Here is a 57,671-nt window from a genome sequence, read left to right as displayed (position 1 = left end):
TGCCTGATCCGTTTTTCTTACCGGCTGTGAACATTCCTTTGGCGTCCACTGTTCCTATCCCCCCGGCTACAGTCCATTTGACAGCCGATGGGCTTATTACTACACTTGCACCATTTTCATCAAAGGCTTTGACTTGCATCTGTACCTTTTCTCCAGTATCAAGATGTACAAATTCATTTGCCACAACAAGTGAACCTACTTTATCCACAATTTCAACAGGCATTCTAGCTTTTGCATCTCCATATACCACATCTATGTAGCTCTTGGCCGCCTTGCTTCCAGCGGTATAAGCGCCATCTTTTGCAATCTTTGCCGTCTTTCCGTCAGCTCCGTACTTTACCTTGCTAATATCTGGAGTCAACAGGTTATAATACTTATCCATTACATAAAAGTTTGGTTTGAAGGTGCTGTTCCTGAATACCTTGACACTGGTATCAATGAACCTTATCACCGAAGGTTGGGATATTGGTGCTTCCGATACTAGCTGTATGGAATTTCCTACATATCTTTCCCTTCCATCGGAAGGTGAGTTTACCAGTTTCACACCAGCATCACCTTGTTTTCTGACAGCCATAGTTGTTGATCCGCCGCCATCAAGGTTTATTGCATCTTTTACACCCTGGCCCAGGAGGAATTCCGCCATTTCGTACAGATTCATACCATCGCTGTATCCAGGCTGCCTCCCATCAACTGTTACCATATAAAGCTTATTGTCCTTTATGCCTACTGCTGTTCGTGGATTCCTTTGCTGCGCATCCTTCCTTGTTTCTAATTCTGTAGAGAGAAGCCCATCTTCAAGAAGTCTAGGGGAGCCTGCCACTGCATAATCCAAATTCTGTTTGTCCAGATTTACATAGAAGCTTATTCCCTCCCCTGCAACGGCCCCCGCCAGTGGCTCCAAGGCTTTGCCATGCAGTGAAATAACTACTCCATCTACAGGTATTTCAGTATTCTTAGTGTTTGGCACTATTTTTTCTATAACTCCCGAGTAAACCTTGTTGGCTTTCAGAGGCAGCTCTACGCCTCTTACTACAATATCAGTTCCGGTTGTTGTATTCAGCGTTGTCTTACCAAAGGATGGAGTGTAAAGCAGGGCCTGATCCACCCATCGCAATCTGTTCACTGCAGTTATCGGAACCTGTACATCCTTATATGCAACAGCACCTTCCATGCTCAGGGTATCTATAAAGCAGTCCCCCTTATCAGTAATCCCTAGTACTGTGGAAGTCTTAATCGCTGTCTTAATTTCGCCTTTTATTATACTGGTGCCGTAGGTAAGGCCTTTTATTAAAGTCATATCAAAGAAGTCGCCATTAACAGCACTTATAACTCTTCTATCCTTGTCAGATTTCTGCAAAGCCTGATATGTCACGGGCTTGTTGACTATAGTGTCTCCCCCGTCCATGGCCTCTATCTTGAGATACTCGGCATCTAACCTGCACTCTACCATATTGACCATGAATTTGCCGTTGGGTGTGATGTAGTTCATGTTTCTGTAATATGTACCTGGGCCTATGTTCTGCCCATTTTCTATCAGTTTGACTGCTCCCTGTGAGTAAACTGCTCCCGGAAATACCATGGAAGCTATAATCAGTAATGCTAAAAACTTTGTAAAAACCTTGTCCTTCACATTCATTCTTCTCATAATTTCTACCTCATTCACTGGTTAGATATTTCGCGAAAAACATCTTAAATTTTTATTCAAATTCCGCGTAAATGTTTCCTTGATTGTTATTGAGTTTGTTTTACCAGCTCTCCTTTCTATTTTCATTACCTAAACCATTCCTTGACCTTTTCTAAGTCAGTTATTGTAATAGTGTTCTTGTCGATATCTATGGAATGCTCTTTCTTGAAAGTCGTTAGTGCCCTTATAACCGTTTCCCTTGTAGTACCTACGATATTGGCGAGCTCTTGCCTTGATATATTAAGGTCAAGCTCAATGCCTTTGCTGCTTTTCTTGCCATAGTCCTCGGCAAGCTTTAACAGCGCTTGGGCTGTCCTTCCATATGTATCGTAGAGTGCAAGGTTTCTAATCTTCATATGAGCCTCTACCAACCTTTTATTGAGATACTTTATTAGCTGCAAAGCCAGCTCAGGGTTTTGCATCAGGACCTTTTCCAGCTCCTCGTTCTTGATCATGCCTATCTCTGCTTCCTCAAGGACCTCTGCAGTAGCCGGATATACTGTCTTGCTGAATAGTGTCACCTCTGCGAAAATGTGGCCCTCATTAAGTATGTGAAGTATGTGCTCGCGTCCATCGCTTGAAAGCTTCGATATCTTAATGAGACCGGACTTTACATAGAAGAAGGCCTCTCCCGGTTCCCCCTCCATAATTATTATCCTGCCCTTGCCATATTTACGGGGTGATGATATATTATGGATCTTTTCCAGGAACTCCTCCTTAAGCTCAGAGAATATGCTGATTTGTCTAAGGTAATCGTACTTATCCATTGGCCCCCCCTATCCCCGCGAAACATATATATGTCTATTTTACCAAACTATGCTTTCACTTTCAGCAAAGTAACCGATATGTAATATTACATTTTGTTTAAAATCAGTAAATAATATCCTTAGAATTTACAGATATTCCACTACCCCCAATGTATTCCTGTCCTTTAGACGAAAATTCTTGACTTAAAGTTTCACATATACTCACAAAAATTAAAGCCGACCCCACATTCAGCAAGGTCGGCTTTATGTCTATACCTCTGGATTATTTTATAATATCTATACCATATTGCGGAACATAGAAGTCAATCCCATTATGTATTGCAACCCCCGGCATCTTCTTAATAACACCATTGTGCAATACAACATTCTTGTTTACATAGAATATCAGCTTATCATTGCCCTTTGTAACTGTCAGCTCCAGATTCGGCGCCAGATCCTTATTGAGTACGACCTTCGCTCCCTTGGCTTCAAAAGCCTTTGCTGCGTTTACTATAAGAGCCTTATTTAATTCCTCCATATCAAATCCCATAGACGCTGCCATATAGCCAGCCAAATCAGTATTCTGTACTAAGCCTGTAAGTCTCTCCTTGTTGTCAGGGGTGTAAATACCAAGTATTACATCCTCACCTTCATGGCCTGTGGTGGTCCATCCTATTTTGGAACGCTTGCTCATAGCTAATCCGAAAGCTTCCGCCGGAACTTTAGCTGCCTTTATTGCTGCTATTTCTTCCTCGGTTAGGTCATCTATCCCCAAATATTTCTGAGCAACTTCAACTATATTGGTTTTATCTGCATCAAGCATCTTTTCTGCCCCTACTTCTGTCAGCTTAGCTTTCTTGAGAGGGTCAAACACTGCAGCGTAGGGTGTTTCATCATAACCCTTGTTGGTAGCTGCACTTCCGATGCTCATCCCGCCGTTGCCATGGTCTGCTGTTATTATGACAAGTGTATCCTTATTCTCTTTGGCAAAATCAAGGGCTACCTTAACAGCCTTGTCAAATGAGAGCACTTCACTTATTACTCCTACTGGCTCATTGGCATGGGATGCCCAGTCAACCTTGCTTCCTTCAACCATAAGGAAGAATCCGTCCTTATCCTCTGAAAGCAGGTCAATAGCCTTTCCTGTCATTTCCGAAAGGCTTGGAACCTTCAAAGCATCCCTGTCAAAGTCATATGCTATATCTGCCTCTGCAAAAAGTCCCCATACCTTGCCGGATTTCTGAGCTTCCATTTCGTCTTTTGTTGTTATGTAGCTGTATCCCATACCTTTAAGTGCTGCAACCATATCTTCCTTGTCCTTCCTAACCTCAGCTGTCATAAACTTGCTGCCGCCGCTTAAAACTACTTCCATCTCTTGATATACCTGCTGTTCACCAATATCATCGTAGTCCTTCCTGCTTTCATCATGAGATGAAAAAGCTGCAGGTGTGGCATGCATAATCTCACAGGTTGTGACAAGACCAGTTGCCTTTCCTTCCAGTCTTGCACCTTCAAGCACCGTTGCTACCGGCTTTCTTGCATCCCCCGGAGCTACTGGATCAAGAAGAGGCATGTTTGAGACATCTGGTAATACAGATATGAAGCCTGTATGAGATTTAAAACCCGTCGCCATGGCAGTTGCTGCTGGTGCAGAGTCAGTAATCAATGAATCAGATCCATATGTTCTGACAAGACCGCACAAGGTTTCATCCAGTGCAAGGGCTTGACCTCCCTGATACCACCTTGCTGCAGTAACATGAGTGAGGCTGGTGCCATCAGTGATAAATAGAATTACATTCTTTACTTTGGATGTCTTTTCAGGCTCTGCTGATACTCCTATAAACATGCTCAGTATCATGCATAGCACTAGTGCTGCACATAGGATTTTCTTAGCTTTTTTCAACACTATTCATACCCCCTGTAATAAATTAGATGCTTAAGCATCTAATTCTATGATAATTGGGTTTCCATATAGTGTCAACTTTTACAATTACTATTTCGTTTTACTGTTTTGCCCATATTATGACATGCTTGCCGAATTATAGCTCATCCCCGACATAATTAGTCTCCAGCCAGTTCCTGTAGAATCCGCTCATATCTTTATCTGCTATTTCCGAGGTGAGTTTTATGAATTCTTCTCCCGATATCACTTTGAACTTGAATTTTTCAAAAAGTGTCTGGAGCAGCTTGTCGAACTTCTCCTCTCCCAGCTGATCATTCAAATCCTTGTACATCATAGTGCCCTTATTGTATATAAGGACGTAGTAATCGTCATGGGGAAACTGATCAAGTGAGCGGTTGAGCGGCTTTTCTTCACCGGCGCCTGACAGCAGGAACATATTAACCCCGAGCTTAATGTATCTATTATACAGCCTATCGAACTCTTTCTGCCCATACCTTTGCCTAAAGTATTCCAGAGTTGCATATTGTGTAAGGGGCTCATCTATCCATGCCTCTCTGTACTCGTCATTTCCTACAATTCCATACCACCATTGGTGCGCCAGCTCATGCACAACTACAAATTCCAGAGAACCCTTGGGCTTCCCAAAATAATATGAAGCAAGCAGATTGCTGAAAGTGACATTCCCATATTCGTTGGATTCTATCATCACCAGATTGGGGTACTCCATGCCCCCTCCAATGTCTGACTGCACAACACTGCACGTAGGATACGGATACTTTCCGTACGTTCTGTTGAAAATCCTTATTGCATCGGCACTGAACTCCAAGACTTTTTTTGCTTTTTTGCTGCTTGCGGCGTAGGATCTTATCAGGGTACCATTTACCATTGCTTCCTCCACCTTGAACATATCGCTGGATACAAAAGCAAAGTCCCTTACCGAATAAGCTTTTATCTTGAGCACCTGCCTGCTGCCTGAGGCTTGCTGCCCCTCAATATAACCGCTGGTCGCAATTACTTGCTCCTTCGGTGCAGTTATTTCCACATCAAAGTTACTTGTTTCACTATAGAAGGCGTCTCCTTTTTCATCATAAGGATGCTTATCCCAGCCTCCATTCTCATACACAGCAGCAATAGGAAAGAAATTGCCTAGATTATATGTATTGCTGCCATAGCCGAATCTATCTCCGAAGCCCTCTCCTTCCTCTTTTGGGATGCTGATTTCATATTCCATGAATATTTGATTCCTTTTACCAGGCTCAAGAGCCACAGGGAATGGGATATAAAGGAGTGTAGAATCCTGCCCTTCTATTTTGTACTGTGCATCACTTCCGTTTATCTTAATTGCTTTTATAACTATTGAACCGCCTATGTTCTTAAATGCATTGGGATAAATGTGAAAATAAGCTTCACTCATAGGAACATCCTCATTGTTTATAAAGCTGACAGCCTGCTTCCCTGTCACTGTTTTGTCCCATGTATCAAGCTCCAGCTTCATTATATAATCATGCACATTAGGATAGCGGGAAATCCCATTGATATCAATACTGTCAGAGGGCAATGGCTTGGACATCCACAGCAGAATGTCAAAGGTAATGTAAACCAAGGCTCCTATTACCATCAACCCTATTAAGGTGCTATTCTTCCAAAGCTTAAGGCCTTGGAGCAAGTTTTCTTTCCTATCATTACGATATAGCAGGTATGCGGATAGTAATGTCAGTGCAACAGTACATATTATACCGCCTTCTACCCCGAAGGCACCGCCTGTCAGAAGCTCATATCCCTTAAAGGAAATCTTGATAATCCCCTCTTCCGTACCACCACTGACCGGTGATGCGAATATCATTCCCATAGTGTAATTCCATCCGAAGTGGAACCCGACAGCAGACCATATATCCCCGTCCCGCAGTACCAGAAGATTCAGCACTATACCTGCAATGAATATATTGAACAATGCAAGAGGAGTAACATTTGGATTGAATATGTGCATAAGTGAAAAAAACAAGGATGTTATCAGCACAGAACCCGCTATTGTAAACCTTGTTTTCAAGAAGTGATAAATATATCCCCTTGTCAATAACTCCTCTGCATATGCCACTGCCGTAAGGTACAACAATATTCCTACAGCCAGCTTCATAATTATCGCTGCTGGATCATTTACCGTCAAGCCTCTTATCTCTGCCAGTCCCGATATCAGCATGGCTGCAAAAATTACCATTATGGCGCCTATACCCAAAATACTGCCTTTTATAAGCTTTTTGTGCCAATTGGTATGGAACCAGGCGCCTATGTCCCTAAAGCTTCTCTTGTCCAGCTTCAGATACAGGTAAGTAACAAGCAAAGCCATAGAAAGGCTTAATGCCCCAACCAAAAGCTCCGATAGCTCCTGTCCTGCAAACTGACCAGCAGAGAAAAAAAACAAGCCTAGTATTATGCCGAGTGCAACCATATAAACCACAATAAAACCAAATACTTTAAGTACAGGAATGAAATATCTTTTAAACAATCTAATCCCTCGTTTCTGCACATCTATAAGAATTTAATATTCTTGCAAACTCTGTGTTATTCAAATTATATCCAAAATTTAGAATTATTACTACTCAACTTCTAAACATCCAAAATAGACTGCCTACATAGGCAGTCTATTTCGGATGTTTGTTATGTTAATAAGCCCTTAACATTTTTCCGGTGCTATATCAATCTTCCTATCAAGCTTTAAGCTGGCATTATCAACAATCCTTACAACATCCGCAACATTTACACTATGGTCGCTGACCCTTTCAAGATTAGTCAATATATCCAAGAACAGCACTCCTGCATTGATATTGCATTCACTCTTGTTGAGCCTCTTTATGTGGCTTTCCTTAAATGTATCCCTAAGCTCATCAACCTTTCGCTCATACGAATCTACCAAATCTACATAAGCAGTATCTTCGGTGCTTAAAGCCAAGAATGCATTATCCATTGCATAATCAACATTTTCATAAACAACCCTCAATTCTTCAACTGCACGGCTGGAGAAGATAACCTTGTTGCTTAACTTATATTGAGCTATCTCAGCCAAGTTTTCTGCATGGTCTCCCATTCTCTCTACATCATGTATGGTGCTAAAAAGCATCCCCACCTTTTTCAGCTGTTCCTCGCCTATTGCCAGATTGGATACTGCCTGCAGATATTCACCTATACGCTTTTCCAATTCATTAATAACCTTTTCATTATTATATATTTCATCTATAAGCTTCTCATCGCCATTTATTATAGCTTCTATGCTTTTCTGTACATTGCACCTTGCAATATCACCCATTCTCACAACTTCCTTAACAATTTGACCTACAGCTATTGAAGGAGTTTCAAGTATCCTCTTGTCAAGAAATTTCAATGCGAATTTATCATACACATCTTCGCCAGGTATGATTTTGTTTACAAATGCTATGAGCAGCGCTGCAAAAGGCAGCTGTATGATAGTATTGGTAATATTAAAGAGGGTATGAGCATTGGCTATTTGTCTTGCAGGCTCTGATGCTGTAATTAGCACCAGCATAGTAACTGGCTTTAGAATAATCATAAAGATTGTGGTTCCAATTATATTGAAGGTTAAGTGAATCATAGCTGCTCTTCTGGCTGTTATGCTTGTTCCTATGCTTGCAATTAGAGCTGTAACACATGTCCCAATATTATCTCCAAAAAGTATAGGCAATGCAGCCTCAATCGGAATAAGCCCCTGCATAGCTAATGCCTGCAATATTCCTATTGTGGCACTGCTGCTTTGTACTATTGAGGTAAGCGCAAGTCCTGCAAATACGCCAAGCAAAGGATTATGCTGAAGGCTCATCATAAACGCGGTAAAAGCCGGAATATCCTTTAATGGCTTCATTGCATCACTCATCATGTACATGCCCATAAACAATATACCGAAACCTACAACTAATTCACCCATCTGCTTATAAGATTTTTTATTAGGAAATAATACAAGCAATACCCCTATAATGATAGAATATGGGACTATATCCTTAAAGTTAAAGGCAATTATTTGCGCTGTCATCGTAGTTCCTATGTTTGCCCCCATAATAACCCCTACAGCCTGTGAAAGGTTCATTATGCCGGCATTAACAAGACCTACAACCATTACAGTTGTCGCACTGCTGCTCTGTATGATGCCTGTTATTACTGCACCTACAATTACTCCTAGAAACTTATTCGTTGTCAATATCTCCAGAAGCTTCTTAAGTCTGTCTCCCGCAGACTTCTGCAAGGCATCGGACATTACCTTCATACCGTACAAGAATAGTCCAAGCCCTGCAAACAATGCCACAATCATGTGCAACCCCAAAAAAACACCCCCATTAATTTAAATACCACAATATCCCACTTTTAAGTATATCTGTTTATTAGTAGTACATCAATGGTAAGAAAATATAAAAAAGACTTTTATTGAAGTTTTTTTAACAATTAAGGAAGCCTTTTATGAAACTCATTTACGGAAAGTGTACATTAAGGAAATTTATACTTTCCTATTCGTTATAAAATCATTCAATGTTTTATGTGTGCTATTACTATAGTATAATAAAGTAAAAGTATGGGAGGGAGAGATATGGATTTGTTAAATGATATCGGCAAAAAAATAACTGAGACAGCAAAGTCAGTAACAAAAAAATCCGAGGATATAGTCGAGATAACAAAGCTCAATCTGACTATTGGCAGCGAAGAAGACAAAATCAAAAGAATGTTTTATGAAATAGGTAGTGAGTTATATAGAAGTTATACAAACGGAAAACCCATCGGAGACTTTTATGACAGCAAATGCAATGAAGTTAAGCAAATAGAAGAGAATATTAAAGCTATTAAAGAACGTATTCTTCTACTGAAGGGCAACAAGATCTGCAAAACCTGCAATACAGTTGTTGATGCAGAAGTGAACTACTGTCCGAACTGCGGCGAAAAGCTGGAAAAGAAAGAAGATTAACAAAATTAAAAGTCACGCAAAAAACGTGACTTTTTTTTACTGCTATAATCCGGTTTCCCCATCAAGACCACACATAAGGTTCATTGACTGAATAGCCTGGCTGGCTACTCCTCTTAAAGCATCATCGAGCACAGTTGTAACAGTTATTCTGCCGGATTCAGCATCTACAGAAGCCCCGATCTTGCAGAAATATCTGTTAAAACCCTTCTTCATTTCCGGCATCATCCCTTTATCGCATACCTCGACAAAAGGATTGCACTTATAGAACTCTTTGTATATATCTAAAATATCACTGCCATATATGCCATTCTGAGGGTTGACATTTATAGTAGTTGTAATCCCTTTGATTCCCGGAATTATATGTGATGTATATGCTGCAGAAGTTCTTTTCCCAAACAAAGTGAGCATTTGCCCATTCACTTCTTCCGCATAGTCCTTGCACTCTACTTTATAGGTTTTTACTCCGCTGTTAGTTATCATACCAGTCTCAGTAAGCTTATCACTTCTTCTAATACTTGTAATCCCTGATTTTGATTCAATGGCTACCGAATTCATATCAACCATTTTATTAACTGCAAGAGGTGCAAGCGCCAAAATGGCACCAGTGCAATAGCTGCTTGGATTAGCTACTATAGATGCACCCTTCATCTTATCCTTGTAAAGCTTTGAGAGTCCATAAACTGAGCCAGGATATGCACTGCTGCTTCCTTCCAGGCTGCCTCCAATATAGCGCCTTTCACTGATGTCGATTACTCTCTTCCCGCAAGACAGCGCTTTAGAGTACACATCCTCTGCAACTTTGCCTGTTAATCCATTAAATATTATGTCTGACTTCTTAACTGCATTCATTATGCTCCAGTATCCCGGTCTTGCTTCTGTGCTGCCGCACATGTACGCACTTTCGTCACCAAACTCCTGCAGATCCGCCACTGTACTTACCTGAGCTGACTGGTGTCCTGCGACAAGTCTTGCAAGAGCCTCCCCGACATACCCCTTTGCCCCTACAATTCCAACCCAAATCATAAATATCTCCCCTTCTATTGGTGAATTTGAAATTAGATTTTTTCAAAACATCAATATATAATCAATAAAACAGCACTTTTAATCTCGCTTCGATAATTATAATTATAATATTGTTAGCATATTTATGCAAGTACCGATTGAAAAAAAATAAGGTTTGCATTGGATTATTCCTACATGGCGCGTCCACACAAGAATATACCTTAAAAAGTAATTATGTCATTTTAATAATTTTATGCATCTTTATTCAAAGTATTTTTTATTAACATTTCCAAAGAAGTCCTCAACGAGCTTTCTGCCTTGCTCTACAGCCCCATTAATCTGCTGCGCGGAAGGTCCTCCTGTGGTATTCCTTCTTGACAGGCACGCACCGAGCTCAATAAATCTGTATATTTCCTGTTGTATACAAGGCGCAAAGCTTCTAAACTCCTCCAAGGTCAGTTCTTCAAGCTCTTTATCCCGTGCAATGCAGAAGCTCACTATCCTTCCAGTTATTTCATGGGCACTTCTAAAAGGCAGCCCTTTTTGCACCAGATAGTCGGCCAGATCGGTGGCATTCAGGAACCCCCCTTTAAGATTGCTATTAATTCTATCTTTGTTTACAGTCATAGTATCAAGCATGGGAACAAATACAGAAATGCAAGACTTCAGGGTGTCCCCTGCATCAAATACGGCTTCCTTATCCTCCTGCATATCCTTGTTGTAAGATAGCGGAAGCCCCTTCATTACAGTCAGCATGCATATAAGGTCCCCATACACCCTGCCTGTTTTTCCCCTTATGAGCTCCGCAATATCAGGGTTCTTTTTCTGCGGCATAATGCTGCTGCCCGTACTGTAACCATCATCCATTTCAATATATCCAAATTCTCCAGTGCTCCATATTACCAGCTCCTCGCAGAATCGCCCAAGGTGCATCATTGCAAAGCTGCAGCAGCTGATGAACTCTATGACAAAGTCCCTGTCAGATACAGCATCTATGGAGTTTCTGGATATTGCCGAGAACTTCAGAATTGACGCAACCAGTTCCCTGTCTATGGGATATGTGGTCCCTGCAAGCGCGCAGCTTCCCAACGGCATTACATCCATCCTTTTCATACAGTCCGCAAACCTATCCATATCACGCATGAACATTTCAAAATAAGCCATGAAGTGATGTCCCAGGGTAACGGGCTGCGCCTTTTGCATGTGAGTATAACCCGGCATTATTGTGTTTATGTTTTCCTCTGCTTTATTAAGAAGCAAAGTCTCCAGAGTCATGAGCTGCTCCAGTATTATTCGGGTCTCTTCCTTAAGATACATTCTCATATCAAGAGCCACCTGATCATTCCTGCTTCTGGCAGTGTGAAGTTTTTTACCCGTCTCACCTATTTTTTCGATAAGCAGCTTTTCTATGTTCATATGTATATCTTCCGAATCAATAGTAAGGGTGCTGCAGTTTGATTCAAGCTCCAGCTTTATTTCTTCCAGGGCGCTTACTATATCCGATGCCTCCTCAGTGCAAATAATTCCACACTTTCCAAGCATCAGGGCATGAGCCTTGCTTCCCTCAATGTCCTGGATATATAGCCTGGAATCAACAGAAATCGAAGCATTGAAATCCTCGGTCATCTTCGCAGTGTCTTTACTGAATCTTCCTCCCCACAGCTTCATTAAACTATCTTCCTTTCCTCCTGCTGCTTGGCCAGCTTCCTTTTCATAAGCGCCATAACCTCAATAGGCAGACCGAATAAATTTATGAAGCCTTCAGCGTCCTTTTGATTATAAATACAGTCTACATTTTCTCCAAAGGTTGCAAAATCCTTATTGTAGAGAGAGTATATTGAATCCATCCCTGAAATTATACAGGAGCCCTTATAGAGCTTCAATGCAACCGTGCCGGTAACATGCTGCTGGGTATGCTCAACAAAAGCATCCAATGCTTCTTTCAACGGCGTATGCCATAATCCATCATATACAAGTTCCGCATATTTGTCAGAAACCATCTGTTTGAATCGCATAGTCTGCTTGTCGAGGGTTATATACTCCAGTTCTTTATGAGCAGTATGAAGTATGGTACCTCCCGGCGTTTCATACACACCTCTTGACTTCATTCCTACAAGTCTGTTTTCAACCATGTCAATCAGACCGACACCATTTCCGCCCCCTATTTCATTCAGCTTCTCAAGCATTGTCATTGCATCAGATATGATTCCGTTTAACTTTACAGGGACACCCTTTTCAAATTCTATTTCAACATGCTCTGGTTTGTCTGGGGCATTCTCAGGTGCTGTAGTAAGCTGATAGATATCAGTAGGGTGAGGGTTCCAGGTATCTTCTAGATCTGCTCCCTCATGGCTCAGATGCCATAGATTCCTATCCATGCTGTAAGGACGCTCCTTGGATACAGGTACAGGTATTCCTCTTTCTGCAGCATAATCAATCGCTTCTTCTCTGGATTTTATATTCCATTCACGCCAAGGTGCAATAACCTTAATATCGGGGTTCAGTGCCTTAATAGTAAGTTCGAAACGTACTTGGTCATTTCCCTTACCGGTACATCCATGAGCAATGTACTTTGCTCCTTCCTTCTCGGCAACCTCCACCAGCTTTTTGGCAATAAGCGGTCGTGCCATCGCTGTTCCCAGAAGATATTTTCCCTCATATACCGCTCCCGCCTTTATTGTGGGCATGATATAATCTTCAGCAAATTCTTTTCTGGCATCAATCACATAAACCTTTGAAGCTCCGGTGCTCAAAGCTTTATGCTTTACCGGTTCCAATTCATCCCCCTGACCTACGTCAACACAGCAGGCTATAACTTCCACATCGTAGTTCTCTTTCAGCCAAGGAATGATTATCGAAGTATCCAGCCCTCCAGAATATGCGAGAACAACCTTTTTCTTATTCGAATCCATATTATTAACCTCCAGCATAGTAAATTTATTATAATTATAATTATATTTGTATATTTATGCAAGTATTAATTGCATTTTATAAATATTTTTTTATTTTTATGCATTATGTAGCACTCTATTAGCCAATTTGCTCATTTTCGAAAGTATGTTCATTATTGCAGACATGCATTAATATACATAAAAAGACTCCAGAATATACATTCCAGAGTCTTTTAAACCTCTATTTATACAATTTTTAGAATCTTATTACCTGTCTTCTCATACCTACATTAAGCACCAAGCCCACCGCAGCCATATTCGTCAGCAGTGAGCTGCCCCCATAGCTTATGAAGGGTAAAGGAATACCGGTTACAGGCATAAGTCCTATAGTCATTCCTATATTTTCGAGTATGTGAAAGAGAAACATTGCCGTAATACCTACACAAATGAGCATTCCATAATCATCCTTGGACACCTTGGCTATGTGTATGCACCTTAGCAGAAGCCATGCAAAGAGCAGCAATACGGCTAAAGCCCCGACCAGTCCAAGTTCTTCGCCTATAACCGAGAAAATAAAATCCGTATGTCTCTCAGGTATGAAGCCTAAATTGTTCTGAGTACCATGAAAAATTCCCTTGCCCAGAAATTTTCCAGAACCTATGGCTGTTTCTGACTGTATTACATGATATCCCGCGCCCATAGGATCTAGCTCTGGGTTGAAGAATACAAGAATCCTGTCCTTCTGATATGATTTCAGAAGCCTCCACATTACCGGAAGACTTATTAAAAATGCTCCGAATGCTCCAGCTACTATCTTGTGGTTAATGCCTGCTGCATACAGCATGAATATCGATATGAAAATAAATACCAAGGCCGTTCCAAAGTCCGGCTGCAGCAGTATCAAACCTATTATCAAGCCCAAGTGCATTATTGCAGGAAGCACATCAACTATTCTATCCAGATTGTCCTTCTTTTTTTCCAAGTATTTGGCAAAGGTCAGAATATATCCCAGCTTAACAATCTCCGAGGGTTGCAGGTTTACCGGTCCAAAGTCAATCCAGCCTCTTGTGCCCTTAGTGGAAAATCCAATAACCAAAACCAGTACCAGAAGAAATATATTAGTTCCATAAATAAGTATATAATTATCCCCAAAGCTTTTATAATCTATGAGCAAAATCACAAGTACTCCTATTATACCTAGAATAAAAGCGATTATTTGTATCTTAAGAGTCCCAACAGATCCCCCGCTTGTTATATGTGTAGCGCTGGAAATTGCGATTATGCCGTATATTATAAGCAGCATTGTGGATATAATTATTCCTATATCTATATTCTTAAGCAGTTTCCTGTCTAATAGATTATCTATTTTCACAAAATCAATCCTCTTCCGTTTCATCTTTTTTATGTTATCTTAATTCTATCATATAATCAAAGAATTTTTTATAGAAAATTTTGCTACAAAACAAAAAGCTGTTTCAAGCTAACTCGATTAGCCTGAAACAGCCCTTTACGCATGTGTCAAATTAGTCAATATGGCACATCATGCCGTTCCTAATATCCAAGCACATGATAAAGTATCCGTGCCCCTTTGATTTGTGTGGTTTGAACTCCATAAACCCTTTGGATTTGTAATACTGCTCATTCTTCTTGCTATATAGCGCCGGTACTCCAAATAGAAGATATCTTATTCTCCTATCATCATCGTCATCTTCCCTGCCGTCATATTTCACACCAAGTATATAGTCTTTTCTATCCATCATCATACTGCAGCCTTCAGCCATGAATGGATATCCCATTGGTACCATGTAGCCCATATACGGTATTGCAACATTGTTTATCTCATATATGTCATCCCCGACCTTAAACCAGCTGAAGCCTCTCTCCTCTTCAAAGGGCTCATACCTTCTAAGTCTTCTCAGGACCTTTTTCATCTTGCTGTACATTCCTCCGCTGTAATATGGAGATACAGCCCGCTCATGATGATACTCCTCGTGATGGTGTTTGGGCCGTTCATCATCATCACTATCATCGCTATCGGCACTGTCATCCTCATCACAGTAATATTGGCTAATATCTTCGCATTCAATTTTTTCTTCTTCAAATTCGTAAGGCTCTTCAATCGGAGCCATTGGAGGACATTTTGGCATTACTATTTCAACTTCTACCTTGGTTTCATGTACATGCATGTGCTCCATTACAGGCGGTTCGGGTTCCGGCTTCGTCACAGCCTCAATATTAGGTTTTGGAATCGGCATAGCCTCAATATTAGGTTCCGGCATCATCACTGCCTCAATATTAGGTTCCGGCTTCATCACTGCCTCAATATTAGGTTCCGGCTTCATCACTGCCTCAATATTAGGTTCTGGCTTCATCACTGCCTCAATATTAGGTTCTGGCTTCATCACTGCCTCAATATTGGGTTCTGGCTTCATCACTGCCTCAATATTAGGTTCTGGCTTCATCACTGCCTCAATATTAGGTTCTGGCTTCATCACTGCCTCAATATTAGGTTCTGGCTTCATCACTGCCTCTTTTATGGGAGGCATCTCAGGCTTCAAAACAGGCTGTACCGGGATTATCGGTGCCGGGATTTCCGGTACAATTTCTTCAATCTTTATTTTTTTGTCTATTCTAGGTGCTTCATGAGTCTTCTGCCTGTTCACTACCTCGTATCTGCCCTTCCATTCCAGCTTATCCCTTCCGGTATAGCCCGAAAGAGGCACAGTCGCCCCTGCAGTCACAGCTGCTACGGTGAAATCCCCAATGTTAAGGCCGCTTTTTAAAACATTGTCCGATTCAAGTTCATAGGAAAGTTCCCCTCTTCCACTGCTGTCAATTAGGATTTTTCCTACATCTATTGCTTGTTTTTTACCCGATGATACCAAAATCAACCTGTACTCGATCCTGTCTTCGATTTTTACATTTTGAATAAATGCATTGAGTCTTACTTTGCTGTTTTTTACTTCAATTTTGACATAACCGGTCGGTATCTTTCCAGGTGACAATTCATATCCTTTGTCATCTTCTTGAAGTATGATAAAGTATCTTTTATACTCATTATTTGATGCCACAAAATAACCCCCTTTGATACATAGTCATTACTAATATATGTATCGAGGGGGCAAAAGTGAACATATTTTTTTGAACTGTTTTAGGCTTATATTATATCATTGGCGATTCTAGCAAATTCCTCAAGGGACAGAGTCTCTCCACGCCTTTTTTCATCAATGCCGTTTCTTTCGAGTAATTCTTTGAGCTCGTCCTTGGTCTTCCCTAGATTTCCTGCGGACAAAGCATTCAGAAGGGTTTTTCTCCGTTGGCCAAAGGATGCCTTTACTACTCTGAAATACATTTTTTCATCTTTCAAATCAACCGGAGGCTTATCCCTGGAATCCAGCCTTATAACCATAGAATCAACCTCGGGCTTCGGTATAAATGATTCCGGCGGTACTACCAGGATTTTGTTAGGTATGCAGCGGTATTGCACTGCAACGGTAAGAGCGCCGTAATCCTTACCTCCCGGATTCGCTGCAAGCCGTTCTCCCACTTCCTTCTGAACCATGACAGTGATGCTCTTGAAGTTAATTTTCTCTTCAAGCAGCCTCATAATTATTGGAGTTGTAATGTAATAAGGTAGATTTGCCACTACTTTGACAGGGGAATCCCCGAAATTTTCCTCCAATACAGATTTTAGATCCAGTTTTAGTATGTCCTCATTGATTACTTTTACGTTATCAATGCCGAACAACGAAACCTTAAGTATCGGTATCAGCTCTCTGTCTATCTCTACGGCCAATACTTTGCCAGCTTTCTCACACAGCACTTGCGTCATGACTCCCAGTCCAGGGCCTATTTCGAGAACGCAGTCATCCTTGGAAAGCTCTGAGCAGTCTATAATTGATTTTAAAATACTTTCATCCACCAGGAAGTTCTGTCCGAATTTCTTTGCTATTTTAAAATCGTACTTTTTTATCAGGTCACGTGTTGACGTTGTTATTGAGTTTTCCTTCATGCCCATCATCCTTTTTAAGTTACTTTTTATTATCTATTTCATACATTATCTTTCCCAATGCCATCTCAAGCTCATCCCGGCTTATACCATATTTGTTCAGCCGGTTAAGAAACTGCTTTGAATTTGCGTAGCCTATCCCCAAGGCAGAGCCCAGACTATTCCTGAGTCCCGCAGCATTGTCATTGCCCGAAAGACCGTAATATATCAGGTCAATCCCCGAAAAGGTGATTTGAACCTCCTCCTGCTCGCATTTTGCCATGGACAGCGCTCTTAATATGCTTTCCGGTGCTGCATTCTCCACCCCAATGTCTCCTTCTGCTTGAGCCTCTTCTTTGGGTACGAAGGCATGTCTGACTCCCTTGACCCTGTCAGAAATAATTTTTCGTATTTTTTCCCCCATAAAATCAGGATCTGTAAGCACAATCACACCATTCTTCTCTTGGGCAGTCTTTATCCTATCCAGTATGCCTTTGTTTATTCCAAAGCCGCTTGTTATTATTATATCCGCAGCTACTGCGCGTCTTACTGCGGCAGCATCATTCTTGCCCTCTACCACAATTGTTTCCTTCAACATAAAACATCCTCCCTAGACAATAACAAAGGCGGCGTATGCCGCATTTGAAGCCCATGTGCCTTTTCCGAATGTAATGAGGAAATTCTGGCACGGGCAGTTAAATCAAGATAAATTATTGTATAGGAAAGTTATACTTTCCTATACAATAATTTATCCACAGGGGTCACCCTGTGGATAAGCTTTAGAATCTGTATCTGGGCTTATCAAGTATGTATACCTTGACTGCCCTCTTGCCATATCTCGCTACATCTTTTGGCGATTCGTAGTATAAATCAATCCTATTGCCTTTTATAGCCCCGCCTTTATCAGCCGCCAGGGCTTCCCCATACCCTTCGACATAAAGATATGTTCCAAGTGGAATAACCTTGGGATCTACTGCAACTATACCAGGCTTTACCCTTAACCCCGAATAGGTTATGCCATAATTCGGGTCGTCAGGATGCTTGCCACAGCTCTCAAAGGTTGCATCATAAGCTGTTGCAGTCATTGTGAGCGCTCTCACAAATCTGGTGACCTGACCTCTCGAAGATACGAAGGTAGTTCTAGTCCCTTCCTCTATGATGCCATTTATAGGCTCTTTGAGTATCTTTTCAGCAGCGATTTCTCTTTTTACTTCCCTGCCATTTTCAAAAATAACCTTTATAGCCAGTTCCTTTAGGCCTGGGCTTCCTTTTTTAACTACTTTCACTAAGCCCGTGTCAAGTTTGTCGCTTTTACTTACTTGATTGGTAAAATCCATTTTCATTTCTTGCTTTACAACTTTTTCTTCTACTCTTATTACATCAACTTTTGTATTTCCTTTGATTACTGTATCCAGACCAGGCAACACCTTATCTTTCTCGCCAAGCTGGATTTGAACCTCCCCAAGAGCACTCTTTACATCAGGAGCAGTAGTCCATATGACTACGTCCTTCCCATCCGAGTTAATGGTAACCTCTCTGGCTCTGGATATTTTTATACTCATTCCATCCTTGAGCTTTTCTGCCATTTCCAGGCTTACCTTATCATGGGGTTTGATACCTACACTATTTTCTTCTAGCACATCTTCAACAGTATTCTTAAAGGTACTTACTGCTTTTACTCCGTCAATATCTTCAATGGTAATATCTTTCTTCATCGCACTGTAGACATAAGATGTAGCGAGTATCAAGCATAATGCAGCGACAGCAATAAGCTTGACCGAAAATAAACTCTTGAAATTCTTCAAGTTTATTTTCATCGTTCAACCTCCTTTTTTTACGTTTGCCAAACGTATTCAGCGCCAATTCGCCCTCATACGTCTAGCTCATCAGCCTATACTATCTAGATTTAATGGTATTATATAACAATAAATCTAAATAGACAGGTAGATTAATTTTATCGTTATTTGGTTTTATTGTCAAATTTTTGGTTCGTAAAGAATATTTGTATTTTCCCCGAACCTTTGACAAATCGGGAAATTTTGGCTTTCATATTTATATCATTGCCAGATTAAAATATTTTATTCTTTTTATATGGACTACATGTTTTGCAATAAACATTTTACATTACGATTTCAATATTGCAAAATCATGTTCCTTGATTTCATAGGTTGCCTAATTCTTCCCTGAACCAGCTTTAATGCAACCTATATAGCCATGAAGTTTTTCAACAGTAGTGCCTCACCCTAAACTGTGCTCCCATACTACATACTATACTCCTGCACAATTCTATGTCATGAGCAGAAATCACATCAACAACTGTGAGCCAAACCTCAGGTATATATTTTACACATTCCTTTGCAAACTCCAATACAGCCTTATATGCTTCCTCACCATATTCCGGTCTGCAAAGCTTCACATAGTCCTCTGCGTTCTTTGCATTTAAGCTTATAGATACGGAATCCACCAGCCCCTTAAGCTCAGGCACAACATTTCTCTTCCATATCAGATTTGCTTGGCCGTTAGTATTAATCCTTATCCTGACTCCTTTTTTCTTAAGCTCCTTGCATATCTCAATTACTTCCATAAGCCGCTCAAGTGGTTCTCCATAACCGCAAAACACAATTTCACTATAATTCTCTGGGTTTTTTATGTCTCCAAGGATTTCCTCAAGGCTCGGCTCCTTGCGAAGCCAAAGGTCAACGCCTATACCCTCAGGCTGGTTTCTAACACAAAAAGAGCAGCTGTTTGCACACCTGTTGGTCAGATTTATATAAAGGGCATCCTTGATTTCATAAGTAATCATCGTATTACCCCCAGAAGAATTCTTTTGTTTTTTGAAAATAGCTTCAATGAAAAGTATATGAAGGACATAGGCAAAATATTACAAATATTTCTATAGAAAAGCTTCATAATTTGCTAGATATGATAATTTTACTATAAGAGGAATGGTTTTACAAGCGGGGGACGGGTAACACTTTCAGTATCATTCGGTAATGCTCGTTAAGGATACTGGGTTGCTAGATTACGGAAAGTTTCATATAACACAAAAACACTGATGCTTCACTGAAGTGCACGATATAATTTCTCTTTTTAAACCGTGTGTTCAGTGGATTTCAGTGTTTTCAGTGTTACAAGTAACTATTCTATTCCGAATAGGCGCTTCCCATTTGACCTGGTCTTCTGCGCCACTTCTTCAAAGGTTATACCCTTTATCTCTGCTATCTTCTCTGCCACCAGCCTCACATAGCCCGGATAATTCCTCTTGCCTCTGTTGGGAACAGGCGTAAGATATGGGCTATCTGTCTCAATGAGAAGCATGTCAAGCGGAACTTCCTTAACTGCTTCAACAGTCTTTCTTGCGTTATTGAATGTAACGGAGCCGCTAATGGAAATGTACAGTCCCAGCTTAAGACACTCCAAGACCATCTCAGCACTTCCCGAAAAGCTGTGCAGCACTCCGCCCACCTCTTTGATGCGGGTTTTCTTAAATATATCCATAACATCTCCATGAGACTCCCTGTCATGCACAATCACCGGAAGCTTAAGCTGCCTCGCCAGGTCTATCTGCTCAATAAAACGACGTTTCTGCACATCCCTGGGCGACAGGTCATAGTGATAGTCTAGACCGATTTCCCCAATAGCCCTGACTTTCTTGTTCTCTGCAAGGGCAGCCAGCACTCCTGCGGTTTCCTCATCCATATCCGATGCATCGTGGGGGTGAACCCCCACAGCTGCATAAATGAACTTATATTTCTCCGCCAAAGCAATGGACTTTACGGAGGTCTGAATATTACTGCCAGCGTTAAGAATCAAGTCCACACCAGCTTCAGTGCACTGGCTTACAACCTCATCCCTGTCCTCATCAAACTTGTCGTCATCCAAATGGGCATGTGTATCAAAAAGCATATTCTACACCACTTCTTTCTAGCTTACTTGTGAGCCTGATTTTATCTCTGTGAGAGGAGTGAGAACTGTAAGAGCCTCATCATTAGAGGCAGCCAATATCATTCCATTGGATTCCACTCCACGGAGCTTCACCGGTTTGAGGTTAGCCACCAAAACCACATACTTGCCGACCAAAGCTTCAGGCGCATAATATTTCGCAATGCCGGAAACCACCTGGCGCTTCTCGCCGCCAACCTCAAGCTGCAGCTTCAAGAGCTTGTCGGAGCCCTCGACCTTCTCGCACTCCAGCACCTTGGCAACCCTCAAGTCAATTTTCGCAAAGTCATCTATAGTTATATACTTATCCTCTTGCGGCACCTCTGCGGACACCGCTTTCTTCTCTTCCTCAACCGTCTCTGCCTTCTGCTCTTCCGCTTCTTTTATAGCGCTGATCTCTGCCAGCTTCTTTTCTTCATCTATTCTAGCGAATAAAGGTTTCGCTTCATTCACAGCAGTTCCGACAATAGTTCCGCCAAAAGCCTTTAAAGATGCCCAATCAGTTTTCTGTGCATTTATCTGCCTTTGAATCTCCAATGCGGTATCAGGAATAAATGGATACAACAGCACAGAAGCTATCCTGATGCTCTCGAGTAAATTATACAATACCGCTGCGAGTCTGCCTTTCTTGCTTTCTTCCTTTGCAAGCACCCAAGGCTGGGTCTCGTCTATATATTTGTTGCTCCTCTTGAGCAAGGTCATAACCTCATCAAGCGCATCAGCTGTCCTGTACTCATTCATTCTTGCTTCAACTCTGCCAGGAGTCACAAGAGCCAGGTCTATAAGCTCGTCATCTATTGCTTCCTTATCGGTGGGCTCAGCTATCTTACCTTCAAAATACTTGCTTACCATTGCAACAGTACGATTTACAAGATTGCCCAGGTTATTTGCCAAATCGGTGTTCATTTTGGCAATCATGTGCTCATAAGTGATGTTTCCATCCTGTCCAAAGGGCATTTCCTTCAACAGGTAATATCTTACCGCATCCACTCCAAACAACTTTACAAGCTCCTCCGCGTATATTACGTTACCCTTTGATTTTGACATTTTGTCTTTGCCCATCAAAAGCCACGGATGGCCATAAACTTGCTTTGGCAGCTCAACACCAAGAGCCATGAGTATTATCGGCCAATATATGGTATGGAATCTGACAATATCCTTTCCTATCAGGTGCAGATCAGCTGGCCAGTATTTGTTGAAGAGCTCTCCGCTTTCTCCTTCCGGATTATATCCCAAAGCTGTAATATAGTTTGACAACGCATCTATCCATACATATATAACATGCTTATCATCAAAGCTTACAGGCACACCCCAGTTGAAGGAGGTTCTGGACACACACAGGTCCTGGAGGCCGGGCTTTAAGAAGTTGTTTATCATCTCATTTTTTCTGGATTCAGGCCATATGAAGTTCGGGTTTTCTTCTATGTGCTTCATCAGTCTGCTCTGATACTTGGACAGTTTGAAAAAGTATGCTTCCTCGCTGGCATGTGCCACTTCCCTTCCGCAGTCAGGGCACTTCCCTTCCACCAGCTGGGACTCGGTGTAAAAGGACTCACATGGAGTGCAGTACAGTCCTTCATAGGAGCTCTTGTATATGTCCCCCTGCTCATAAAGCTTCTTGAATATCTTTTGAACTGTCTCTTCGTGCTGCTTGTCTGTTGTCCTTATGAACTGGTCATAGCTTACATTCATGAAGTCCCATATTCTTCTTATTTCTCCAGCTATCCTGTCAACATGCTCCTGAGGCTTCAAGCCATCAGCCTCCGCCTGCTCCTGAATTTTCTGACCGTGTTCATCTGTGCCGGTCAGGAAATATACATCATGTCCCGTCATTCTTTTAAACCTTGCTATCGAGTCTGCCAGAACCGCCTCGTAGGTATTTCCTATATGAGGTACTCGCGAGGTATATGCTATTGCTGTAGTCATATAAAACTTTTTACCACTCATTTTTATTCCTCCTCATTATTCAAAAATAAAAAAGCTCCCGCCCCCTGAAGGGACGAAAGCTGTTCGTGTTACCACCCTAATTCTTTCCTGCCTTGCGGCAGAAAACTTAACAAGTGACTCTTTCATAAGAATTCATCACTGTGCTGTATAACGTCAGCTTGACGGCACAGGCTTAGCAGCTGCCTCACCTGTACAGTTCAGGGGCCATGTTGGGTTGGTTTTATGTGCCGGTTCGCACCATTCCCGGCTCTCTTTGACATGTATGCCAACTTACTCTTCCCATCATCACTTTTATAATTTAAAGTATATGTCAAAAATATACAACATTATTTCATCTGTGTCAATATTCAAACTCAATATCAACTATCCCAAGGGAGTCATTTATTATCCATTTTGCACTTATGCCCTGATTGAGACTGCTTTTTTCTGCAGCCTTTTTTATCAGCTCTTCAATATTGTATGCAGAACTTTTATAGTCGGCAATCTTTACTAACAGCCTCTTTTCCCGACCGGAAACAGCTTTTGTCATCATTGAAAGAACTTCAGCCTGGCTATTTGCTATAAGCTTGTTATATTCAAAATAGTTGTATTTTGTGCCAGTGCAAGGAGGGTATTTGCCTTTATCCCATATATGCGTCTTTTGCATTTCCTCATCGTTGATGTTGAAATGATGATAAACCAGCTCTGTGCTGTCCCTTTCCTCCGATACGTCATCCCAAGTAGCATCTACATGGTAGTATTCTCCGTTCAGCTTTACAATATTCCATGCATGATCAACATCAGCAGGTCTTTGTCCGGCATCTCCGGCTTTGCTGCCCTCCACAAGAATGCATTGAACTCCCGCCTTTTCCAAAAGCAGTTTAACCGCTTTGGCATAGCTGTCACAAACTCCAATCCCTTTTACAAGCACTCCATAAGCTTCATGCTCCAGAGCAGGCACATTATTGCTGTCTGCATTCAATCTGTCATATCTTGAGCTCTTAACCACATGGTCATGAACTGCCAGGACTTTTTCGTAATCACTCATTCCGGGCTTTATTATACTGTTGATAATGTCATTTGCTTTGCTATCCGTCTCAGCGCGCATAGAGATAATCTTTTCTCTTGGGTATATGTACTGCAGCTTCAATTCAACAGCTGCCGATTCTTTTCCCAATGCTCTTGTAAAAGTTGCATTGCAGCCCGATACAAACCCCAGTCCGACGTTCTCAGCCAATATACTCTTAAACGCAGCGTCTACATCATAGGTTTTTTCATCGTATTTAACTATCAGTACCTTCACACCATCCTTTACTTCCCTGATGGCATCAAGCATTATGGCATGGAACTCGCCACTACTTCTGACTTCTGCGTCTGCATCAATATCATATACGGGCAGAGCCAAGGGAAGAAGCCTTACCTTTGTGCCTAGCAGTTGGAAGGTTTCAGGAAGCTTAATGCTGATAACAGCAAATATTATTAAAAGGAGCACTAATAGTCTTCTTAGTCTCATTATATAATCCACCTTGAACTGTATTTTCTATTTCATATTATCTCACGCTAAATAAATTAAAACAACATAAGCCTGCATATAAGTATTGCCGCTGTCACTCCTGCCGCACCACTGCCCGACAAGTGCTTCATAATGAAAAGAAGCACTCCTCCTCAGGTATTCCAACCTGAAACTTATCCCCAACGATATTCACCAGCGGCTATGCCTGCAACATCTCCGATACAATCATATCCAGCCAGTTCTCCAATATACCATGGAATTGTTTGCGATAATCAATATCGACCATTTATAGTTTCTTTCTTCTATTGATTATATACTCTTTTTACTATACAAATATGAAAAGAGCAGGTAACCATAATTTACTGGTTTCCCGCTCTATATCACGAAATAACTTCTTACTAAAATCAAAGTAAGTTGTTGAAAAGCAATATTGTCTTTAGACTTAAACCGTTAAGTTAAACTTTGTGACAACATACAAGATGGTTTGGTGCAACTTCTTTTGGCTCCGGCCTTATGGACATGCATTCTTCATCTGCATATATACACCTAGTATTGAATAAACATCCTGGTGGTGGCGAAGCTGGATCCACCGTATCTCCGATCTTTAAATTCAAATTGAATCCTTCATCTTTTATTCCCTTTGATATGCTCGGTGCGGATTCCAGCAATACTTTAGTGTATGGATGTTTTGCATTTATATATATCTCAGCTCCGGGTGCGGATTCAACAATAACACCCGCATACATAATCATGATATGTTCTGCAATTTGTCGCACAACTGCTAAGTCATGTGCCACAAATAACATGGAAAGAGAATACTTTTCCTGCAGATCCATAAGAAAATTGAGCACCTGTGCCTGCAATGAAACGTCTAATGCCGAAATAGGCTCATCTGCTAGTATTAACTCAGGACGTTCCACTAAAGCCCTTGCAATAATAACACGTTGACGCTGCCCTCCGGAAAGCTGTTCTGGATATCTAAAGCGAAATTCCGGGTCAAGTCCTACCTGGTTAAGGGTGTCAATTATGATCTCTTCGCGCTTTTTTGCGTCCGACATTCCATTTAAAATCAATGGCTCTTCCAGCGACATTGCTATGGTAAAGCGTGGGTGTAGTGAAGCTAATGAGTCTTGAAATATCAGCTGAACCCTGCGCCGCATTTCCTTTATCTCTTGCTTTTTCATCTGATCATAGCGTTGTCCCTTGAAGTAAATATTACCATCCGTAGGACTCTCTAATCCTATGATTGTGCGCAATAATACTGATTTACCACAGCCTGACTCGCCAACCAACGCGACAGTCTGACCATTTTCAATTTTAAAGCTTATGCCGTCTACAACATATTTTATTGTCACCTGTTTATTGAACAAGCCCTTGCGAACAGGAAAATGCTTTTTGAGACTTTCAATTTGTAAAATCGGTATACTCACTTTATCACCTCATTCCAATGTAGTGTCATCGCTTGTGCAGTAGTCCATCAGTGGATAGTGGCACGCGACCATACGCCCTTCTTCCACTTCGCTCAGCGACGGCTGATCTTCCAAACATTTCTGTTGTGCAAACTCGCAGCGAGGTGCAAAGGCACAACCCTTTGGCAAGTTTACCATATCCGGCGGAAAGCCCGGTATGGACTTGAGGCGTTTGGTCTTTCTCGCTTCTAATAAAGGTACAGAGCGAATCAAACCTACCGTATAAGGGTGCCTCGGATAAAGCAGTAGTTGTTTTTTAGGCGAGGATTCGACGCAGCGACCCGCATACATAACAAATATATCATCGGAAAACTGCGAAACTACACCAAAATCATGAGTGATAATAATTACCGAGTTTCCTGTTTTCTCCTTAACGTCAATCAACGCCTCAATGATTTCAGCTTGAATTGTAATACCTAAGCTGGTTGTCGGCTCATCTGCAATAAGCAAATCAGGATTGAATATCATCGACATAGCAATAAAAATTCTTTGGCGGAATCCGGCAGAGAACTCGCACGGATACTTCTTCATAATCTCTTCATGGTTTGAAACGCCAACCAGCTTAAGTACTTCAATACAGCGCTGTCTGATTTCTTCTTTACTAGCATTTTTATGAACAAGATACGCTTCAGTAAGCTGCGCTCCGATAGTCATGTATGGGTTGAATGACGTCGTAGGATCTTGAAAAATCAAGGATATTTGAGAGCCACGCAACCGTGACATCTTTTTTTCTGGAATCTTAAGTAAATCTTGACCTTTGAAAATAATTTCACCATCTTCGATTTTGCCCGGCTCATCGACTATTCGCATAATAGAACGTGAAGTAACACTTTTGCCCGATCCGGATTCGCCAATGATGCCAAGGACACTTCCTCTTTTGAGTGTAAAATTCACCCCATCAACAGCCTTCACGACTGCCCCTGAAGGTAGATAGAAATAGGTCTTCAGGTTCTTGACTTCCAGCAACACATCTGGCTGGACATCTTTTGGTTTTTTAATATCAGCGTTTTGTTTCATACACTTGTCCCTCCAGATTTAATCATTTATTCAGCTTGGGATCAAATTTCTTCTGAAGTACATCACCCATAAGATTCAAAGCAAGGACTATAATCATTACTACGATACCAGGTATCGCTGTTATCCACCACGAAGTAGAAATATAATTTCTTCCATCGGCCATAATATTACCTAGTGAGATGTTAGGCGGTTGAATCCCAATTGACATAAAACTCAATAAGCTCTCTGTTATAATAGCACCGGCAATATCCATTGGCATTACTGGTATTATGGCTGATAGGAAATTACGGCCCAGATATTTGACGGCAATTCTCAATTTACTAGCACCCATAGCCTTTGCAGCAGCAACATAGTCCATTTCTTTTTCAATCATTACATTAGAACGTAATACCCTTGCATAAGCTGGCCAAGACGCTAAACTGAGCACAACGATACAGGATGCTACCGTTGGCTCCACCATTGTCAATATGATAATTGCAAGTACTATAAATGGGAAACCCATCTGGATATCCGTAATACGCATCAAGATGGAATCCAGCAGTCCAGGGTGCGCCAAGCCTGATGCTAATCCAACCGCCATACCAATCAGTACAGCAGTACCAACCGCAAGAAAGCTGACAATTACAGAAGTTCGAATGCCCATAAACAATCTAGAGACTAGGTCCCTTCCTATATAGTCCGTCCCCAATATATGCTTCATATTCGCACTCGAAGACCAGAATGGTGGTGCTAGCCGTTCTTTGGGCGAAGACGAGGCAGGATCAAACGGGACAATAAAATTAGCGAATAATGCAATAAACAGAGTGATCAGTATGATAATTAAACCAAAAGTAAAAGTTGGATTTTTTCTGAGGAATGAAAGCGCATTTTTAATTTTTGTATTTTTCATAGTCCACCCTGTGCCTTTCTAATGCGTGGATCAAGATAAATATAACTAATATCGATGGCCATATTTATAAGGATAAAGACGCCCGAAAGCAGCGCAACCAATCCCTGGACCAGATAATAGTCTCGCCTCAAAATCGCATTGAGAATTTGCATTCCGATTCCCGGATACCCAAACACATATTCCACAACAACAGAGTTGCCAAGCAGTATGCCAAGCTGCGTGCCGAAAATTGTGAGCACCGGTATCAAAGAATTACGGAACGAGTACCTAACCAATAAAGACCATGACGGAATACCTCTTGCCTTTGCAGCCTTGACAAAGCTCTGGTTGATGCTGTCCATCATGGAAGCCCTGATATTCCTGATCAATACCGCAGTCATAGGAAGCGATAAAACAATGGACGGAAGTATTGCATATCTGATGTTTTTATATCCTGTTGACGGCAGCAGCTTGAGGTTGACCGATACAATTTGAATCAAAATAATACCTACCCAGTAATTTGGCATGGATTGGAACAGCACGGAAAAACCCGATATCAGTCTGTCAATCCATGTGTTACTATAAATGGCCGCTATAATACCTAGAATCAATCCGAACACTAAGGATATGATAATTGCGAACATAAGCAGTATCCCCGTTACAGGTAATGCCCGCCCTATGACCGTTACTACATCCGCCTTTTGAAAATATGAGTAGCCTAAATAACCACTGAACAGGTTATTAACATATTTTGCAAACTGTACGGCTATGGGGTCTCCAATACCCATCTGCTCCTTGAGCTGCAAAAGTTGCGCTTCGGTTGCATTTGGTGCCATTGTTCTTGATGGATCGCTCGGTATCAATCTTAGCATAACAAAAGTTATGACCGTTATGGCAATAATCACAATAAGCCCTTGTAATAGGCGCTTCGTTATCGTGGCTAGCATTGTGACATCTTCACCTCCTTTATCTTTATGAGGGGAACTCTTGTATCCCCCCAAACATTTCAGCTTTATCTACCTTACCTTCTCATGAATACACAAAAACTCATAACCTGCCCTGCAGAGTATCTAATAATAATGTAACACGAAAATGATACTCGTCCAATCGGTTTCATTAATTAGTTCTAATAGTATTATCGCGAAACCTTTATCGAAATGTTGCATAAATGGTTATCTACCTATTCTTTATGTGTGACTATCCCGTTAGACTTCGTGACCAGACCCGGAAAAGTCAACAGGTCTGGCCACGAAACAACGGCTCAATTCATAATCTTAAAATTTGAAGTATATTACTTGAAATAAACTTTGTGGAATGGCATAGCAGAAGTCGGTGTAGGTTCGAAGCCCTCCACATCGCTGCGCATAGCGTAAATCAAAACGGAGTTGAACATCGTCATATGCGGTACATACTCTGCAATCATTGGATAAACGTCTGTCTTAAGGAACTCCGCACGCTCTTTGCTGTCGGTGATCCTAGCCTCTTTCATAAGAATTTCATTCAATTCCGGAATCTCACAAAAAGAAACTTGACCAGGGCTCCTATAAAACGCTCCAATTGTTAAGTCTGGCTCTAATCCTGGTGGCATCCAGCCTGTATCAACCATGTTGGCAGAGGTAGGCTGATATAGTGCATCTAACCAACTGGCAGTTTCCATAGGAACAAGTTTGCATTTAATCCCAATATCGGCAAGGTTTGAAACTATGTATTCACCATATTCCTTGGTCTTTGGATAGAAACCTACTGAGGTAGCATAAGTGATCTCGGGTAAGCCCTTGCCATTTGGATACCCAGCCTCAGCCAGCAATTGTTTTGCCTTTTCAGGATTGTAAGTCGGGAAGCCTTTAGCAGGCTCATAACCCCAAGCAACCTCCGAGACAAAATTATTCGCTTGGCCTGCATATCCTTGCATTATGTCTTTTACAATAGTCTCACGATCAATTGCATACGAGATAGCCTGACGAAGAAGTTTATTGTCCATTGGCGGTACCTGGAATTTAAATACCAGATTCTTTTGCTCAATAGCAGTTACCGTTATAAGTTTAAGAGCGGAATCAGCTTTGATTGACGGAACTTGTTCTGACTCAACACGTTCTATGATATCGGCCTCTCCTGTCTGCAGTGCTGCAAGTCTTGTTGCAGGATCTGCAACATAACGGAATACGAAGTTTTTTACTTTGGGTGCATTTGGTGTGTCCCAATAAGCTTCGTTTGCAATGAAACTACACTGCTCGTTCTCAAACTTTACAAATTTATATGGACCCGTCCCATTCAAATTATTCATTAAGCGCGCTTCGTTTTCAATGTCATCTGAGGACATGATGGGTGTAAAGCACAAATTGTTTATCAGAGGAGCATAAGCATTGCCACTAGAAGGTTTTAGTCTTACTGTTAAGTCATCCACAACCTCTGCAAGAATAGGTTCAGCCCACCATGCGCTAGCAACTCTGGACTGATCAGAGAATCTTTTTACAGTCTCTGCTACGTCTGATGCATCAAAATCACTACCATCGTGGAATTTAACACCTTTTCTAAGCTTGAGTTCCAATGTTACGCCATCTTCTAGGTATTTCCATTCCGTTGCAAGACCGGGTTTAATCTCAAGCGTCTTCATGTCCATGTTAACTAAGCGGTCGAATACTATGTATTCTACATGGATATTTGCAAGAATTGTGTGACCAGTGGGATCCCAGCTTCCCGTGAAGCTCTCAGCTGACAACATGGTTAGCGTATCCTTTTTTGCCTCCGGTGCAGCCGTACCGCTCGTCTCGCTGACATTTTTGGGCTCTTCTGTGGTTGTCGCACAACCGCTAAAGATACCGATGAGCAACAACAGTGTAAGAACAATTGACATCACTTTCTTAGCTCGTTTCACTCTGATTCCTCCTCATTTATTTGGTTTATATACAACCGATAATTCGGTTCGTATCATAAGGTTATCATCAGTATTAAACCGATAACCCGATTCATTCATAAAACCTACACATTATGATTTATGAACATGCATTCCCATAACCTTCAACAATTGATAACAATCTTCTTTTTGTACATGCCCCATATTGGCAATCTGAAACATATTTTGTTCATAGTATTTACCTTTCCCTGCGTACAGTACGTAACCTTCATCCTCCATCTCGGTCAAAAAATCATCTACGTTCATACCGGTAGGAAGAAAAACGGACGTAACAGTATTTGACATGTACTTTTTATCTAGCAAAAATACCAACCCTATCTCACTTACTCCATCCCTTATTATCTTCGCATACTCCTTATAGGTTTCTATCTGTTTATCAAGTCCTTTATTTGTGATGTTAGTCAGTGCAGCATTAAGCGCCCAGAATAAAGTTACATTCGGAGTGTTTGGTGTTTGTCTGAAAGTTTTTGCATAATAATAATGCTTATAAAGGTTGAGGTATACATTCATGCAATCTTCTTCTTTAATAGATTTTAATAATGACTCTTTTGCGCAAATAAAAGCAGATCCGGGGAACGCACCAACACATTTGCCGCCAACACTGGTTGCTATATCAATATTATTCTTTATGACATCTATATTTTCCCCGCCGACCGCCGAAACACAATCGACGAAAAACAGTTTACCATATTTTTTGCAAAGCTCCCCAATTTCACAGACTGGATTAATCATGCCAGTTGATGTCTCGTGAAAAACCATTGCTACAACCTTAACCTGAGGATTCTTAGACAACATCTCTTCTACAACGCTTACAGTAGGATATTGGCTCCATTCGAATTTAGGTTTTACCAAGGGAATCCTATACTTTAATATGATTTCTTCCAACCTTTCACCAAAGGTTCCATTTGAAATTAGCAATACGCTATCATCATTTTTTTTAAATAGTGAAGATAACACAGTTTCATTGGCAGATGTCCCCGATCCTGAAATTAGCAAAGATTTATAACTATTATCTGCCCCAAAGATTATGTTAATTTTATTTAATGTATCCTCAAACATTTCTTCGAACTCTTTTCCCCTATGACAAATATCATAATGTAATAAAGCCTGTCTTACATTATTTTCAACAATTACTGGACCTGGACTAAACAATTTTGGTGCACTCATTTCTATCTCCCTTCCAATGTTTTTAATACATTTTGTGTTTTCTTTATCAGTTTGTTATAACTTCTTGTTGTTTTAATTATAATACCTGGTGTTTAATTTGTAAATATAGTGTTTGGTGTTTTTTAAAACTTTTAGATAATTCAGTGTTGACATTCAGCGCTCTTACCATTTAAATCGCTTAATCAGATTCAATCTCCCATACAAATATTTATATTAACTTTTGTCAACTTGTTATGTTTTGTTTGGTAATTAGTAACCAACAAATATATTATTGTAATTAAATTTCCAATAATATATAATATGAATGTTATATATTATTGGAAAACAGGAGGAAACTGAACGTGATTTCGAGAGAACGTCATCAAAAAATTTTAGACATGATGCAAAAAACTAAAGTTGTTAAGATTACGGATATTACATCTACCTTTGGAGTATCTACTGAAACTGCTCGCCGTGATCTTCATATCTTAGAGTCACAGAATCTATGTAAGAAAATCTATGGCGGCGCTGCACTGATTTCGCCAATTGCCTCTGAACCGTCATATTCTACCCGAGAAGTTATAAATAGTTTAGAAAAAATTGCAATTGGTAAAAAAGCTGCCGAATTGGTTGCTGATGGCCAAACAATTATTTTAGATGTTGGTACTACTATTATCGAACTTGCAAGAAGTATAAAAAATAAAAATAATGTAATTGTTTTGACAAACTCTTTGTCCATTGTTAACGAACTTGCTAATACAGATATAAATCTTCATATTATGGGAGGCAAGTTAAATCCAAGCTTCCTATCAATGTCAGGAAGTTTGACACTATCAGCCCTTAAACAATTTTTTGTAGATATTGCTTTTATCGGAGCAGGTGGAATCACTTTGCAAGATGGTATATCAGACTATAATATAGAAGAAGCACAAGTACGGAAATTTTCTATAGAACGAGCTAATAAAACTATACTTCTCGCGGATAGCAGCAAGTTTGGAATAAATGCTTTTGCTATGGTTTCTCCACTGGAAGAAGTTGATGTTATCGTAACAGATTGGAAAATTTGTCCGAAGGTTTTAGCGGATTTAAGGGAACGAAAAATTGAAGTCCTCATTGCCGATAAGCCAGATGAAGTTTAATCCATTAAGGGTTTGAGTAATTTCTTCAAATTGATATATCGGAATCTTTCATTCTTCACACCTCACTCAAGACAATTCAGTTCGCTTTCCCTCTATAGCCCGAGCATAGGTGATGTCGCTAATCTTGTAGTCGTTCAGGCTGGAGAATGGGTAGAATGAATGGGGTATTTTCTTAAAATTGAGTGACATTAGGTGAACGCTGGCCGTACCTGGTGTGTCGGTGTCGCATATGGCTGCCGCTAAAAGTTGATACGCTACCCTGAAGGATGTACACGCCTTTACCACCACAAGTTGATAGAATGTCGGTTCCACTCCAAAGGCACGATACAGCTGTGGATCACCATTCCCCATCACGCGGTGACAAACAACAACATCAATATTCCCGATTGACAACACAGCAGTGCGCCCGATGTCTCTGACAAGACCACGTCCTGCGGGACCTTCCTGGCTAAAAACACCGTCATGCAGCGATTTCACATACGCCTCCACTTGAACTGACTCACTCCTCGCAGGGTCCTTTGTACCTCCAATCGAAAATATCCCTTTCTTTCCTACCCCCATATTGTGTGCAAGCTCCGCCGCAGGGGCATCGTCAATGGCAAACGCCATCTTTATATCAAGTTTGCGCTCCAGCAACCGCTTCAAGACAGAAGCATTGTCTCCAACAGCCCCAGCATTGGTGGAATCCGCGGAATCTACTAAAATAACTGGTTTACCCGTCTTATTTTCTACTGCAAGATCCAATACCTGGTCGATGGAGTACAATTTAGGATTAAATTCCTCACGCATATCAAGCAAACGCTGTGCCAACTCTATCGCATAGGGTTCCGCCGTCTTATAGTCATATGCAATGGTCAGTACCGCAGAGCCCCCATTTGCAACATCAAGCCAAGGCTGCATTTGAAATATTGAAAAGTCAATCAGCTTTCCTGTTCCCTGCAGCAATTCTCCATATGCCATAATGTTCGCGAAGGAACCCATCAATGTTGTATAACTACTGGCCGGCGCTATCATGGGCAGCATTACCCGTACCATATGATACCTAACTTTATCAATTAAGCATTCCATTCCCAATTTTCCTGCACGATAGCCTGTCTCAAAAAAATCCGAATGAGGGTATGTATGATAACCACAAACAATATCCAAGTTTTGCACCATTCTTTCTGTTACATTAGCATGAAGATCACAGGAAGCAGCAATAACTGCACCTTCCCCAACTTCCTTTCTCACAATCTCTGAAATCAACCCACAGACATCATCGTACTCCGTCGACTGCGTAGCACCATGAAAGGAAATGAATACACCATCCACAGGCGCGCTTTTCCGAATGACAGCAACAGTCTTTTCAATAAACTTATCCAAAATCTCCTGTTCTACTGGCCCTCCGCTCTGTGCATACATGGAGTACGCAGGGATTGCTTCAGCCTTTGCTTCCTTAATTGCCCGAAACATACCTGCCACTGCGCAAGGTCTGCCTTCCAGCTCTGTTCGCATCTCCTCACCCTCAAAAATTCCACCCCGTTTATAATCATCCATAGTGGTAGTTATAGGATTGAAGGAATTAGTCTCTTGATTAAATTCACAGATAACGATTTTCATTAAACTTTCCTCGCTTTTTAAACATTTTTATAAAAAGAAGTAAATTTTTGTTACTTTTTCCCTAATACCTCACAAAAACGCTTTTCTTATATTGCTCGAACGGTAGACAAAACAGCAACATTCTGCAATCAAAATCAGCCGTTAAGTATATCGAACATGCCTTCCATGGTAGGATAAATCTGCTGGAAGACTTTAAAAAGCATATCGTATATATTTGCATACTCTTTTTGGGGTAGAAATGTCTTTTCGGCAATAGTCATCTTATCGGCTTCCTCAAAATTTTTATACTGACCTAACCCGATTAAGGCACAGTATGCAGTACCAATGGCGCCCGCATGACGCACATTAACCGGGATCTCCACTGGAATTTGCAAAACATTTGCCATTATTTGCATCCACTTATCGCTGGATGCAACCCCTCCCACGATGCGTATAGACCTAAGCGTCCTGCCTGTTTCCTTCTCATATATTTCTATCTTCCATCGTAGGTGATAGCATATTCCCTCCATTATGGCGTTGATAAAGTGACGTCGATTGTGTAAATTCGTGATGTTAATAAATACAGTCTTTGCTTTCTCCGACAGTGGCGGGCGTTCACCATGCAGCCATGGAGTTGCAATCATATTCAGGGATCCGGGTTCAATATTTTCAATCTCTTTATTAACAAATTCGAATATGTCATCCTTTAATATATCTTTTTCAACGTGATAAAATTGATCGATAGCCCAGTTAAATGTCATGCCAGCGGACTGTAAAGTATAAATCATTAACTCCTTACCTCGATCCAAAGACTGATAAAGCTCCCCAACACCATCCTTCTGCTCTGGTACTACAGTACCTAGCCAGCCGGAAGAGCCCAAATAAATGTGAACACTATCCCTGCTGCTACAGCCAGCTCCAATAGCGATTGCTGGAATATCTCCACAGCCACCGAACACAGCCGTTCCCATTGGAAGGCCTAACTCCTGGGCAGCTTTTGCAGTGAGGCCACCTATCTTATCCGTCGGCATAACAAGAGGTGGAAATTTATCAGGGTCTATCTCAGCTGCAGCAAGAACCTTATTATAATATGCTTGAAGCTTTACATCTATTGAGCGGGTAAAATGGTTGGTTATATCTACTAGTTTCCTCCCTGTTGCTTTAAACTTCAAGAAGGCGTTAATTTCCAAAAAGCAAGTTGTCTTTTCATAAACCTCCGGTAATTCTTCTTTGACCCACATCAGTTTTGGCCAATAATCCTTATTGCAGAATTCCGTGGTGTTCATCCTCGCATTGAGCTTGGCGGCCTGCTTTCCTGCACGGCCATCTAGCCAGATAATCGTGTTATAAAGCACATTATCCTGAGCATCCAGAGGAATAATCCCTTTCCATTGTGTACCAAAAACAATACCTTTAACATCTTCCGGACAGATATCCGCATTGATCAACGCTTGTTTTGTTGCCTTACACACAGCGTCCCAATATGCGGTAGAATCTTGCTCCGCCCAATCAGCATGAGGCGCAAGTAGAGAATAACCTGCTGTAGAACTGCCTTTGACATTCCCCTGAAAATCCACTAGTACGGCCTTGACACTGCTTGTGCCAAAATCATATGAAGCAATGTATAGATTCCCCAATTCAAATACACCCCTTTTATAATTCCTTAATCACTTATAAACTTTTATTCAAATCAATGTTATCTACCTCTGCGTCTATTATATATTCGATGACTTAAGAACAACTAGCAATGTATGCTAGAACCTGACAAATATATTATAACATCCTCCTAATTTCTTTACAACATTTTTATAATTTCTTTACAATATTATGTGTTTTTAAAGTAATTATATAATTAATTATTAAATTCGAACATGTAAAAATTCGTTGAAAACAGATTTGTATCCCTCATTCATTTTCAAACTGTTCTATATTTAATTGTTAAAACAACATAAGCCTGCATATAAGTATTGCCGCTGCCACTCCTGCTGCATCAGCAATCAATGCTGCCATCAGGGTATGGCGTATGTTTTTTATGCCAACAGAGCCGAAATATACCGTTATGGTGTAAAAAATCGTTTCCGTGCTGCTCATAATTATGCTTGCCAACACTCCGGCACGACTGTCCGCACCACTTGTTTTCAATATATCTGCAAGTACTCCCAAAGCACCGCTTCCCGACAAGGGTTTCATGATTATAAGCGGCACCACCTCTTTGGGTATACCGGCTGCATTTGTCAGTGGTCTCAAAACATACAGCATGAAGTCCAATCCTCCAGAGCTCCGGAGCATTCCAACCGCAAGAAGCATCGCTGCTATGTATGGAAGTATCTTGAATGTAATCATAAGTCCATCCTTTGCCCCTTCAATGAACGCATCATAAACCTTGACTCCTTTTATATATCCATAAGCGAGTATGAGCAAGACAATCAGCGGTATAATGAAACTCATCTTGCACCTCCATTAGCCCTTTCAAGAAGCTTGCAGGTTATGACTCCAACGGTCACGGCAGTTAAGGAAGAGATAATAGCCGGAAGAATTATTATTCCCGGATTTGTTGAGCCTACCGAAGCTCTCAGTGAAAGAACAGTGGCAGGCAGCAGCTGTATAGGCGCTGCATTAACTACTAAAAAAAGACACATGGCATTCGTTGCTGTATCTTTTTTCGGGTTCAGCTCCTGCAGCTCCTGCATAGCCTTCAGGCCCAAAGGAGTAGCTGCATTCCCAAGCCCCAGCATGTTGGAGGTGATGTTCATGATCATCGCTCCCATAGCAGCGCTTTTTGAAGGTATCCCTTTAAAAAGCATCCTCATAACAGGCCTGATAAAAGAAGATATAACCTCTACCAAACCGGATCTTTCAGCCACCTTCAGCACACCACACCAAAGCATCATTCCTCCTAAAAGCCCGATTCCCAGATCAATTGAGGACTGAAGGGAAATAAAGATTTCCTCTGTAAGGGTCTCAAGCCTCCCCCCCGTCGCTGCAAACGCAACAGCTATGACTATCATGTAAAACCAGAGCTTATTAATCATTAAAAAACCACCATTCATTCTATTATCAATAAAATGTATGGTGGTCATTTGGATTTTATGTTGTCTAATTATCAGTAGACTTATTTATAAATCTTTACCTCACCTACTGAATAATCTTCAACGTTAAGCTGAACTTCTATCTTTATTCCATATTCCGGCACTTTTACTCCCGCATGTGGAGCTGTATCATACCAGTATGCCTGTGAATCGTCAAACATCGGAATTGCTTCCGAGCTTCCGATATCAACCGGATTGCCGGATAATGTCAATACCTTTTCCGGAACCGGATCAAGGCTGAAGGACGCATCATGAATCTGAATTCTTGTCCTTGATGCCCTTCCGTTTACCATTATAGGCTCCGCATGGGAGTCTACGACACTCAGGAAGCCCTGTCCCGGATGTAATCCCCCCCAGTTGTCATCAAAGGCAGTATCCCTGTACCACAGAAGCATTGCAGGCTCGTATTGGAAGTAATCTACATAGTTTCCTGTGGAAACCGGATAGTTATAGCAATACTTCAAAGCTTCATCTGTGTTATTGTGGCTTCTCCACTCAATGAGATAATAATGATTTTTCATTTCATAACCCTTGGAAAGCATCCATCCGTCCATGGTCCAATTAGTTTCTCCATTTTCAGCATCATCGCCGAAAACCACATTGTCATCTGCCACTACAGAGATATCATCCACATAGAAGCCTTCAAGGGATGCAGCAGCATCAGTCATATACCTGAAGCTAAGCAGGATGTTCTGTCCTGCGTAAGCAGTCAAATCAATGGAATCATTGACCCAGCCGTCACTATAGCCTGTATACCCGGGTAAATTGGCGATAATTGCCTCACTTGCCTGGGATGCATGTGCAGATGTCATAAGAGGTGATTCAAGTGAAGTCCAAGTTGCACCGTTGTCGGTGGAAACCTGTATAAATCCGAAGTCCCATTCCTCCTCTATGTCATACCAGGTCTGGAAGTTCATGGATATATTGGCTGCAGAAGGCAAGGTCAGGTTTGCTATCATTTTGTTGTCCATTTCATCCCCTTTGCCTCCAAAGAATGAGTATTCACCTCCGAATGGATAAACAGTTTCCTTCATCTTTTCAGGAAGATTAACCTTTATTACCTGGTTGTGGTTGCCCCAGGCTGTTGTTTCATCCAGCTTATATACGTTTCCACCCTTCTTTATCTTGTCAAAGCTTACTTCAGTAGGATTTACCCACTGTCCGCCCCAGATTTCGCCCAATGTGATCCTGCCCCAAGGGCTTATTGGTGTGGGTTTTGTCCCCAGAGGCTTTCCTACCCAGCTGCCGCTGGACATCAAGGAATAGAAACCTACTGCATCCCCATTGCCGCTGTATATAGTGTCATACTCGTCTGGCAGTCCAAGATCATGACCGGTTTCATGACAGAATACGCCTATTGTGCCGTCTTCCCCTTGAATTGTATAGTTGTATGCAAGCATGTTGCCGTCCCAGTAATCTGTTGTCGGGTTGTCTGATGGTATTTCCTCCCAAACCGAGGAACTGTGAGCCCAAATAGCGTTGTCTCCCTGAGCTCCGCCGCCGCCGCTCTGGTCTACCCCTGCATGCACCAATACCAAGTGATCGATGATTCCGTCCGGTTCATCATAATCTGCATCGCCATCCAGGTCATATGGGTCTTCAATATCATAGTCCTCAAAGGGTACAGTACCTGATGCCTTTGCAACCTTCAGAAGGTCAGCAACCAAGTCGTGGGATGTACCAGGCAGTAGGTCATCATGACCTGCATCCGAATCATCACCGTAATAAGCTTCAGAATAAGGAAGTTGGAACCATCCGTATGCATCTCCATCAACCTTAAAGCTGCCGTTTGACTGATTAATATAATAATCTGTCATGCTGTCCAAATGAAGAGTATTCCCGTTCTGGTCTATAGCATCATAGCCGCCCTCTGTAAAGAGCATGTTCTCATAGTGTTCCTTGCTGAAATCGTTGACCCAGAAATCAGAATTATTATCTGCTCCTGGCGCTTCTATTTCATTATGTAATGGTCCAATATCATACTCATCCTCACCGAATTCAGCCAGTAGAACGAGGAGCTTTATTTCCCTTACTTCGCCCTTGTACTCCTTTTCCTTAACCGTCCAGTTCTTATCCTTCACATTGTCAAGATTCGCTGGGTTTTTACCATTCTTATTGCCCTGCACCATGTTCTTAATATTTGCCTTACCTTCTGCTTTGTTTCTTATTTTCTCAAAAAACACCTTTTTGTCATAGTCCGCAGTTGGATTGGGTGTCATCTTCTTGTTTACATAAGCTTTTACTGCTTCATACACCTCCTCGTCCGAGGCATTTTGATCCAGAACACCCTGCCTTACCAATAGCTTTGCAATGCCCTCTTCATTTGGAGGCATGTAGTTGCCTGAAGGGACAACCGTTTGATCTGGACTTGCATATACTACCGTGGTGAGCAGCATAGCAACTGTCAATAGGACTGCCATAAATTTTCTCATTTTTAACCCTCCTCAAAATTATATGAACTATTGATTTATGTAACCTCCGATACTTTTACACCCCCTTATTCATCTCTTGTCCTTATTTATATAATTATAAAACTTAATATGCGCAGAACTTGTAAAAACTGGTTATTGCTGTAATAACTTTTTATGTTCTATATGTATATATTTTATCTATATCAAACAAAAAACGAGGGAATTCTCTTTCCCTCGTTCTGATGTGTGAGTAAAAAAATAACGGCCACCCCTAAAAGTAGCCGCTGCCATATTTTCGATTTATTATCTGCTGTATATTTCAACCAGCTTAAGTATTACTTCAACTGCCTTGTTCATTGAATTTATGGATATATATTCGTACCTTCCATGGAAGTTATGCCCACCGGTAAAAATATTCGGAGTGGGAAGTCCCATGAAGCAAAGTCTGGCACCGTCCGTGCCTCCTCTGATAGGGGTTACTATTGGTGTTACTCCTACTGCCCTCATTGCCTTTTTAGCATTATCAATGACATGAATTACAGGTTCGATTTTCTCCTTCATGTTGAAGTATTGATCCTCGAGTTCAAGCCCGACTGTACCTTTACCATATTTATCATTCAAGTACTCAGCAATTTTGCGTACTCTCTCTTTCCTAGCCTTTAGCTTTGACTTATCAAAATCTCTGATAATGTATTTCATGGAGGTGGTCTCCACGTTTCCTGATATTTTTTCCAGATGGAAGAACCCTTCATAACCCTCAGTATGGCCTGGTGTCTCAAATTGAGGAAGCATCGAATTAAATTCCATAGCCAAAAGCATCGAGTTTATCATTTTGTCTTTGGAACTGCCTGGATGCACACTTCTTCCATTTATAACGATGTCGGCTTTTGCTGCGTTGAAGTTCTCATATTCCAGCTCACCCAGCTCTCCCCCGTCAATAGTATAGGCAAAATCTGCATTGAACTTTTCTACATCAAAATAGTCAGTACCTCTTGCTATTTCCTCATCGGGAGTGAAAGCTATTCGTATAATCCCATGAGGAATTTCGGGATGCTTCAACAGATGCTCCAGCGCTGTGACTATTTCTGCTATCCCCGCCTTGTCGTCTGCTCCCAATAGGGTAGTGCCGTCAGTGGTAATCAAATCCTGTCCTATGTATTTAGACAGCTCAGGGAATTCCTTAGGTGAAAGCACAAGCTTGTGCTTATCATTGAGCAGTATGTCCCCTCCGTCATAATTTTTCACTATATTAGGCTTTATATGGGCTCCGCTGGCACCGTCACTTGTATCCATATGTGCTAGAAAACCAATTGTCGGAATACTTTTGCCCGTGTTGGACGGCAATGTAGCCATCAGATATCCGTTTTCATCAAGACTTACGTCCTTTAAGCCGAGTTCCTCCAGCTCCCGTTTGAGTTCTCTTGCAAGCGCAAGCTGTCCAGGGGTACTGGGCACAGAGCTTGAATCCTCACTGCTGGTTGTGTCGAAGCTGACATACCTAAGAAACCTCTCTACTACTTTCTGCATAAAACCCTCCTGTTATATTAAGTGTATAAGCTATACGTTTTGCGAAATATCCCTTGTATTTTTCAATCAAATTTCGCAAAAAGTTTCCTTAGTCATTATTGAATTCGCACCATACCCGATGTAATTTCTTTTGTGCGTTCAATAAAAAATATAGCTTATGCCATAGTTTTATCATAATATAATATTACCACAGTATAAGCATTTACTCATCAATAAAATTTCATTTTTTTATTTTTTATGGAAGGTCTATTTGGGCAACAATTATACCTTCGTGCCAATCATCTGTCTCATATGTACAGCTGCCCTGAGGGGTAAAAAGATAGCCGCCCCCTGGGAAATCCTCATCTTCTGTACGTCCCGCCTGTGTTGCCGCTGCTATATAAATGCCACTTTCTTCAGCATACTTTCCCAGTTTGCTCTTGCACTCACTTTTCCACCAATTAAAGCCCGACTCCCAGTCTCTGTTCTCCTGCTCGCCGTATAATCCTGGGGCGGCACTCTCAAAGACCAAGCTAGCCCCCTGTTCAGCATATTCCTTGAATATTCCACCATCATCTAAGTCTGCACATATTGCTAATCCGAAATTGATTCCAGAATGCGAAAATATGGGGGTTTCGGTACCAGGGGAAAACCAATCTGACTCATCGCCGCATATATTCTTTTTCCTATAGAAGCCTGCTACCTTTCCTTCCTGAGCTACCAGCTGAGTTATGAAGGGCTTACCCTCATAGTTCTTCTCTGCAAAGCCTGCAATAATTGTAGTCTGGTAAGTGAAGCTCATATCGGCTACCTTCTGGATTGCGGAATGGTACCTTGAGATCACGGCTTCAGGATATTTTAGTGGGTTTATGTAGCCGGTTATATTCATTTCGGGAAAGCAGACTATATCCGCACCTTTTTTTTTGCATTCCTCCAGGTACTTATACATGCTTATTATGTTATATCCTATTGCTCCTTTTTGACATTTCATCTGTGCAAGTCCCAGTGTTAATCCTCTCATGTCCCGCAGCCCCCTTAAACGAATAAATATATGTAAAATGTTCCAGTTCTTTTTAAAGATTTCCTCCATGATTATATGAATTGCGACATTTTTCGCTTATTTGGTATTTCAAATGTATTTGGTTTGCTTATAACCTTTAAAACTAGTAGGCTCCCGAATATGGGAGCCTACTAGCTTGATTTTATATTATATTAGGGTCAATCTTGTTCTTCGCGTGACAATCATGCTGTAATTCGTTGATTGCAGGGCCTTCAATTATTTCCCCCTCATAGGTAAACCTGGAGCCATGGCACGGGCAATCCCAGGACTTTTCTGCATCATTCCATTTCAATTCACAGCCCATATGTGTGCAGGTTGTATCCACAGTATGAAGCTGCCCCTTTTCATCCCGATATACCCCCATTTTATTTCCCTCAATTTCTACCGCTTTTGCCTCTCCTTTTTCAACCTCAATGTCCTGGGGCAGCGGTTTAAGCTTCCCTGTGATTAACTTAGCTGCAACATCCGCATTTATCGAAATGAAGCTGGTTATAGAAGGATTGGGGATAAACCTTGAAGGGTCATATACATCCGTCCATGGGTTCTCGCCTTTCACAATCAAGTCCTTTATAATCATAGCTGAGGCTGTGCTGTTTGTCATGCCCCACTTTCTAAAGCCCGTTGCCACATATATATTAGGTGTTCTTGATGTCAATCTGCCTACATAGGGCACTTTATCGAGTGTAGTATAATCTTGGGTAGACCACCTGTAAAGCAATTCCTGCACGTCATAATGCTGATGTGCATACTCCACTAGACTTTCATAGTGCTTCTTAAGATTTGTCCCATGGGCTGTCTTGTGGTGTTCACCACCGACAATAAGTATCTCTTCACCCCCGAATTCTTGAGAACGTATCGATCTGCCAGGGTCCTCCGCTGTAATATACATACCTCCCAGAAACTTCTCCTTTACCTTTACCGCTAAAACATAAGATCTTTCTGGATACATTCTGGCGAAATAAAAACCCATACCATCGTAGCACGGAAAATGGGAGGCTATGATAACATTATCAGCAGTTACCTTTTTCCCCTGATTGGTAATTACTGTGCTCGGATTCCCCTCATTAATATCAACCACTCTTGAATGTTCAAATATGAAGCTTCCAGCCCCCTCTACCTTATTGGCTAAAGCGAGCAGGTACTTGCGAGGATGGAAACGCGCCTGGTCCTCAAACTTTACTGCTCCTTTGACTTTAAAAGGCAGCGGAATGTTTTCTAAAAAGGTCGCTTTTAAACCAAGGCTGGCCGCAGTGTTTGCCTCATCTGCCACCTTCTGCAGATATGAATCGGCAAGAGTGAAGGTGTATGAAGGCTCCCGATGAAAATCGCAGTCAATCCCCTCATGCTTTATCAGATTTGAAATAGTACTGATGGCCGCCTCATTTGCATCAGCATACTGCCTTGCCTTTTCCTCGCCCATATAACTTTTTATTCTGCTGTAAATAAGACTGTGCAATGATGTGATTTTTGCAGTGGTATGCCCAGTTGTACCCTGAACAATTCTGTCTGCTTCAATAACAGCTACCCTTAAACCCTCTTTTTTCAGCAGATAGGCAGAGGTTATACCTGTAATACCTCCCCCAACAATTGCAACATCAACTTTAATATCCTGTTCTAGAGCGGGATAGTTAGTCCTGCCCGTAGATGCCAACCAATAGGACTCAGGAGGTGTCTTAAAGTCGGCATGATTCACTATCTTGTTATTTTCCATAACTCTTTTCACTCCCCGTAGTATTCATAACCGTTTACCATTCCTAGCTATGATTTACTTCTTTTACAAAATTATTCACACTACATTTTAGGGTGCAAAAGTGAATATAATTAATGAGATATAGAAAGGCAGGTATAGATAGATGATGAGTGTTAACCGAATTATAGTATACGTTATAATAGCAGCATTAGCTGCCTTGATGTTCTTTTCAATATCTGAGTACAATCATGAATACGCCAAATCACCAAATGCCGGCTTGAAGGGTAAATTGATAGTCATAGACCCGGGGCATGGAGGGATAGATGGGGGAGCGTCTCTAGGTGAACACTTCAACGAAAAGGATATTAACCTTGATATATCACTAAAACTGAAAGAACGTCTTACGAATGCCGGAGTAAAAGTAATACTTACAAGAGACAGCGACGTTTCTCTCGAAAGCAAAAGTGATTTGCAGTCATCAAGATATCGGAGGGACTTGGATGCACGGCGGGATATAGTGGATAACAGCGGTACAGATGTTTTCATTAGTATACATTCCAACTGTTTCCGCAGCAACCCAGAAACAAAAGGGGCAATACTTTTTTATTACTATGCATCCGAAGAAGGAAAAAACCTGGCTCAATTGGTCGGCAGCAGCATTAATGAAATTGTTTATAGAAACTTCTTAAAAAACAATACTCTAAAATCCAAAATACTGCCCGAAAATCTATTCATACTGCGAAGCACAAAAGTCCCCGGCATACTTGTTGAAACAGGTTATATGACAAATTTGGAAGAAGGAAGGCTGCTGAGACAGGATGATTTTCAAGCATTTATGGCAGAGGCCATATTTGACGGGCTTCAGAACTATTATCACGAAACTCATGTACGAGAAGTGGTACACTAATGAAATCTATACTTTCCTATTCGTTATAAAGAAAGACATATATACTATAACAACTTCAATTTTATAATATTGATAATATGGAATATTATAATTATTCACATTAGTATGACTTATTTGAATACTTATACTCCCCTGCAACTTGTTTATTCTTTAACAAATCATTATAGTATTAGCCTTATCAGTTGTAATATCTATGCATATATCAAAAACTGCAATATGAATAAATATTATTTTGAGCTTATACACTATTGACTTTTATTGTCATAAATGTTAACATTTAATTATAAAATAACTTGTCGAAATTTGTTGTATAATGTAGGAGGAGGAGAATAAATTGAAGTCCACAGGAATTGTAAGAAAAGTTGATGAGCTAGGTAGGGTTGTAATTCCGATAGAATTAAGGAGAACCCTTAATATAGAGGAAAAGGATTCCTTAGAGATATATGTTGATGGCGAACATATCATATTGAAGAAATATGAGCCAGCATGCATATTCTGCCAAAATGCAAAGGACGTAATTGTTTACAAAGGCAAAAACATTTGCCCAGCTTGCATGGAAGAATTCAAAAAGTAATTCAAAAGGTTAGGAGAAATCCTAACCTTTAAATTTTACTAATTTACTTTATTCAAATCTTCTAAAAGCTGATCTCCATCAAAACCATGCACCATAGCAGCCTGTTCCACAGACTCTCCTGTAGCACCCGGTCAGCCAAGGCAATGCATTCCATATCTCATGAAAACCTCAGCAGTATTGGGATTTGCTCTCAAAATCTGAGCCACAGTCATATCCTTTGTGAATTTCATGTTTTGTCCTCCTTTCAAATTCTCTGACAGGTATATGTTTCGCAGTAAATCCTTTAAAAAATAGTTCAATACTGAGAAACATTTTCATTATTGTTATAAATCGCAGCTAATCAAAGTAATCTTCATTGTGCGATTTATATAGTAGCAAAGCAAAGCTAAACTGTACTATTCTATATTGCACCCTATTTTATATATTTCCTTTTTGGGCAATTTTCTATCCTCTGCTACTTTTTTAATTGCTTCCTTTTTATCTATTCCCTGTCGCAAATACATTTTTAAGTGTTCCTCAATGGATATATTATCCCATTTCTTTAATTCAATATCAATAAGTTCTTTTTCATTTATACCTTCAATGATCAGAACGAATTCGCCTTTTATCGTCCGCTCTTTAAAAATACTTATTACTTCGCTTATATCAGCTCTTACTGTCTCTTCAAATTTTTTGGTTATTTCCCTTGATACCGATATTCTTCTCTCTCCCAGCTGTTCCTTTATCTCACTTAGTGTATCCAGCAAACGGTGGGGAGCTTCATATAGTATAATGGTTCTTGTTTCATTAGAAAGCTTTTGAAGTCTCTCTCTTCTCTCCTTTTTATTTGACGACAGAAAGCCTTCAAAGCAGAATCGTACTGTTGAAAGCCCCGAGACTATCAATGCCGTAAGTGAAGCACTAGGCCCGGGAATAGGAATTATATCAATGTCGCTGTCAATACAAAGCCTGACCAGCTCTTCGCCGGGGTCCGATATGGCAGGCATGCCTGCATCAGAGACCAGCGCTATATTTTTCCCTGATTTTAGAAGCTCTACTATCTCGCTGCCCTTTTCATATTTATTATGTTCATGATAGCTTATCAAAGGCTTTCGAATTTCGAAATGATTCAGCAGTCTGATAGTATGCCTGGTATCCTCAGCGGCGATAATGTCCACTTCCCCCAGTATCCTAATGCATCTTAAGGTTATGTCCTCGAGGTTCCCTATGGGTGTTGCACATAGATATAAAATTCCGGCCATTATTTCGTCCTCCCGTATATTCTATGTATCTCTTCAGTGTATTCACCTTTTTCATCATGTATATACAGCGGATCCATGAACTTAAGCTCCTTATTTCCCCCTCTGGCTCCTTCAATCAGCAGAAGATTGGGTCTTTTCCCTATGGAGGGGTGTACAAACCGTATACGCTTTGGCTCAATTCCACTGTTTCGCATTTCGTATATTATATCTGCCAAACGATCAGTCCTATGCACCATATAAAACTTTCCCCCTGGTTTAAGAAGCTCTCTAGCGGTCATCAGCACCTCCTCCAGGCTGCACATTATCTCAAACCTTGCAATAGCCTTGGATTCAGAGGGGTTGTTTATTCCACATTCCTTCTTCACGTAGGGGGGGTTGGTTACTACGCAATCATACCTTGCCTTTCCCAGAAGCTTAGGAGCATCCTTAAGATCCATACACAGCACCTTAATGCTTTTATCGAGCCCATTGAGTTTGATGCTGCGCAGAGCCATCTCAGCCATATCCTGCTGTATTTCCACTGCTGTTATCTCCAATGGTTTTTTCTTGGCATATATAAGGATAGGAATGATACCCGTACCGGTGCCAAGATCAATGACCGAATGCTCATGCTTCACATTAGCGAAGTCTGCCAAGAGTACTGCATCTACACCAAACCTGAAGGAATCGCTTTTCTGTATTAATTTATAACCGTTCTGCAAATCATCAACAGTTTCATCATGCAATATAAGTTCTTCCATGTCATACCTCTTTTAAAGAAATTCGGAAACATTGCCCTTATTGCTTACACTAGGAAGCCTAAATGGAAAAAAAGACCTTAACGGTCTTTTTTCATGCGATAATTATTCCTGTACCGGAGCATCAACTGGACAAACGTTAGCACATGCACCGCACTCGATGCACTCATCTGGATTGATAACGTATTTATCATCGCCCTGGCTTATGCAGTTAACTGGGCATTCTGGTTCACATGCACCACAGCTTATGCAAGAATCTAATATCTTATATGCCATAGTTACACCTCCTATATGAATTACATTTACATTTTATCACTAATGTTTCATAAATAAAACCCTTTGATCAATTTTTTATAATTTTTCAATTTTAATAATCACTAATTATCCTCAAGACGCTCCAGATTCTCAATATCGCCCTCAATATCAGGCTCCACATCCTTACCTGGTTTTAGCTGCACTATTTCCTTGACAGGAAAATCCTTGACAATGCGAAGATTGCCCTCCATCAGCTCCAGCTTAACCTTGACCACCTCAAGAAGTATATTGGATCCCACCACTTCCCCACGGCCTTCAGGAGTGTCAACCAATGCCCCTACCTTAGGCATGTATTTCCTTGAGTTTTCGTATGTTTCGTGCTCATATTTCAGGCAGCACATAAGTCTGCCGCATATACCGGAAATCTTTGTAGGGTTGAGGGATAGGCTCTGTTCCTTTGCCATTTTAATAGAAACCGGCGCAAAATCCCCAAGGAAGGTAGAACAGCAGAGGCTTTTCCCACAGGGACCCATGCCGCTGATCATTTTAGCTTCGTCTCTTACACCAATCTGGCGAAGCTCTATCCTTGTCTTGAAAACTGAAGCCAAATCCTTCACAAGCTCCCTGAAGTCCACACGTCCGTCTGCTGTAAAGTAGAATATTATCTTGTTGTTGTCAAAGGTATATTCCACATCAATAAGCTTCATTCCAAGATTATGATGGTTTATTTTCTGAAGGCATACGTTGAAAGCTTCCTTTTCTTTTACCTTGTTGTCTTGATACACTTTATTGTCTTCTTCCGTAGCAATTCTCAGAACCTGCTTCAGTGGTGCGATTATTTCATTCTCAGGCACTTCTCTTATTCCCAGCACGGCCTTACCGAATTCAATACCTCTGATGGTCTCCACCACAACACTGTCATCAACATTTATTTCCAAGTCGCCGGGGTCAAAATAGTATATCTTGCCGGCTTTTTTAAACCTGACTCCAACTGTTTTAACCATTGTATAAACTTACCTCCACAATATTTAATAGCATGCCATCTACACTGTTTTTTATACCAACATTATGCTTGACATACCTCGTAGTATTCTTAATTATATCTATTATACTGTTTAATTTGACATCCGTCAAAACAGTATTATGCTTTGCCAATCTATCCAAGCTGTCAATATTGATAATAAGCTGCTCGTGAGCTCCTTGACTCTCCCTGTAAACCATCAAATCCCTAAACCAGACCAGCGAAAACTCCATGAACCTTTCCGCTGCCTCCTTATCCTCAACAACTGCTGAAGCAAGAAGTAATGCCTCACTCCCATTCCCCATCAAAGCCTTCTCAAGTATATCCACAAACCTTTCACGAGCCCTGAGACTCTCCTTATCCTGAAGAAAGTCAAGTGCCTTGCCAACAACGCCCTTGGAGTACCGCACCGCCGCTTCAACCTCTTCTAATGGATAATCGTACTTTTCTTCTATGAAATCCTTCATTTCCTTCATATCTACCGGTTTGAACTGATATATCTGGCATCTTGAAACAATAGTAGGCAGTAAAAGGTCATGGTTTTCTGCAAGCAGTATAAATACAGTATTTTCAGGTGGTTCTTCTAGAGTTTTCAAGAATGCGTCCTGTGCATCATGAGTCATCTTTTCTACATTTTCAATTATTATTACCTTAAATCCGCTTTCAAATGGCTTTTTGGCGGCATCACTAATTATTTGGCGGATCTGTTTAATTTTTATACTCTGGCCGGTAGGTCTCACAACTTCTACATTTGGATGATTGCCACTGCCTGTCCTTATGCAGGAGCTGCAGCTGCCGCAGGGCTTCTCCGAAACTGCCCCGGTGCAGTTTAAAGCTGCGGCAAAAATAAAGGCCATGAGCTTCTTACCACAGCCTTTAGATCCACTGAAAATATAACCGTTTGCAGTCATATCGTTTTTTATTGCATTTTTTAGACTTTCCACTATTACCCTCTGACCTGCTACGTCACTAAAACCCATTACCATTCTCCTTTTCACCAGGAACTACATGTACATGTCAAAAAGCATACCCTTAATGGTTCCTATACTATCAAGTATCTTTATGTTGTCCTTCTGTTCCTTCATAAATTCTCTGCTAAGCTCCTCAACCTTGGCATTTACCTTTTTTACAAGGGCATATACCTTATGTCTCCCTCTTCTGTCAAAATGGCTTTGCTTTGAGAATTTAAGCGAGTTGTTCACTACTTCGCCCATGAATTCTGAAATAAGCTTCTTATAATTTTTCAATTCCTTTATATCCATATTTTTGGACAGGTGTTCCCCTTGCTTCTCGATATCACTCATCAGCCTGTTTAAGCGGCTTGTCAAGTCCTGCTCCGCTGTTTTCTTGAGTGTATCGCCAAAACTTGACCTGTCGCTTGTGATATCCGATCTCCTGTCTTCTCGTGCCAAAGCACTGGAAATTGTACTCGGATGGCTTTGTATATCAGATATTTTCATATTGATACTCCTTATACCTTCTCAAACCTGTCAATGTCAACTACAAATATTGTCGCCCCACCAACCATTACATCTATAGGATATGGAATAAACACTCCCGCAGAGCCTGTAGGCGGAATAGGGGTGGTAAAGGTCTGCTTCCTGCTCTTGCAGATATCCTTGATTATGGTTATTACTGAATCTACCCTATCCTTTTCCACACCAATCATAAGTGTAGTATTTCCTTCCCTTAAGAACCCGCCGGTTGAAGCAAGCTTTGTGCTGCTGAGCTTCTCTTTGACTAACTTTTCCACCAAATCATCAACATCATCATCCTGTACAACTGCTAATACAAGTTTCATTGCTATTCCTCCTTGAAATATTTACTTTATCACACATACCGTTTCCAGCTTATTATCATAAGCCCCGTTTATCTTTATCCGTTGCTGCACGCAGAGTTTCAGATACTCATAAGCTTCCCGGGTAATCATCTCTCCGGGCATCAGAATGGGTATCCCCGGAGGATAAGGTATTATCATTTCTCCGCATACCCTGCCTATGCTTTCAGAAGCTTCCACATGCTCTTTCTCACAGTATACCGCTTCCCACGGCAAGATAGAAAGCTCTGGAGGCTTAATAAAGGCTTTTGTAGTCTTTACCTCTGTCCTTATGCTTCCCGCGGTCTTTGCAATGCCCCTCAATGCATCCACCAGCCTTTCATAGTCGGCTCGGTGGTTACCTATTGTCGTTAATGCAACTATATTATATAAATCGGCCATTTCGACTTGTATCTTGAAGTCCTTTCTCAATATAGCTTCAGCTCTGGTACCACTCATTCCAGCAGCACTGAAATTTACAGTTATCCTTGTTGGATCCAAATCGCTGATACCATATGTGCCTATCCTGTCAAAATCCAAACAGTACAGTCCCGCAATGCTGTTGATTTTATTTCTTGCCTCATTACTCCAAGCTATAGCATCTTCCAAGAGCTCGTGACCTAACTCCTGCATTATATATCTTGCAGTATCCAATGAGGCCAGAAGTATATGCGAGGGACTTGTTGTCTGGGTCAGCTGCAGAAATAGCTTCAGCTTTTCTATGTCTACCCTTGAAGATTTTACATGCAGCATCGAGCTCTGAGTCATCGCAGGAAGCGTCTTATGAATGCTTTGTGCAGTCATATCTGCACCTGCTTCGAGCGCCGACACGGGCAGCCTTTCATTGAAGCTCAAATGAGAGCCGTGGGCTTCATCAACAAGAAGCAGCATACCCTTTTCGTGCACTATCTCTGCGATTCTTCTAATATCAGAGCATACTCCATAATAGGTAGGGCTCGTAATAACAACAGCTTTTGCATCACTATGCTTTTCCAATATATATTCTACCGTTTCAGGTTTTATACCCATTGCTATTCCAAGCTCATCATCCATTTCCGGATCTATATACACCGGTACCAGCCTGCCTAATATTACAGCCCCATACACCGACCTATGACAGTTGCGCGGTATTATTATCTTATCTCCGGGATTTGCTGCTGCCATTATCATTGAATAAATCCCAGAGGTGGTTCCGTTGACCAGAAAAAAAGAATGCTCTGCACCAAAAGCTTCTGCAGCAAGTTTTTGGGCTAATAGTATAGAGCTCTCAGGACAATGGAGGTTGTCAATTCCGGGCACCTCGGTGGTGTCCAGCGCCAACAAATCACCGTTTAGAAATTCCATGCCTGCTTTCTTGTATATGTCACCGTTTTTATGTCCCGGCATATGAAAGGACACAACTCCCTCATCCCTGTATGCTATAAGCGATTTTAATATTGGTATGCTGTTAAGATTCATCAAATGCCCCCTAACTACTTTAAAAGCACTTCGGCAAATTTGCCCTTATATTTCTCAGGTTCTGTGTGATAAAGGTTGTTACCCCTGCTATCTATAGCTACTATGAGTGGAAAGTCTTTTACCGTAAGCTTCATTAAGGCTTCCGCTCCCAGCTCGTCGTATGCAATCACCTCTTGTGACTCTATTGTCGCCGCAATATAAGCTCCCAACCCGCCAATAGCTGCGAAATAAACGGCATTGCTCTTTTTCATCGCTTCAACAACAACCGACCCTCTATCACCTTTGCCAATCATACCCTTAAGCCCAAGCTCGATAAGCTCAGGAGCATACTTATCCATCCTTCCAGCGGTAGTGGGACCGAAAGGACCTGCAACAGCACCAGGTCTGGCTGGACACGGTCCTGCATAATATATAACCTGCTGCCGTACATCAATAGGTAAGTCTTGCCCGTTTTCCAGCGCCTCATGCATCTTTTTGTGAACCGCATCTCTGGCAGTATATATAACCCCGCTAAGCAGCACAGGATCTCCAGCATTCAATTGCATTATATCCTCGTCTGTAAGAGGTGTTGTTATTCTCTTATTCATATTCTATATTTCTTCCTTTCACTGAAAAATGGCTAGATTACCCTTTCCATATGCCTGGATGCATGGCAGGTAATATTCACAGCTACAGGCAATCCGGCAAAATGTGTAGCATAGGCTTCTATGTTAACCGAGAGAGCCGTCGTGATGCCTCCCATCCCTTGAGGTCCGATTCCTAAGTTGTTTATTTTATGCAGAAGAGCTGTTTCAAGTTCTCTGTAATAACTATCATCATTACCCTTGTCCAAGGGTCGCAGCAAAGCTTTCTTCGCCATCAAAGCTGCCTTTTCAAAGGTTCCCCCTATACCAACCCCTACTATAATTGGCGGGCATGGATTAGAACCTGCCTTGACTACCGTATCCAGCACAAACTCTGTTACCCCTTCCACTCCATCTGAGGGCTTCAGCATTTTTATACCACTCATGTTTTCACTTCCGAAGCCCTTTGGCATAATCTGTATCTGTACCTTATCTCCCGGCACTATATCATAGTATACTATGGCCGGAGTATTATCACCGGTATTTACTCTACTAATCGGATCAGCCACAACTGACTTCCTGAGGTATCCATCCTTATAAGCTCTTCGAACTCCCGAATTAACAGCTTCATTAATATCACCGCCGACAAAGCAGACTTCCTGTCCTACTTCAAGGAATACCACGCTCATACCGGTGTCCTGACATATAGCTACTTGATTTCTTGCAGCCATGTCTGCGTTTTCAATTATTTTATCCAATATTTCCTTTCCTATAGGAGAAATCTCTATGCCTCTATATTCATCGATTCTTTTTCTTATATCTGCGCACAAATAGTAATTAGCATTTATGAAAAGCTCCTTTATCGTTTCGCAAATTACATCTACATTTATCTCTCTCACTTTAAGATTCTCCTTGTGAATATTTTTAATGTTATTGGCTATTATTAGTATTAACCGCATTGATTTAATAATCTAATTATACTAATAAATCAAGACACAATAAAGGCTTATAGAAATATATACTATTATTTGTTAAATTCGCATATTTCGCCTGTATATTTTATTATTATTATTAATTTCTCAATATACCCCATAAAATGTTATTGTTCTCTTAATATTGTTTGATTATTGCACTTGCATTATATATAATAAAGAAAGTAGCGTATTCCTTTCAGCTGCATATATAGTAGTATGGGGTTAATTGTAAAAAAACAACAATTAGATATTGGGGAGTGATATTATGCTCCGACCGGAGATAGAAAAATATTTGCATATAATACTAAGGGTATTGGCATATTTGACAATAGCTTTGATTTCATATTTTGCACTCAGGCTTGTATTAATATATTTCACACCTTTTATTACTGCATTAGTATTGTCCTTTATACTTGAGCCTCTTGTAAAGTTCTTTCAGAAGTTAAAGCTGAAGCGTGGCATTTCTGTGGCATTGTCAATCTTGCTTTTTCTTGGGGGCTTTATTGCTTTTTCAATATTCGCAGTTACTAGAATTGTATATGAATTCATAAAGCTTTATGACAGGCTGCCGAACTATTATGAGGGGTTGTACAACCTTTCTGCTAAAATAATTCAGCAGGTCACCGACTTGTATCTTCAACTGCCTCCTGAAGCTCTCAACATTATACAGGATGTGCTCAAAACTGTCTTTGAGAAAGCCACAACCTTCTTAAGCCATACAACAACATGGTTGATAAATACTTTAACAGCACTGCCGTCTACATTGATATTCTTGATAATTACACTTATTGCAACCTTCTTCCTGACAAAAGATAAATATATTATAAAGGATTTTGTTTTCAGACAGCTTCCATCACCCTGGGGCACAAAACTAACTTCATTAAAAACAGATCTCTTCGGGGCCTTGATAGGTTTCCTAAAAGCTCAATCAATAATATTGAGCGTGACCTTTTCTGAATCCTTTATAGGGTTGACCTTTATAGGTGTTGACTATGCCTTTACTTTAGCAATCGTCATAGCTTTGCTTGATATACTTCCTGTTCTCGGTACCGGGGGCATTTACGTCCCTTGGGCAATTACAAACTTTGTAATGGGAAATTACAGGATGGGCGTTGCACTTCTTGTGCTATACGGAATAATAACAGTTGTAAGGTATATGATAGAACCAAAGATAGTAGGGCAGCAGCTAGGGATACATCCCGTTGTCACACTTATGTCAATGTTTGCAGGCTTGAAGCTTATAGGTCCGGCAGGTCTTATTCTCGGACCCACTTCAGTGGTTGCAATAAAAGCCTGCCAGCATGCAGGGATACTGCCAAAGTTCAAGTAAATATTGAAATGATTAACCGAATAAAAATAATAAAAAAAGCCGCAATTGAACTTGTCAAATGCGACTTTTTTATTGCTTGTTTAAGAAAGAATGTTACTAACCATATCATAACTTTTAGCAGCAGGAAGCTCTATTACAAATGTAGCTCCTCCATCCAGATTGTTAAAAGCAAACAGCTTTCCACAATGATTCTCAATTATCTTATGCGATATTGCGAGTCCCAAACCTGAACCATTGTCTTTTGTTGTAAAGAACGGTTCAAAAATCTTATCCAGATACTCCGGCTTTATACCGCTCCCATTATCCTTGAACTCCATTTTAATAAAATCATTTATCTGATCGAACCAAATGCTTATATTCATCCTCCCATTTCTGGGTAGAGCATCAATTCCGTTCTGAACTATGTTTACTATTACCTGCCTTATATTTTCCTTATCAGCATAAATGCTTGGCATCCCTTTTTGCATATCCACATTGATATTGATATTCTTGTTCTCAGCATAGCTCTCGACCAAAGGTACTATTTCTTCTACAACTTTGTTAATGCTTGTTTTCTCAAGCTTTGGCTTATTTTGTGTAAGAGCAAGAAACCTTTGCAGGAGTACACTTATCCTCTCTATCTCACTTGTAATCACTTCATAATATTTACTGTCCTCGAGGCAGTGCTTCTTTCCCATTATCTGAATAAGTCCTTTAATAGAACATATAGGATTTTTAATCTCATGTGCCAGCTCTGCAGCCAACTGTCCGGCTGTTGCCAGCTTTTCTACGTGCATCAACTGCTGCTCAAGTTTTTTCTTTTGAGTGAAATCATGGACAACCGCAAGAACTCCCATTAAATTTCTGCTTTTACTCCATAGCATATATGTTGATACATCAATATAAAGCACTTCCGTATTCCTGATAAATACTTTCTCTTGCTGCCTGAACTCCTTCTGCGTCTCTAAAGACTCAATCACCATCCCCGGCAGCAATTTGTTTTGGCTATCTGTATCCCACTCAATGAGCAAGCTATATAAGTTCTTGTTAATTATCTGATTTTCTTCAAGTCCTAATATGCAGCATAAACCTTGGTTTACACTTCTAACTTTTCCTTTATTGTCAACAACTATTATTCCGTCAGAAATTGTATTAAATATTGTACTGCCTTCAGACATTTCATCCCGCATAATTCCTGTTGCACTTTTAAGCACTGTGTTACTCTTTATAAGGTTGTACATACTGTAGCTGATGAACAGTATAAGCAGCACCTCGCTTAAAGCAAGTGCTTTAAACATCTTATCACTGCCCACGCTGGAATTTGCATACATAAAAATTACGTATATCATATTGAAAGCAAAGAATAATGCAGCTAGCAATGCTAAAATATATTTAATTTTAAGTGATAAGCTGCTTAACATTTCTTTCATTATATGCCCACCCTTTATATACATTTCCTTCCAAATAGAGCTAGTGCTGTCAAGTATTATAAGTATAGACTATAAAAAGGAATTTAAACATGCCTTTTATATATATAGTTATCTAGTTCTATAAACAGAACCAAAAACTCATTGGTCTACCAATTATATAATAAACTATACATTTCAAAAATAATGTATTGACAAACAGTAAATTTTATGTAAAATCTTGTCGAATTACAACGAAACTTAGTATAAGGATTAGACAAAAATAAAAAATACGATATGATTTCTCACATCGTATTTTTTATTTACCCGGCAGCAATCAAGTCTTTAACAAACTACCCACAAGTACGACCCAGGCGGCGATCCAGCTTTCTGCATGAGCTGCCCATAAGCATCACTGCGCAGAACAGCTATCCTTAATCTATCGCAGTCGACGAAGCATCGCTTCGTCGCTAACGGGTAACAAAAATCAGTCGCATATAGCACAAAAAATATCACAAAAACAAAAGAAACGATAGAATCATATCTATCGTTTCTTTTGTTACCCGGCGGCGATCTACTCTCCCAGGACCCTGCGGTCCAAGTACCATCGACACTGGAGAGCTTAACTTCTGTGTTCGGGATGGGAACAGGTGTGACCTCTCCGTCATTGCCACCAGATTATGAAGGTTTGTACCTTCAAAACTGCATATTATCGTAAAGTTTGTTAGCTTCTACGGTTTTCCACTAAGATGTTCTATTAACTTTTGCTACATCCCGTTGCTCTCGCAAAGGGACCCGCAAAAGAGAACTTCTAAGTGTAAAACCTGTTTTAGATCAAGCCCTCGACCTATTAGTATCGGTCAGCTGAACACATTGCTGTGCTTACACCTCCGACCTATCAACCATGTAGTCTACATGGGGTCTTACCAGATTACTCTGTGGGAAATCTTATCTTGGAGTCGGTTTCG

Annotated in this window: 48 protein-coding genes, 2 rRNA genes and 1 other annotated feature (1 of these 51 running past the window's edge); of the genes, 5 read left to right on the top strand and 45 right to left on the bottom strand. The window is 40.9% G+C overall.

Annotated features, from left to right (window positions below):
* The 5 genes from VEB00_00460 to VEB00_00440 all read right to left on the bottom strand — a co-directional run.
* Window positions 1-1,645: the 5' portion of a phosphodiester glycosidase family protein gene (locus VEB00_00460; protein HYF81487.1), read on the bottom strand. The gene continues 839 nt to the left of window position 1, outside the view; 1,645 of the gene's 2,484 nt are visible here — the first part of the coding sequence; the start codon lies at window positions 1,643-1,645; its stop codon lies beyond the left edge, outside the window.
* A 125-nt stretch (window positions 1,646-1,770) separates the two neighbouring features.
* Entirely contained in the window at window positions 1,771-2,451 is a 681-nt protein-coding gene (locus tag VEB00_00455) for a Crp/Fnr family transcriptional regulator (protein HYF81486.1), read from the bottom strand.
* Window positions 2,452-2,713: 262 nt separating this feature from the next.
* Window positions 2,714-4,336 (bottom strand): alkaline phosphatase, encoded by a 1,623-nt coding sequence (locus tag VEB00_00450; protein HYF81485.1) that lies wholly within the window; start codon window positions 4,334-4,336, stop codon window positions 2,714-2,716.
* A gap of 133 nt (window positions 4,337-4,469) precedes the next feature.
* Window positions 4,470-6,836 (bottom strand): M1 family aminopeptidase, encoded by a 2,367-nt coding sequence (locus tag VEB00_00445; protein ID HYF81484.1) that lies wholly within the window; start codon window positions 6,834-6,836, stop codon window positions 4,470-4,472.
* Window positions 6,837-7,004: 168 nt separating this feature from the next.
* The gene (locus tag VEB00_00440; protein ID HYF81483.1) at window positions 7,005-8,648 is read right to left on the bottom strand and encodes a Na/Pi cotransporter family protein; all 1,644 of its coding nucleotides are present in this window, start codon (window positions 8,646-8,648) and stop codon (window positions 7,005-7,007) included.
* 273 nt (window positions 8,649-8,921) lie between these two features.
* On the opposite strand from VEB00_00440, the gene VEB00_00435 reads away from it, so the two are divergent.
* Window positions 8,922-9,293 carry a zinc-ribbon domain-containing protein gene (locus VEB00_00435; protein ID HYF81482.1) on the top strand — a complete coding sequence of 124 codons (372 nt, stop codon included), beginning with the start codon at window positions 8,922-8,924 and terminating at the stop codon, window positions 9,291-9,293.
* Between the two features lie 42 nt (window positions 9,294-9,335).
* On the opposite strand, the gene VEB00_00430 is transcribed toward VEB00_00435, so the two are convergent.
* The 18 genes from VEB00_00430 to VEB00_00345 all read right to left on the bottom strand — a co-directional run bounded on the left by VEB00_00430 (window position 9,336) and on the right by VEB00_00345 (window position 31,990).
* Complete coding sequence (locus tag VEB00_00430; protein HYF81481.1) at window positions 9,336-10,316, bottom strand: hypothetical protein; 981 nt, start codon at window positions 10,314-10,316, stop codon at window positions 9,336-9,338.
* Between the two features lie 240 nt (window positions 10,317-10,556).
* Complete coding sequence (gene argH / locus VEB00_00425; protein HYF81480.1) at window positions 10,557-11,963, bottom strand: argininosuccinate lyase; 1,407 nt, start codon at window positions 11,961-11,963, stop codon at window positions 10,557-10,559.
* Window positions 11,963-13,207: an argininosuccinate synthase gene (locus VEB00_00420; protein ID HYF81479.1), complete on the bottom strand. Its 1,245-nt coding sequence runs from the start codon at window positions 13,205-13,207 to the stop codon at window positions 11,963-11,965. Before VEB00_00420 ends, argH begins: the two co-directional genes overlap by 1 nt.
* Before the next feature lie 235 nt (window positions 13,208-13,442).
* Window positions 13,443-14,558 (bottom strand): rod shape-determining protein RodA, encoded by a 1,116-nt coding sequence (gene rodA, locus VEB00_00415; GenBank protein HYF81478.1) that lies wholly within the window; start codon window positions 14,556-14,558, stop codon window positions 13,443-13,445.
* A 151-nt stretch (window positions 14,559-14,709) separates the two neighbouring features.
* On the bottom strand, window positions 14,710-16,257 hold the full coding sequence (locus VEB00_00410) for a hypothetical protein (protein ID HYF81477.1): 1,548 nt from the start codon (window positions 16,255-16,257) through the stop codon (window positions 14,710-14,712).
* A gap of 86 nt (window positions 16,258-16,343) precedes the next feature.
* Entirely contained in the window at window positions 16,344-17,198 is an 855-nt protein-coding gene (gene rsmA / locus VEB00_00405; GenBank protein ID HYF81476.1) for a 16S rRNA (adenine(1518)-N(6)/adenine(1519)-N(6))-dimethyltransferase RsmA, read from the bottom strand.
* Between the two features lie 19 nt (window positions 17,199-17,217).
* Window positions 17,218-17,772: a ribonuclease M5 gene (gene rnmV, locus VEB00_00400; protein HYF81475.1), complete on the bottom strand. Its 555-nt coding sequence runs from the start codon at window positions 17,770-17,772 to the stop codon at window positions 17,218-17,220.
* A gap of 181 nt (window positions 17,773-17,953) precedes the next feature.
* Window positions 17,954-18,991 carry a 3D domain-containing protein gene (locus VEB00_00395; GenBank protein HYF81474.1) on the bottom strand — a complete coding sequence of 346 codons (1,038 nt, stop codon included), beginning with the start codon at window positions 18,989-18,991 and terminating at the stop codon, window positions 17,954-17,956.
* Window positions 18,992-19,398: 407 nt separating this feature from the next.
* Window positions 19,399-19,977: a TatD family nuclease-associated radical SAM protein gene (locus VEB00_00390; GenBank protein HYF81473.1), complete on the bottom strand. Its 579-nt coding sequence runs from the start codon at window positions 19,975-19,977 to the stop codon at window positions 19,399-19,401.
* A gap of 335 nt (window positions 19,978-20,312) precedes the next feature.
* Window positions 20,313-21,080, bottom strand: coding sequence for a TatD family hydrolase (locus VEB00_00385; protein ID HYF81472.1), 768 nt, complete (start codon window positions 21,078-21,080; stop codon window positions 20,313-20,315).
* 18 nt (window positions 21,081-21,098) lie between these two features.
* A complete protein-coding gene (gene metG / locus VEB00_00380; GenBank protein HYF81471.1) occupies window positions 21,099-23,063 on the bottom strand; it encodes a methionine--tRNA ligase in 1,965 nt (654 codons plus the stop codon).
* 45 nt (window positions 23,064-23,108) lie between these two features.
* Window positions 23,109-23,358 (bottom strand) — a binding site (T-box leader).
* A gap of 45 nt (window positions 23,359-23,403) precedes the next feature.
* A complete protein-coding gene (locus VEB00_00375) occupies window positions 23,404-24,555 on the bottom strand; it encodes a transglutaminase domain-containing protein (GenBank protein ID HYF81470.1) in 1,152 nt (383 codons plus the stop codon).
* A 455-nt stretch (window positions 24,556-25,010) separates the two neighbouring features.
* Window positions 25,011-25,985: an oligopeptide/dipeptide ABC transporter ATP-binding protein gene (locus tag VEB00_00370; protein HYF81469.1), complete on the bottom strand. Its 975-nt coding sequence runs from the start codon at window positions 25,983-25,985 to the stop codon at window positions 25,011-25,013.
* 9 nt (window positions 25,986-25,994) lie between these two features.
* The gene (locus tag VEB00_00365) at window positions 25,995-27,041 is read right to left on the bottom strand and encodes an ABC transporter ATP-binding protein (protein ID HYF81468.1); all 1,047 of its coding nucleotides are present in this window, start codon (window positions 27,039-27,041) and stop codon (window positions 25,995-25,997) included.
* A gap of 22 nt (window positions 27,042-27,063) precedes the next feature.
* Complete coding sequence (locus tag VEB00_00360) at window positions 27,064-27,741, bottom strand: ABC transporter permease (protein HYF81467.1); 678 nt, start codon at window positions 27,739-27,741, stop codon at window positions 27,064-27,066.
* Between the two features lie 185 nt (window positions 27,742-27,926).
* Complete coding sequence (locus VEB00_00355; protein ID HYF81466.1) at window positions 27,927-28,856, bottom strand: ABC transporter permease; 930 nt, start codon at window positions 28,854-28,856, stop codon at window positions 27,927-27,929.
* Window positions 28,857-29,200: 344 nt separating this feature from the next.
* Window positions 29,201-30,784, bottom strand: a complete 1,584-nt coding sequence (locus VEB00_00350) for an ABC transporter substrate-binding protein (protein ID HYF81465.1) — start codon at window positions 30,782-30,784, stop codon at window positions 29,201-29,203.
* Window positions 30,785-30,895: 111 nt separating this feature from the next.
* Window positions 30,896-31,990 carry an aminotransferase class V-fold PLP-dependent enzyme gene (locus tag VEB00_00345; protein HYF81464.1) on the bottom strand — a complete coding sequence of 365 codons (1,095 nt, stop codon included), beginning with the start codon at window positions 31,988-31,990 and terminating at the stop codon, window positions 30,896-30,898.
* Window positions 31,991-32,331: 341 nt separating this feature from the next.
* Between VEB00_00345 and VEB00_00340 the strand changes: the two genes are divergently transcribed.
* Window positions 32,332-33,108: a DeoR/GlpR family DNA-binding transcription regulator gene (locus tag VEB00_00340; GenBank protein HYF81463.1), complete on the top strand. Its 777-nt coding sequence runs from the start codon at window positions 32,332-32,334 to the stop codon at window positions 33,106-33,108.
* A 66-nt stretch (window positions 33,109-33,174) separates the two neighbouring features.
* On the opposite strand, the gene VEB00_00335 is transcribed toward VEB00_00340, so the two are convergent.
* The 8 genes from VEB00_00335 to VEB00_00300 all read right to left on the bottom strand — a co-directional run bounded on the left by VEB00_00335 (window position 33,175) and on the right by VEB00_00300 (window position 44,463).
* Entirely contained in the window at window positions 33,175-34,707 is a 1,533-nt protein-coding gene (locus tag VEB00_00335) for a M81 family metallopeptidase (protein ID HYF81462.1), read from the bottom strand.
* 134 nt (window positions 34,708-34,841) lie between these two features.
* A complete protein-coding gene (locus tag VEB00_00330; protein HYF81461.1) occupies window positions 34,842-36,323 on the bottom strand; it encodes an FGGY family carbohydrate kinase in 1,482 nt (493 codons plus the stop codon).
* A 301-nt stretch (window positions 36,324-36,624) separates the two neighbouring features.
* Window positions 36,625-37,134: a nucleoside recognition domain-containing protein gene (locus VEB00_00325; protein HYF81460.1), complete on the bottom strand. Its 510-nt coding sequence runs from the start codon at window positions 37,132-37,134 to the stop codon at window positions 36,625-36,627.
* Window positions 37,131-37,718: a nucleoside recognition domain-containing protein gene (locus tag VEB00_00320; protein ID HYF81459.1), complete on the bottom strand. Its 588-nt coding sequence runs from the start codon at window positions 37,716-37,718 to the stop codon at window positions 37,131-37,133. The genes VEB00_00325 and VEB00_00320 overlap by 4 nt, the downstream gene beginning before the upstream one ends.
* 80 nt (window positions 37,719-37,798) lie before the next feature.
* Window positions 37,799-40,207 carry an immune inhibitor A domain-containing protein gene (locus VEB00_00315; GenBank protein HYF81458.1) on the bottom strand — a complete coding sequence of 803 codons (2,409 nt, stop codon included), beginning with the start codon at window positions 40,205-40,207 and terminating at the stop codon, window positions 37,799-37,801.
* A gap of 282 nt (window positions 40,208-40,489) precedes the next feature.
* Window positions 40,490-41,713, bottom strand: coding sequence for a peptidase T (gene pepT, locus VEB00_00310; GenBank protein HYF81457.1), 1,224 nt, complete (start codon window positions 41,711-41,713; stop codon window positions 40,490-40,492).
* A gap of 235 nt (window positions 41,714-41,948) precedes the next feature.
* Entirely contained in the window at window positions 41,949-42,713 is a 765-nt protein-coding gene (locus VEB00_00305) for a carbon-nitrogen hydrolase family protein (GenBank protein ID HYF81456.1), read from the bottom strand.
* Between the two features lie 181 nt (window positions 42,714-42,894).
* The gene (locus tag VEB00_00300; protein HYF81455.1) at window positions 42,895-44,463 is read right to left on the bottom strand and encodes an FAD-dependent oxidoreductase; all 1,569 of its coding nucleotides are present in this window, start codon (window positions 44,461-44,463) and stop codon (window positions 42,895-42,897) included.
* Between the two features lie 142 nt (window positions 44,464-44,605).
* Between VEB00_00300 and VEB00_00295 the strand changes: the two genes are divergently transcribed.
* Window positions 44,606-45,349 (top strand): N-acetylmuramoyl-L-alanine amidase, encoded by a 744-nt coding sequence (locus VEB00_00295; protein HYF81454.1) that lies wholly within the window; start codon window positions 44,606-44,608, stop codon window positions 45,347-45,349.
* A gap of 334 nt (window positions 45,350-45,683) precedes the next feature.
* The gene (locus VEB00_00290) at window positions 45,684-45,923 is read left to right on the top strand and encodes an AbrB/MazE/SpoVT family DNA-binding domain-containing protein (protein HYF81453.1); all 240 of its coding nucleotides are present in this window, start codon (window positions 45,684-45,686) and stop codon (window positions 45,921-45,923) included.
* A 38-nt stretch (window positions 45,924-45,961) separates the two neighbouring features.
* Here the strand turns inward: VEB00_00290 and VEB00_00285 are convergent, their stop codons facing one another.
* The 11 genes from VEB00_00285 to VEB00_00235 form a co-directional block, all read right to left on the bottom strand.
* Window positions 45,962-46,153 carry a DUF1858 domain-containing protein gene (locus VEB00_00285; GenBank protein ID HYF81452.1) on the bottom strand — a complete coding sequence of 64 codons (192 nt, stop codon included), beginning with the start codon at window positions 46,151-46,153 and terminating at the stop codon, window positions 45,962-45,964.
* Window positions 46,154-46,318: 165 nt separating this feature from the next.
* Complete coding sequence (gene rsmI / locus VEB00_00280) at window positions 46,319-47,164, bottom strand: 16S rRNA (cytidine(1402)-2'-O)-methyltransferase (GenBank protein ID HYF81451.1); 846 nt, start codon at window positions 47,162-47,164, stop codon at window positions 46,319-46,321.
* A complete protein-coding gene (locus VEB00_00275; GenBank protein HYF81450.1) occupies window positions 47,164-47,904 on the bottom strand; it encodes a tRNA1(Val) (adenine(37)-N6)-methyltransferase in 741 nt (246 codons plus the stop codon). Before VEB00_00275 ends, rsmI begins: the two co-directional genes overlap by 1 nt.
* Before the next feature lie 102 nt (window positions 47,905-48,006).
* Window positions 48,007-48,177, bottom strand: coding sequence for a 4Fe-4S binding protein (locus VEB00_00270; GenBank protein ID HYF81449.1), 171 nt, complete (start codon window positions 48,175-48,177; stop codon window positions 48,007-48,009).
* A gap of 101 nt (window positions 48,178-48,278) precedes the next feature.
* Window positions 48,279-49,160, bottom strand: a complete 882-nt coding sequence (locus VEB00_00265) for a stage 0 sporulation family protein (GenBank protein HYF81448.1) — start codon at window positions 49,158-49,160, stop codon at window positions 48,279-48,281.
* Window positions 49,153-50,157, bottom strand: coding sequence for a DNA polymerase III subunit delta' (holB, locus tag VEB00_00260; GenBank protein HYF81447.1), 1,005 nt, complete (start codon window positions 50,155-50,157; stop codon window positions 49,153-49,155). Before holB ends, VEB00_00265 begins: the two co-directional genes overlap by 8 nt.
* 24 nt (window positions 50,158-50,181) lie before the next feature.
* Window positions 50,182-50,637 (bottom strand): YaaR family protein, encoded by a 456-nt coding sequence (locus VEB00_00255; GenBank protein ID HYF81446.1) that lies wholly within the window; start codon window positions 50,635-50,637, stop codon window positions 50,182-50,184.
* 11 nt (window positions 50,638-50,648) lie between these two features.
* Window positions 50,649-50,978, bottom strand: coding sequence for a cyclic-di-AMP receptor (locus tag VEB00_00250; GenBank protein HYF81445.1), 330 nt, complete (start codon window positions 50,976-50,978; stop codon window positions 50,649-50,651).
* 21 nt (window positions 50,979-50,999) lie between these two features.
* Window positions 51,000-52,451: an aminotransferase class I/II-fold pyridoxal phosphate-dependent enzyme gene (locus tag VEB00_00245; GenBank protein ID HYF81444.1), complete on the bottom strand. Its 1,452-nt coding sequence runs from the start codon at window positions 52,449-52,451 to the stop codon at window positions 51,000-51,002.
* A 14-nt stretch (window positions 52,452-52,465) separates the two neighbouring features.
* A complete protein-coding gene (locus VEB00_00240; protein ID HYF81443.1) occupies window positions 52,466-53,038 on the bottom strand; it encodes a Fe-S-containing hydro-lyase in 573 nt (190 codons plus the stop codon).
* Window positions 53,039-53,070: 32 nt separating this feature from the next.
* On the bottom strand, window positions 53,071-53,913 hold the full coding sequence (locus VEB00_00235; protein HYF81442.1) for a fumarate hydratase: 843 nt from the start codon (window positions 53,911-53,913) through the stop codon (window positions 53,071-53,073).
* Window positions 53,914-54,253: 340 nt separating this feature from the next.
* Between VEB00_00235 and ytvI the strand changes: the two genes are divergently transcribed.
* Window positions 54,254-55,318, top strand: a complete 1,065-nt coding sequence (gene ytvI / locus VEB00_00230; GenBank protein HYF81441.1) for a sporulation integral membrane protein YtvI — start codon at window positions 54,254-54,256, stop codon at window positions 55,316-55,318.
* A gap of 80 nt (window positions 55,319-55,398) precedes the next feature.
* Here ytvI and VEB00_00225 read toward each other — a convergent pair whose 3' ends face one another.
* The 3 genes from VEB00_00225 to VEB00_00215 all read right to left on the bottom strand — a co-directional run.
* Window positions 55,399-56,727: an ATP-binding protein gene (locus VEB00_00225; GenBank protein HYF81440.1), complete on the bottom strand. Its 1,329-nt coding sequence runs from the start codon at window positions 56,725-56,727 to the stop codon at window positions 55,399-55,401.
* 537 nt (window positions 56,728-57,264) lie between these two features.
* A 5S ribosomal RNA gene (gene rrf / locus VEB00_00220) occupies window positions 57,265-57,381 on the bottom strand.
* A 152-nt stretch (window positions 57,382-57,533) separates the two neighbouring features.
* Window positions 57,534-57,671, bottom strand: a 23S ribosomal RNA gene (locus tag VEB00_00215); the annotation flags it as partial.

The organism is Clostridia bacterium, from assembly GCA_035628995.1.
Lineage (GTDB): Bacteria > Bacillota > Clostridia > Lutisporales > Lutisporaceae > BRH-c25.
This window is presented reverse-complemented; position numbering and strand designations above follow the sequence as displayed.

Bases quoted from the DNA above. Each gene is read 5' to 3' on its own strand.
- VEB00_00375 (HYF81470.1), bottom strand. From the start codon at position 24,555: ATGAGACTAAGAAGACTATTAGTGCTCCTTTTAATAATATTTGCTGTT.
- VEB00_00315 (HYF81458.1), bottom strand. From the start codon at position 40,207: ATGAGAAAATTTATGGCAGTCCTATTGACAGTTGCTATGCTGCTCACC.
- VEB00_00300 (HYF81455.1), bottom strand. From the start codon at position 44,463: ATGGAAAATAACAAGATAGTGAATCATGCCGACTTTAAGACACCTCCT.
- VEB00_00325 (HYF81460.1), bottom strand. From the start codon at position 37,134: ATGAGTTTCATTATACCGCTGATTGTCTTGCTCATACTCGCTTATGGA.
- VEB00_00270 (HYF81449.1), bottom strand. From the start codon at position 48,177: ATGGCATATAAGATATTAGATTCTTGCATAAGCTGTGGTGCATGTGAA.
- rsmA (HYF81476.1), bottom strand. From the start codon at position 17,198: ATGAAGGAAAACTCAATAACAACGTCAACACGTGACCTGATAAAAAAG.
- VEB00_00365 (HYF81468.1), bottom strand. From the start codon at position 27,041: ATGAAACAAAACGCTGATATTAAAAAACCAAAAGATGTCCAGCCAGAT.
- VEB00_00440 (HYF81483.1), bottom strand. From the start codon at position 8,648: ATGATTGTGGCATTGTTTGCAGGGCTTGGACTATTCTTGTACGGTATG.
- VEB00_00250 (HYF81445.1), bottom strand. From the start codon at position 50,978: ATGAAACTTGTATTAGCAGTTGTACAGGATGATGATGTTGATGATTTG.
- VEB00_00335 (HYF81462.1), bottom strand. From the start codon at position 34,707: ATGAAAATCGTTATCTGTGAATTTAATCAAGAGACTAATTCCTTCAAT.
- VEB00_00345 (HYF81464.1), bottom strand. From the start codon at position 31,990: ATGAGTGCACCAAAATTGTTTAGTCCAGGTCCAGTAATTGTTGAAAAT.
- VEB00_00420 (HYF81479.1), bottom strand. From the start codon at position 13,207: ATGGATTCGAATAAGAAAAAGGTTGTTCTCGCATATTCTGGAGGGCTG.
- holB (HYF81447.1), bottom strand. From the start codon at position 50,157: ATGGGTTTTAGTGACGTAGCAGGTCAGAGGGTAATAGTGGAAAGTCTA.
- ytvI (HYF81441.1), top strand. From the start codon at position 54,254: ATGCTCCGACCGGAGATAGAAAAATATTTGCATATAATACTAAGGGTA.
- rsmI (HYF81451.1), bottom strand. From the start codon at position 47,164: ATGGCCGGAATTTTATATCTATGTGCAACACCCATAGGGAACCTCGAG.
- VEB00_00360 (HYF81467.1), bottom strand. From the start codon at position 27,741: ATGAAGCATATATTGGGGACGGACTATATAGGAAGGGACCTAGTCTCT.
- VEB00_00225 (HYF81440.1), bottom strand. From the start codon at position 56,727: ATGAAAGAAATGTTAAGCAGCTTATCACTTAAAATTAAATATATTTTA.
- VEB00_00395 (HYF81474.1), bottom strand. From the start codon at position 18,991: ATGAAAATAAACTTGAAGAATTTCAAGAGTTTATTTTCGGTCAAGCTT.
- argH (HYF81480.1), bottom strand. From the start codon at position 11,963: ATGAAGCTGTGGGGAGGAAGATTCAGTAAAGACACTGCGAAGATGACC.
- metG (HYF81471.1), bottom strand. From the start codon at position 23,063: ATGAGTGGTAAAAAGTTTTATATGACTACAGCAATAGCATATACCTCG.
- VEB00_00320 (HYF81459.1), bottom strand. From the start codon at position 37,718: ATGATTAATAAGCTCTGGTTTTACATGATAGTCATAGCTGTTGCGTTT.
- pepT (HYF81457.1), bottom strand. From the start codon at position 41,713: ATGCAGAAAGTAGTAGAGAGGTTTCTTAGGTATGTCAGCTTCGACACA.
- VEB00_00455 (HYF81486.1), bottom strand. From the start codon at position 2,451: ATGGATAAGTACGATTACCTTAGACAAATCAGCATATTCTCTGAGCTT.
- VEB00_00240 (HYF81443.1), bottom strand. From the start codon at position 53,038: ATGAATAAGAGAATAACAACACCTCTTACAGACGAGGATATAATGCAA.
- VEB00_00385 (HYF81472.1), bottom strand. From the start codon at position 21,080: ATGCTTTTTGATACACATGCCCATTTGGATGACGACAAGTTTGATGAG.
- rnmV (HYF81475.1), bottom strand. From the start codon at position 17,772: ATGTTGAAGGAAACAATTGTGGTAGAGGGCAAGAATGATGCTGCCGCA.
- VEB00_00295 (HYF81454.1), top strand. From the start codon at position 44,606: ATGATGAGTGTTAACCGAATTATAGTATACGTTATAATAGCAGCATTA.
- VEB00_00430 (HYF81481.1), bottom strand. From the start codon at position 10,316: ATGATTTGGGTTGGAATTGTAGGGGCAAAGGGGTATGTCGGGGAGGCT.
- VEB00_00275 (HYF81450.1), bottom strand. From the start codon at position 47,904: ATGGAAGAACTTATATTGCATGATGAAACTGTTGATGATTTGCAGAAC.
- VEB00_00355 (HYF81466.1), bottom strand. From the start codon at position 28,856: ATGCTAGCCACGATAACGAAGCGCCTATTACAAGGGCTTATTGTGATT.
- VEB00_00435 (HYF81482.1), top strand. From the start codon at position 8,922: ATGGATTTGTTAAATGATATCGGCAAAAAAATAACTGAGACAGCAAAG.
- VEB00_00390 (HYF81473.1), bottom strand. From the start codon at position 19,977: ATGATTACTTATGAAATCAAGGATGCCCTTTATATAAATCTGACCAAC.
- VEB00_00245 (HYF81444.1), bottom strand. From the start codon at position 52,451: ATGAATCTTAACAGCATACCAATATTAAAATCGCTTATAGCATACAGG.
- VEB00_00255 (HYF81446.1), bottom strand. From the start codon at position 50,637: ATGAAAATATCTGATATACAAAGCCATCCGAGTACAATTTCCAGTGCT.
- VEB00_00265 (HYF81448.1), bottom strand. From the start codon at position 49,160: ATGGTTAAAACAGTTGGAGTCAGGTTTAAAAAAGCCGGCAAGATATAC.
- VEB00_00305 (HYF81456.1), bottom strand. From the start codon at position 42,713: ATGAGAGGATTAACACTGGGACTTGCACAGATGAAATGTCAAAAAGGA.